Annotated in this window: 52 protein-coding genes (1 of these 52 running past the window's edge); 31 read left to right on the top strand and 21 right to left on the bottom strand. The window is 64.2% G+C overall.

Going from position 1 to position 57,233, the window contains the following annotated elements; genetic code table 11:
• The 4 genes from rfbG to C2U70_RS13030 form a co-directional block, all read right to left on the bottom strand.
• A protein-coding gene (gene rfbG / locus C2U70_RS13045; RefSeq protein WP_140978421.1) for a CDP-glucose 4,6-dehydratase crosses the window boundary here: on the bottom strand, positions 1-317 show its 5' end (the start). 757 nt of this gene lie to the left of the window's left edge; 317 of the gene's 1,074 nt are visible here — the first part of the coding sequence; it begins with the start codon at positions 315-317; its stop codon lies off the left edge, out of view.
• A complete protein-coding gene (rfbF, locus tag C2U70_RS13040; protein WP_140978420.1) occupies positions 314-1,084 on the bottom strand; it encodes a glucose-1-phosphate cytidylyltransferase in 771 nt (256 codons plus the stop codon). The genes rfbG and rfbF overlap by 4 nt, the downstream gene beginning before the upstream one ends.
• Positions 1,085-1,118: 34 nt before the next feature.
• Positions 1,119-2,312, bottom strand: a complete 1,194-nt coding sequence (locus C2U70_RS13035) for a CaiB/BaiF CoA transferase family protein (protein ID WP_140978419.1) — start codon at positions 2,310-2,312, stop codon at positions 1,119-1,121.
• A 119-nt stretch (positions 2,313-2,431) separates the two neighbouring features.
• Positions 2,432-2,734 (bottom strand): hypothetical protein, encoded by a 303-nt coding sequence (locus C2U70_RS13030; protein WP_140978418.1) that lies wholly within the window; start codon positions 2,732-2,734, stop codon positions 2,432-2,434.
• A gap of 183 nt (positions 2,735-2,917) precedes the next feature.
• On the opposite strand from C2U70_RS13030, the gene C2U70_RS13025 reads away from it, so the two are divergent.
• Both C2U70_RS13025 and C2U70_RS13020 read left to right on the top strand, forming a co-directional pair.
• A complete protein-coding gene (locus tag C2U70_RS13025; RefSeq protein WP_140978417.1) occupies positions 2,918-5,467 on the top strand; it encodes a M10 family metallopeptidase C-terminal domain-containing protein in 2,550 nt (849 codons plus the stop codon).
• A 414-nt stretch (positions 5,468-5,881) separates the two neighbouring features.
• The gene (locus tag C2U70_RS13020; RefSeq protein WP_186294223.1) at positions 5,882-8,548 is read left to right on the top strand and encodes a S8 family serine peptidase; all 2,667 of its coding nucleotides are present in this window, start codon (positions 5,882-5,884) and stop codon (positions 8,546-8,548) included.
• 29 nt (positions 8,549-8,577) lie between these two features.
• Here the strand turns inward: C2U70_RS13020 and C2U70_RS13015 are convergent, their stop codons facing one another.
• The 9 genes from C2U70_RS13015 to C2U70_RS12975 are packed head-to-tail and all read right to left on the bottom strand — an operon-like array spanning position 8,578 to position 16,068.
• Entirely contained in the window at positions 8,578-9,498 is a 921-nt protein-coding gene (locus C2U70_RS13015) for a hypothetical protein (RefSeq protein ID WP_140978415.1), read from the bottom strand.
• Positions 9,499-9,510: 12 nt separating this feature from the next.
• A complete protein-coding gene (locus tag C2U70_RS13010; protein ID WP_140978414.1) occupies positions 9,511-10,215 on the bottom strand; it encodes an acetyltransferase in 705 nt (234 codons plus the stop codon).
• 31 nt (positions 10,216-10,246) lie between these two features.
• Entirely contained in the window at positions 10,247-10,957 is a 711-nt protein-coding gene (locus tag C2U70_RS13005) for a class I SAM-dependent methyltransferase (protein WP_140978413.1), read from the bottom strand.
• A 6-nt stretch (positions 10,958-10,963) separates the two neighbouring features.
• The gene (locus C2U70_RS13000; protein ID WP_140978412.1) at positions 10,964-11,878 is read right to left on the bottom strand and encodes a methionyl-tRNA formyltransferase; all 915 of its coding nucleotides are present in this window, start codon (positions 11,876-11,878) and stop codon (positions 10,964-10,966) included.
• 7 nt (positions 11,879-11,885) lie between these two features.
• On the bottom strand, positions 11,886-12,656 hold the full coding sequence (locus C2U70_RS12995; protein ID WP_140978411.1) for a class I SAM-dependent methyltransferase: 771 nt from the start codon (positions 12,654-12,656) through the stop codon (positions 11,886-11,888).
• Positions 12,653-13,576 (bottom strand): glycosyltransferase family 2 protein, encoded by a 924-nt coding sequence (locus tag C2U70_RS12990; RefSeq protein WP_140978410.1) that lies wholly within the window; start codon positions 13,574-13,576, stop codon positions 12,653-12,655. The genes C2U70_RS12995 and C2U70_RS12990 overlap by 4 nt, the downstream gene beginning before the upstream one ends.
• A gap of 3 nt (positions 13,577-13,579) precedes the next feature.
• The gene (locus C2U70_RS12985) at positions 13,580-15,109 is read right to left on the bottom strand and encodes an amino acid adenylation domain-containing protein (protein WP_140978409.1); all 1,530 of its coding nucleotides are present in this window, start codon (positions 15,107-15,109) and stop codon (positions 13,580-13,582) included.
• Positions 15,109-15,849: an SDR family NAD(P)-dependent oxidoreductase gene (locus C2U70_RS12980; RefSeq protein WP_140978408.1), complete on the bottom strand. Its 741-nt coding sequence runs from the start codon at positions 15,847-15,849 to the stop codon at positions 15,109-15,111. The genes C2U70_RS12985 and C2U70_RS12980 overlap by 1 nt, the downstream gene beginning before the upstream one ends.
• Positions 15,850-15,852: 3 nt before the next feature.
• Positions 15,853-16,068, bottom strand: a complete 216-nt coding sequence (locus C2U70_RS12975) for an acyl carrier protein (RefSeq protein ID WP_186294222.1) — start codon at positions 16,066-16,068, stop codon at positions 15,853-15,855.
• A gap of 298 nt (positions 16,069-16,366) precedes the next feature.
• On the opposite strand from C2U70_RS12975, the gene C2U70_RS12970 reads away from it, so the two are divergent.
• On the top strand, positions 16,367-17,428 hold the full coding sequence (locus C2U70_RS12970; RefSeq protein WP_140978406.1) for a right-handed parallel beta-helix repeat-containing protein: 1,062 nt from the start codon (positions 16,367-16,369) through the stop codon (positions 17,426-17,428).
• 119 nt (positions 17,429-17,547) lie between these two features.
• On the opposite strand, the gene C2U70_RS12965 is transcribed toward C2U70_RS12970, so the two are convergent.
• Positions 17,548-18,243 carry a WbqC family protein gene (locus tag C2U70_RS12965; RefSeq protein WP_140978405.1) on the bottom strand — a complete coding sequence of 232 codons (696 nt, stop codon included), beginning with the start codon at positions 18,241-18,243 and terminating at the stop codon, positions 17,548-17,550.
• 185 nt (positions 18,244-18,428) lie between these two features.
• Here C2U70_RS12965 and C2U70_RS12960 point away from each other — a divergent pair, with 185 nt between their 5' ends.
• From C2U70_RS12960 to C2U70_RS12950, 3 genes are all read left to right on the top strand, one after another.
• Positions 18,429-19,340 (top strand): class I SAM-dependent methyltransferase, encoded by a 912-nt coding sequence (locus tag C2U70_RS12960; RefSeq protein ID WP_140978404.1) that lies wholly within the window; start codon positions 18,429-18,431, stop codon positions 19,338-19,340.
• Positions 19,341-19,607: 267 nt separating this feature from the next.
• On the top strand, positions 19,608-20,546 hold the full coding sequence (locus tag C2U70_RS12955) for a right-handed parallel beta-helix repeat-containing protein (protein ID WP_140978403.1): 939 nt from the start codon (positions 19,608-19,610) through the stop codon (positions 20,544-20,546).
• 194 nt (positions 20,547-20,740) lie between these two features.
• On the top strand, positions 20,741-21,316 hold the full coding sequence (locus C2U70_RS12950) for a tetratricopeptide repeat protein (protein WP_246666745.1): 576 nt from the start codon (positions 20,741-20,743) through the stop codon (positions 21,314-21,316).
• On the opposite strand, the gene C2U70_RS12945 is transcribed toward C2U70_RS12950, so the two are convergent.
• Together C2U70_RS12945 and gspD are read right to left on the bottom strand one after the other, a co-directional pair.
• Positions 21,313-21,933, bottom strand: coding sequence for a prepilin peptidase (locus C2U70_RS12945; protein WP_246666744.1), 621 nt, complete (start codon positions 21,931-21,933; stop codon positions 21,313-21,315). The genes C2U70_RS12950 and C2U70_RS12945 overlap by 4 nt on opposite strands.
• A 5-nt stretch (positions 21,934-21,938) precedes the next feature.
• Entirely contained in the window at positions 21,939-24,317 is a 2,379-nt protein-coding gene (gene gspD, locus C2U70_RS12940) for a type II secretion system secretin GspD (protein ID WP_140978402.1), read from the bottom strand.
• A gap of 137 nt (positions 24,318-24,454) precedes the next feature.
• Between gspD and C2U70_RS12935 the strand changes: the two genes are divergently transcribed.
• From C2U70_RS12935 to gspM, 9 genes are read left to right on the top strand one after another with little or no spacing between them, the layout of a single operon-like run.
• Positions 24,455-26,152: a GspE/PulE family protein gene (locus C2U70_RS12935; RefSeq protein ID WP_433960675.1), complete on the top strand. Its 1,698-nt coding sequence runs from the start codon at positions 24,455-24,457 to the stop codon at positions 26,150-26,152.
• 4 nt (positions 26,153-26,156) lie between these two features.
• Positions 26,157-27,368 carry a type II secretion system F family protein gene (locus C2U70_RS12930; protein WP_140978400.1) on the top strand — a complete coding sequence of 404 codons (1,212 nt, stop codon included), beginning with the start codon at positions 26,157-26,159 and terminating at the stop codon, positions 27,366-27,368.
• Between the two features lie 22 nt (positions 27,369-27,390).
• Positions 27,391-27,849: a type II secretion system major pseudopilin GspG gene (gene gspG, locus C2U70_RS12925; RefSeq protein ID WP_186294221.1), complete on the top strand. Its 459-nt coding sequence runs from the start codon at positions 27,391-27,393 to the stop codon at positions 27,847-27,849.
• Positions 27,812-28,306, top strand: a complete 495-nt coding sequence (locus tag C2U70_RS12920; protein ID WP_246666743.1) for a prepilin-type N-terminal cleavage/methylation domain-containing protein — start codon at positions 27,812-27,814, stop codon at positions 28,304-28,306. The genes gspG and C2U70_RS12920 overlap by 38 nt, the downstream gene beginning before the upstream one ends.
• A complete protein-coding gene (locus C2U70_RS12915) occupies positions 28,284-28,682 on the top strand; it encodes a prepilin-type N-terminal cleavage/methylation domain-containing protein (protein ID WP_140978398.1) in 399 nt (132 codons plus the stop codon). The genes C2U70_RS12920 and C2U70_RS12915 overlap by 23 nt, the downstream gene beginning before the upstream one ends.
• Positions 28,679-29,380: a general secretion pathway protein GspJ gene (locus tag C2U70_RS12910; RefSeq protein ID WP_140978397.1), complete on the top strand. Its 702-nt coding sequence runs from the start codon at positions 28,679-28,681 to the stop codon at positions 29,378-29,380. Before C2U70_RS12915 ends, C2U70_RS12910 begins: the two co-directional genes overlap by 4 nt.
• On the top strand, positions 29,377-30,288 hold the full coding sequence (locus C2U70_RS12905) for a general secretion pathway protein GspK (protein WP_140978396.1): 912 nt from the start codon (positions 29,377-29,379) through the stop codon (positions 30,286-30,288). Before C2U70_RS12910 ends, C2U70_RS12905 begins: the two co-directional genes overlap by 4 nt.
• Position 30,289: 1 nt before the next feature.
• Positions 30,290-31,330, top strand: coding sequence for a PilN domain-containing protein (locus tag C2U70_RS12900; protein WP_186294219.1), 1,041 nt, complete (start codon positions 30,290-30,292; stop codon positions 31,328-31,330).
• Complete coding sequence (gspM, locus tag C2U70_RS12895) at positions 31,327-31,893, top strand: type II secretion system protein GspM (protein ID WP_140978394.1); 567 nt, start codon at positions 31,327-31,329, stop codon at positions 31,891-31,893. Before C2U70_RS12900 ends, gspM begins: the two co-directional genes overlap by 4 nt.
• Positions 31,894-31,908: 15 nt before the next feature.
• Here the strand turns inward: gspM and C2U70_RS12890 are convergent, their stop codons facing one another.
• On the bottom strand, positions 31,909-35,544 hold the full coding sequence (locus C2U70_RS12890; protein WP_140978393.1) for an autotransporter domain-containing protein: 3,636 nt from the start codon (positions 35,542-35,544) through the stop codon (positions 31,909-31,911).
• A 338-nt stretch (positions 35,545-35,882) separates the two neighbouring features.
• Between C2U70_RS12890 and C2U70_RS12885 the strand changes: the two genes are divergently transcribed.
• Positions 35,883-36,590, top strand: a complete 708-nt coding sequence (locus C2U70_RS12885) for a hypothetical protein (RefSeq protein ID WP_140978392.1) — start codon at positions 35,883-35,885, stop codon at positions 36,588-36,590.
• 2 nt (positions 36,591-36,592) lie between these two features.
• On the opposite strand, the gene rffA is transcribed toward C2U70_RS12885, so the two are convergent.
• Entirely contained in the window at positions 36,593-37,735 is a 1,143-nt protein-coding gene (gene rffA / locus C2U70_RS12880; protein ID WP_140978391.1) for a dTDP-4-amino-4,6-dideoxygalactose transaminase, read from the bottom strand.
• A 231-nt stretch (positions 37,736-37,966) separates the two neighbouring features.
• On the opposite strand from rffA, the gene C2U70_RS12875 reads away from it, so the two are divergent.
• The 6 genes from C2U70_RS12875 to C2U70_RS12850 all read left to right on the top strand — a co-directional run bounded on the left by C2U70_RS12875 (position 37,967) and on the right by C2U70_RS12850 (position 44,271).
• Positions 37,967-39,502, top strand: a complete 1,536-nt coding sequence (locus C2U70_RS12875; RefSeq protein WP_140978390.1) for a hypothetical protein — start codon at positions 37,967-37,969, stop codon at positions 39,500-39,502.
• 153 nt (positions 39,503-39,655) lie between these two features.
• Positions 39,656-40,471 (top strand): class I SAM-dependent methyltransferase, encoded by an 816-nt coding sequence (locus tag C2U70_RS12870; protein ID WP_140978389.1) that lies wholly within the window; start codon positions 39,656-39,658, stop codon positions 40,469-40,471.
• A 161-nt stretch (positions 40,472-40,632) separates the two neighbouring features.
• A complete protein-coding gene (locus tag C2U70_RS12865; RefSeq protein ID WP_140978388.1) occupies positions 40,633-41,535 on the top strand; it encodes a hypothetical protein in 903 nt (300 codons plus the stop codon).
• A gap of 22 nt (positions 41,536-41,557) precedes the next feature.
• Positions 41,558-41,971 carry a hypothetical protein gene (locus tag C2U70_RS12860; RefSeq protein ID WP_140978387.1) on the top strand — a complete coding sequence of 138 codons (414 nt, stop codon included), beginning with the start codon at positions 41,558-41,560 and terminating at the stop codon, positions 41,969-41,971.
• Positions 41,968-43,074, top strand: coding sequence for a DegT/DnrJ/EryC1/StrS family aminotransferase (locus tag C2U70_RS12855; RefSeq protein ID WP_140978386.1), 1,107 nt, complete (start codon positions 41,968-41,970; stop codon positions 43,072-43,074). The genes C2U70_RS12860 and C2U70_RS12855 overlap by 4 nt, the downstream gene beginning before the upstream one ends.
• Before the next feature lie 9 nt (positions 43,075-43,083).
• Positions 43,084-44,271 (top strand): glycosyltransferase family 4 protein, encoded by a 1,188-nt coding sequence (locus tag C2U70_RS12850; RefSeq protein ID WP_140978385.1) that lies wholly within the window; start codon positions 43,084-43,086, stop codon positions 44,269-44,271.
• A gap of 23 nt (positions 44,272-44,294) precedes the next feature.
• Here the strand turns inward: C2U70_RS12850 and C2U70_RS12845 are convergent, their stop codons facing one another.
• Together C2U70_RS12845 and C2U70_RS12840 are read right to left on the bottom strand one after the other, a co-directional pair.
• On the bottom strand, positions 44,295-45,101 hold the full coding sequence (locus C2U70_RS12845) for a class I SAM-dependent methyltransferase (RefSeq protein ID WP_140978384.1): 807 nt from the start codon (positions 45,099-45,101) through the stop codon (positions 44,295-44,297).
• Positions 45,098-46,294 (bottom strand): CgeB family protein, encoded by a 1,197-nt coding sequence (locus C2U70_RS12840; RefSeq protein ID WP_140978383.1) that lies wholly within the window; start codon positions 46,292-46,294, stop codon positions 45,098-45,100. Before C2U70_RS12840 ends, C2U70_RS12845 begins: the two co-directional genes overlap by 4 nt.
• 884 nt (positions 46,295-47,178) lie before the next feature.
• On the opposite strand from C2U70_RS12840, the gene C2U70_RS12835 reads away from it, so the two are divergent.
• Positions 47,179-47,373, top strand: a complete 195-nt coding sequence (locus C2U70_RS12835) for a hypothetical protein (RefSeq protein WP_140978382.1) — start codon at positions 47,179-47,181, stop codon at positions 47,371-47,373.
• Positions 47,373-47,834 carry a hypothetical protein gene (locus C2U70_RS12830; RefSeq protein WP_140978381.1) on the top strand — a complete coding sequence of 154 codons (462 nt, stop codon included), beginning with the start codon at positions 47,373-47,375 and terminating at the stop codon, positions 47,832-47,834. The genes C2U70_RS12835 and C2U70_RS12830 overlap by 1 nt, the downstream gene beginning before the upstream one ends.
• On the opposite strand, the gene C2U70_RS12825 is transcribed toward C2U70_RS12830, so the two are convergent.
• Positions 47,835-49,157, bottom strand: a complete 1,323-nt coding sequence (locus tag C2U70_RS12825) for a hypothetical protein (protein ID WP_140978380.1) — start codon at positions 49,155-49,157, stop codon at positions 47,835-47,837.
• Positions 49,158-49,322: 165 nt separating this feature from the next.
• On the opposite strand from C2U70_RS12825, the gene C2U70_RS12820 reads away from it, so the two are divergent.
• The 7 genes from C2U70_RS12820 (at position 49,323) to C2U70_RS12790 (ending at position 57,189) form a co-directional block, all read left to right on the top strand.
• On the top strand, positions 49,323-50,399 hold the full coding sequence (locus C2U70_RS12820; RefSeq protein WP_140978379.1) for a Gfo/Idh/MocA family protein: 1,077 nt from the start codon (positions 49,323-49,325) through the stop codon (positions 50,397-50,399).
• The gene (locus C2U70_RS12815; protein ID WP_140978378.1) at positions 50,396-50,863 is read left to right on the top strand and encodes an acyltransferase; all 468 of its coding nucleotides are present in this window, start codon (positions 50,396-50,398) and stop codon (positions 50,861-50,863) included. Before C2U70_RS12820 ends, C2U70_RS12815 begins: the two co-directional genes overlap by 4 nt.
• Positions 50,864-50,866: 3 nt before the next feature.
• Positions 50,867-51,967, top strand: coding sequence for a DegT/DnrJ/EryC1/StrS family aminotransferase (locus C2U70_RS12810; RefSeq protein WP_140978377.1), 1,101 nt, complete (start codon positions 50,867-50,869; stop codon positions 51,965-51,967).
• Between the two features lie 213 nt (positions 51,968-52,180).
• Positions 52,181-53,179, top strand: a complete 999-nt coding sequence (locus tag C2U70_RS12805) for an NAD-dependent 4,6-dehydratase LegB (RefSeq protein ID WP_140978376.1) — start codon at positions 52,181-52,183, stop codon at positions 53,177-53,179.
• A gap of 5 nt (positions 53,180-53,184) precedes the next feature.
• Complete coding sequence (locus C2U70_RS12800; RefSeq protein WP_246666741.1) at positions 53,185-54,417, top strand: LegC family aminotransferase; 1,233 nt, start codon at positions 53,185-53,187, stop codon at positions 54,415-54,417.
• The gene (locus tag C2U70_RS12795; RefSeq protein WP_140978375.1) at positions 54,417-55,805 is read left to right on the top strand and encodes a hypothetical protein; all 1,389 of its coding nucleotides are present in this window, start codon (positions 54,417-54,419) and stop codon (positions 55,803-55,805) included. The genes C2U70_RS12800 and C2U70_RS12795 overlap by 1 nt, the downstream gene beginning before the upstream one ends.
• 58 nt (positions 55,806-55,863) lie before the next feature.
• Complete coding sequence (locus tag C2U70_RS12790; protein WP_140978374.1) at positions 55,864-57,189, top strand: polysaccharide biosynthesis C-terminal domain-containing protein; 1,326 nt, start codon at positions 55,864-55,866, stop codon at positions 57,187-57,189.
• Positions 57,190-57,233: the final 44 nt, after the last annotated feature.

Raw genomic sequence — 57,233 nt, 5'->3', positions numbered from 1 at the left:
GTCGCAAACGTCCCAACCGGCTCGGCATAGGAGGGGCGTACCAACGCCTGCGCCGCCATGTGGATGATGATGTCGGGTGCGGCTTCGCTCAGCGCCGTGCGCAAGGTCGCGAGATCGCGAATGTCGGCGAAGCGATGCTGGATGTCGTCGGCAATGCGCGCCGCCGAGAACAGCGCAGACGGATGCGTCGGCGGCAGCGCGTAGCCGAAGACCTCAGCGCCGAGGCGATGCAGCAGCAGCGACGTCCACGCGCCCTTGAAGCCGGTATGTCCGGTCAGAAAGACTTTCTTGCCGCGCCAGAAAGTCTTGTCGGTCACCAGACCCTCCACCGGGCGCGGTTGTTGGCCCACTCACCCTCGAGGTAGTTGCGGTCGCGCAAGGAATCCATCGGGTGCCAGAAGCCATGATGGACATAGGCGCGCAGATCGTCGCCGCGGGAGAGCTGCTCCATCGGCTCGCGTTCCCACACAGTCTGGTCGTCCGTGAGGAGGTCGCCGATCGACGGCGACAGCAGGAAGAAGCCGCCATTGATCCAGCCGCCGTCGTCATGCGGCTTCTCCTCGAAGCTGACGACCCGGTCGCCGTCGATCGCAACGGCGCCGAAACGCCGCGACGGCCGCACCACCGAGACCGTGGCCCGGCGGCCATGCGTCTTGTGGAAGGCGATTTCGGCCGTGAGGTCGATATCGGCAACGCCATCGCCATAGGTGAGCGCGAAGAACGGCTCGTCGGCGACATAGGGCAGCACGCGCTTCAAGCGGCCGCCGGTCTGCGTAGCCTCACCGGTGTCGACCAGCGTCACCCGCCACGGCTCGGCGGTCTCGCGATGTACCTCCATCCGGTTTTCGGCAAGGTGGAACGTCACGTCGGACATGTGGAGGAAGTAGTTCGCAAAATACTCCTTGATCATAAAACCCTTGTAGCCAAGGCAGATCACGAAATCATGGAAGCCGTGATGGCTGTAGATTTTCATGATGTGCCACAGGATCGGCCGGCCGCCGATCTCGACCATCGGTTTGGGCCGCGTGCTGGTCTCTTCGGCAATCCTTGTGCCGAGGCCGCCTGCGAGGATCACGACTTTCATTGACCTGCTCCGACGGAAGGCGCCTCGCTTCGGGTTACACCACCTTGGCCTGCTTGAGCGCTGCGATCTCGTTCGCGGCAAAGCCGAACTCGGCGAGCACTTCTTCGGTCTGCTCGCCGAACTCCGGCGGCCGCGCCACCATCCTGCTCGGCGTGCGCGACAGCGACACGGGCTGGCCGACCAGGCGGATGTGACGGTTCTCCGCGTTCGGCACGTCCTGCGCAATGCCAAGATGCTTGACCTGCGCGTCCTCGAACATCTGGTCGATGGCGTAGATGGGGCCGCAGGGAACGCCGGCGTCGTTGAGCTCCCTGACCCACGTCTCGGTCGACTTCGTCACCGTGCGCGCTTCGATCGCGGCATTGAGCGCGTCGCGGTTCTCCGAGCGGGCTGGGGCGGTGGCGTAATCGGGATTGGTGACGAGCTCCGGCGCGCCGATCGCCTGCGCGCAGCGCTCCCAGATCCGTCCGCCCGTGGTGGCGATGTTGATATAACCGTCCGAGGTCTTGAACACGCCGGTCGGGATCGAGGTCGGATGGTTGTTGCCGGCCTGCTTGGCGACGTCCTTCTCCATCAGCCAGCGGGCGGCCTGGAAATCGAGCATGAAGATCTGGGCCTGCAACAGCGAGGTCTGCACCCACTGGCCCTTGCCGGAGACATCGCGCTCGAGCAGCGCGGTGAGGATGCCGATGGCGCAGAACAGGCCGGCGGTGAGGTCGGCGACGGGAATGCCGACCCGCATCGGGCCCTGGCCCGGCGCGCCCGTGATCGACATCAGCCCGCCCATGCCCTGCGCGATCTGATCAAAACCCGGCCGCTTGTGATAGGGGCCGTCCTGGCCGAATCCGGAGATGCTGCCATAGACGAGCCGCGGATTGATCTTTGCGAGGCTCTCATAGTCGATGCCGAGCTTGATCTTCACGTCGGGGCGGAAATTCTCGACCACGACGTCGGCCTTGGCGGCGAGGCGCTTGAAGACCTCGAGCCCTCGCGGGTCCTTCAGATTGAGCGTCATGGCCCGCTTGTTGCGGTGCAGGTTCTGGAAGTCCGAGCCCTGGCGGGGGCCGCCGGGCTGCTCGCCGCCGGCATCCTCCAGAAGCGCGTCGATCTTGATGACGGTGGCGCCCCAGTCGGCGAGCTGCCGCACGCAGGTCGGACCGGAGCGGACGCGCGTCAGATCGAGCACGGTGAAGCGCGAGAGGGCTTCCGAGGCATGCGGAAAGGGCATTTTAGGACGGCTCCTGGCAGGCTTTTGCCCCTACCATAGTGCGCAAAAAAGATGCGGCAACCGCGTTGGCGCAGGTGGCACCTTGCAAATTGAGGGCTTGAGTTGACGAGCAGGCCGGTTCAGCGCGACAGCCGCTTCAGCTCGGCGCGGGCCTTCTCGGCCAGCGGATCGTCGCCGTGGCGGGCGATGAACAGCTCGAATGCCTCGGCTGTGCCCTTGCGACGGGCCAGCTCGTACTCCTCGGCGACCGCGATGGCGGGATCGCGTGCCGGGGGCACGGTGCGCGCCGGAGCCATTTTGGCGGTCTCGTCCGCTTGGGCTTTCCGTGACATGATGCACAGTTCCTCGGGAAGCAGGTGATCCACGCTCGCGAACGCGACCAGGGCGCCCGAGACGACGGCGGCAAGGCGAAGCAGTATCATGGTTCCTTCCGATCGCCCCAAGCCAGTTCCGCGTCCGTGTAAACACGGTGTTTTCGCTTAACAAGTCGTTATCGGAGGTGCGGATCGCAAGCTGCCCAAATTAAACCAAACGTATCCTTCTAACGCTAGAATCGTTGTCGCAATCGAATCGGATCATGGGCGACACGTTCCTGGAGACGTTCCTTGGCCACCGCCGTCTATGCCAGCGCCACGAATAATGCGGAGATCGACGGGCTGCTCGGCGGCACCAAATGGTCCGGCACGATCACCTACAGCTTTCCGGATTCGCCGAGCGACTATCCGTCACCCTATTACGGCAATGGCGAGCCGACGGGCGCCGGCTTCACGCAGGCGCCGTACCAGATGCAGGTGGCGATCGTCTACGCCGTCGGCCTGATCAACAGCTACACCAACGCCAACATCCAGTACGCCGGTACCAACGGTGCCGACATCATGGTGGCGCAGTCGCCGGCGGCCAATCCGACGTCCTATGCCTACTACCCGTGGGGCGTTGCATCGGGCGGCGATATCTGGTTCGGCACCGGCTACAATTATTCGCTGGCCTCGCTCGGGAACTATTATTTCGTGACCGCGCTGCATGAGCTCGGCCATGCCGTCGGCCTGAAGCACAGCCAGGAGACCGGCGGCGTCGCAAACGTCGCGGTGCCCAGCGCGCACGACGACAGCGAATACACCGTCATGAGCTATCGCAGCTATGTCGGCGCGCCGCTGACCGGCTACACCGCTGAGGCCTATGGGTTCTCGCAAACCTATATGGCGAACGACATCCTCGCGATGCAGACGCTGTACGGCGCGAATTACAGCACGCAGAGCGGCAACACCGTCTACACCTGGAACACGACGACCGGGCAGATGTCCATCAACGGCGTCGGACAGGCGGCACCGGGCGGCGGCGCCGGCGGCTCGGCCAACCGCATCTTCGAGACGATCTGGGACGGCAACGGCGTCGACACCTACGACCTCTCGAACTACACGACCAACCTGTCGCTCAACCTCAATCCGGGTGCGGCATCGACGTTCTCGTCGACGCAGATCGCCTATCTCGGCAACGGCTATTACGCCTCGGGCAACGTCTACAACGCCTATCTCTACAACAACGACGCGCGCTCCTACATCGACAACGCCATCGGCGGCTCCGGCAACGACAGCATCATCGGCAACGCGATTGCGAACGTGTTGAACGGCGGCAGCGGCAACGACACGCTGAGAGGCAACGGCGGCAACGACACCATCATCGGCGGCTCCGGCACCGACACCGTCGCGTATTCCGGCAGCAAGGCGAATTACGGGATCAGCTACAACTCGACCACGCAGGTATTTACGCTGGTCGACCTCCGTTCCGGCACGCCCGACGGCACCGATACCGTGTCGGGAGTGGAATATTTCCAGTTCGCCGACGGCACGGTTACGAGCACCACGCTGATCAGCCAGCTCGCCCCCGTCGTGATCGAGGCGATCGGCACCACCAGCCTGGTGCAGAGCGGCGGCACCTACTCCCTCAATCCAACGGCCGGCGGCACCGGGCCGGTGTTGAAATATGCCGGCTCCGCCGTGGCTGTGGGTGGGGCTGCGCCCTGGTCCCCGATTGCGGCCGAGCAGACCGGAAGCGGTTACGACGTCGCGTGGAAGAATGCGACCACCGGCGAGTTCTCGATCTGGACCGTCGACAGCAGCGGCAACCACACCTCGTTCCTGACCGGCGCTGTGTCCGGCACGAGCACGACGCTGGAAAATCTGGAGACCACCTTCCACCAGGATCTCAACGGCGACGGCACGATCGGCGTGCCGTCAGCGCCGGCGTCCGTCGCCGTCGAGTCGTTTGGCTCGACGACGCTGGCACTGGTCGGCAGCAACTACGCGCTCTATGCCAACGGCACCAGCAGCGGTCCGACGCTCAAATATAGCGGCAACGCCGTGATCGCCGGTCAGGCCGGCACCTGGTCGCTCGTCGGTGCCGAGCAGACCGGAACCGGCTATGACGTCGCCTGGAAAGACTCGAGCTCGGGCCAGTTCTCGATCTGGACGACCGACAGCAACGGCAATTTCACGTCCTATCTGACCGGTGCGGTCTCCGGCACCAGCGCCGTACTGGAAAATCTGGAGGGCACCTTCCAGCAGGATCTGAATGGCGACGGCAATGTCGGCCTCGTGATCGAGGCGGCCGGATCAACCAGCCTCGTCGTGGCCAACAACAATTATCATCTCAACACCGCCGGCTCCGGTCCCACGCTGAAATATGCCGGCAACGCCGTCGTGGTCGGGCAGGCCGGAACGTGGTCGCCGGTCGCCGTCGAGGCGGTCAGCGGCGGCTATGATGTCGCCTGGAGGGATTCGAGCACGGGCCAGTTCTCGATCTGGAGCACCGACACCAACGGCAATTTCACGTCGTTCCTGACCGGCGCCGTCGCGAGCAACAGCAGCACGCTGAAATCGTACGAGCCGATCTTCCATCAGGACCTGAACGGTGACGGAATAACCGGCGCCGCACCATTGGCCTCGTCGGGCGCGGCTGCCCCGGTGACAGCCGACGGCTTCGTCTTCGCGGAGGCCGGCGTCGGTCCCGTGAACGTCCAGCACGAGGTGCCGGATACGATGCCCGCGCCCGCATCCTGGGCGTCCGAGGTCGTCGCGCATCTGCACGATGCGGGCGGACCTGCGGCGCTCACCGACTTTCTGGCCGGCTTCCTGCACGATCACCAGTTGCTCGCCTGAGAACGGCGCCCGAGACCTGGTCGCCGAGATCAGGTCCAGCGCGACACGCCAATCCCATCCTTGTCACAGGCATGACCGGCACAAAAATGCCGGTCGCTTAAACGCGAACTTGAGCGAAACCTTGAGTTGAAACAGGGTTTGCCTTTACAACCAGCCTTTGCCAGACTGAAGTTTCTCCGAAGCTCGGGGGACGAGGTGCCGACGCCACAAGCGACGGCACTTCCGGAGGGCTTCATCTCAAGGCCGGGGCGCTAGGCGATGAAATTTCGGTACGGGGGCGATCCGCAGGATTCGTCCGGCGGTTTTCTTGATGATGATTTCGCGCAGCTAATTGTAGATGGGACTGCGGTCTGGCCGGGTTCAGCGGCGCCCTTGACGACTGATTTGCCTGCCCTGGCGGAGAAGCCCGCCGCCGTGCCACTTTCTCACGCGAGTGTGGCGGGCCTCACGCAGGACGTGGTTGATCCGACAACCTCTTCAGCCGTCAGCTCGACGGGCGCTACCGCGGCGCAGGTGCTGCAAGCCCTCAATGCCGTAGGCGCCGGTGTCAACGGCTCCGGCATCAAGGTTGGCGTCATCTCCGACAGCTTCAACAACAAGGGCGGCGCTGCGGCCGACGAGGCCAGCGGCGCGCTGCCGTCCGCCGCCAACGTCCAGGTGCTGAAGGATTTCACGTCGGGCGGGAGCGACGAAGGCCGCGCGATGATGCAGATCGTGCACGAGATCGCGCCGAGTGCGAGCCTTGCGTTCTACACCGCCGACTTCAGCGAGCAGGATTTTGCCAACGGCATCCTCGCGCTGGCGGCCGCCGGCTGCAAGGTGATCTGCGACGATGTGAGCTATTTCGACGAGCCGTTCTTCCAGAACGGCGTCATCGCGCAAGCGATCCAGACCGTCGAGGCCCAGGGCGTCACTTACATCACCTCCGCTGGCAACAATGCCAGCAACGCCTATCAGACGACATGGACGCATAGTTCGGGATGGTTCAACGGCGGGTTTTGGGACGATGTCGTCATGTTCAACGGCAGCATCGCCCAGACCATTACGGTCACCGCGAGTTCGACTCACCCGGTGCCGTTGTTGCTGGAATGGGACCTGCCCTACGGGCAGGCGAATTTCAACTCCGGGCATGCGCCCGACATCGACATGTTCGTCTTCCAGAATGGGACGTTGATCGCCCAGGCGACTAATGCGTCCGTCGGCGAAGCGAACAATCCTTTCACGGGCTACATGTTCACCGCTTCCGGCACCTACCAGATCGTCATCACCAACCTTTTTGGTCCGGACCCGGGGCTGATCAAGGAAGTCCTTTTCACCAATGGCCTGCCGGGAAGCATCAGTGGCGCGAACGCCGGCGCCCTGGTCGGTCACGCGATGACGCCGGGGGTGATCACGGCAGGCGCCGTCAGCGTCGCATCGACGCCGGCTTTCGGCGTCAGCCCGGCTGTCAGCGAGACCTTCTCGTCCTCCGGCGCGGGAGCCCAGCTGCTGTTTGCCAACGACGGGACGCGGCTCGCATCCCCGCAACTGCTGACTCCCGTTGTCGTCTCCAGCGTCGACGGAATTGCGACCACGCTCACGGGAGGGTTGAGCAATTTCTACGGGACGTCGGCGGCATCGGCCAGCCTTGCCGGCGTCGCGGCACTCCTGCTGTCGGCCAACCCCAACCTGACCCCGGCGCAGGTCGAACAGATCATGGAGCAAACGGCGCTGCCGATGGCGAACTCTGCCGTCAGCGGCGCCGGCCTCGTCCAGGTCAATCCAGCGGTGACCGCGGCGGTACAACTGCTCCCGGCAGTCGTGGTCGAGGCGATCGGATCGACCGAGCTGACGCATCACGGCGTCTTCTATTTTCTCGAGCCCGTCGCCGGCGGGATCGGGCCGGAACTGAGATATGGCGGTGCGGCGGTCGTCGTCGGCGGTGCCGGAACCTGGACCCCCTTCGCCGCCGAACAGACGTCCGGGGGCTACGACATCGCCTGGCACGATTCGAGCTCAGGCCAGTATTCGATCTGGACCGCTGATAGCGGCGGTAACTTCACGAGTTATCTGACCGGCGCGGTGTCCGGCTCGAGCACGACGCTGGAGAATCTCGAAAACACCTTCCATCAGGACCTCAACGGCGACGGCACGATCGGCGTGCCGTCGGCGCCGAGCCCGGTCGTCATCGAGTCGTTCGGCTCGACCACGCTCGCGCGGGTCGGCAGCAATTTCGCGCTCTATGCGAACGGCACCAGCAACGGTCCGACGCTCAAGTACGGCGGCAACGCCGTTGTGGCAGGGCAGGCGGGCACCTGGTCGCTGGTTGGCGGCGAGCAGACCGGAAGCGGCTACGACGTCGCCTGGAAAAATTCGAGTACGGGTCAGTTCTCGATCTGGACCACCGACAGCAACGGCAATTTCACGTCCTATCTGACCGGCGCGGTATCCGGCACCAGCACGACGCTGGAGAATCTCGAAAACACCTTCCATCAGGACCTGAATGGCGACGGCACCATCGGGATTCCGCCGAGCGTGATCGAATCCGCCGGCTCCACCAGCCTGGTCGTGAGCGGCAACAACTATTTCTTCTATACCGGCGGATCCGGTCCTTCGCTGAAGATGAACGGCTCACCCGTCGTGGTCGGTCAGGCCGGGACATGGTCGCCGGTCGCTGCCGAGGTCGTTAGCGGCGGCTATGACGTCGCCTGGAAGGATTCGAGCACGGGCCAGTTCTCGATCTGGAGCACCGACACCAACGGCAATTTCACGTCGTTCCTGACCGGCGCCGTCGCAGGCAACAGCAGCATGCTGAAATCGTATGAGCCGATCTTCCACCAGGATCTGAACGGTGACGGAACGACTGGCGCCGCACCACTTGCCCCATCGGGCGCGGTCGCAGCGGTAGCGCAACATGGCGGTTTCGTCTTCGCGGAGTCCGGCGCGAGCCCTGGCGCTTACCAGCCCGAGCCGCTGGACACGATGCCTGCGCCGGCGTCATGGGTTTCCGAGGTCGTCGAGCATTTTCACGACGTAGGTGGACCTGCGGCGCTGACCGATTATCTGGCTGCCTTCCTGCACGATCACCAGTTGCTCGCCTGAGGACGGCGCGAGGCACTTGATCGCGCAGATCAGGTCCAGCGCGCCGCGCCAAAACCGTCCTTGCCATAGGCGTTGCCGTTGTAGAGCAGGAAGTTGCCCTGCGGCGTTTCCAGCCGGCTGCCGTAGCAGACCATCTCGGAATCCCAGCCCGAGGGCGCAACCTCGATCATCGGCGCCGTGTCGCGCTGCCACGACAGCCCGTCGGCGGAGGTCGCGCTGTAGATGCGATAGGTCTCGCCGAGCCTGCGTGCCGAATAGATCATGCGGTAGCCGCTGCCGGTCTTCATCACCACGGGTCGCGCAATCGCGTGCTCGTTCTCCAGATAGGGCAGGCAGAGCTTATCGTTGACCTCCCAGGCGATGCCGTCGTCGCTGACCGCGTGCTTGATCGAGTAATAATGCGTCGGCGGCTCGTTTTCGGTCGCACCCGGCACCCATTCGGTGCCCGAGATGTACCACATGCGGAGGCGCCCGCCTTCCGCGATCACCCAGGGCGCGCCGGTCAGGAACGGGTCGTAATGATTGCGGCCGAGAACGGGCGCCTCCGAGACCTTCTGGAAGGTCTTGCCGCCGTCCTGCGACTCCGCCGCGCCGATGAAGAAGGTGAAGGGCACCGCGCGCGCCAGCGTCCAGCCCGTGTAGTACATCAGGAGCCGTCCCCGATGCGTCACGATGCTGCCCGGCATCGCACCGCAATCGTCGAAGGCGCCGAGCCGGCCCAGCGTGAGCGAGGGCGCTGGCGCGGCCTCCTTCACCACCAGACCGGAGCCGGTCACCTCGACATCGGCCCATGCGCCCTGCGAGCGGTTCTTTTCGTCACGCGCGGCAAAGTGCACGCGGTAGCGGCTGGGCGAAAGCTGTTGCACGAACGGGTTCTGGCAGTGCGAGCGATGCCAGCTCGCGCCGGTCGCGCCATAGACCAATCCCAGTCGTTCGTAGTGCTCGGCCATAACAGATGAGTCCTAGTGATGATTCTTGAGCAGCTTGATGAAGCGCATGCTGTCGATGCCCATGGCGGGCGTCGCCTCGACGACGTGAACCGCGCGCTCATCCGTGTCCTTCGTGATCAGCGCGTTGGCGCCGATGAAGGACTGCCGGCCGACATGGACGCTGTTGGAGATGTTGCAGTTGCTGCCGAGATAGGCGTAGTCGCCGATCGTGACGTCGCCATTGAGCACGACATGGGAGGCGAGGAAGGCGTGATTGCCGATGCGGCTGCGGTCGCCGATCTGGCAGCCGCTCCAGATCACGACGTTGTCGCCAATCACGGCGTCGAAATTCACCGACTGGTTCTCCAGGATGAAGCAGTTCTCGCCGATCTCGCAGTGGCCGACCAGCTTGTTCGATCCGTGTACGTAGGAGATGAAGCGATAGCCGAGCGACTTCAAGAGCTCGTATTTCCCGGCGCGCAGCAGGTTCATGCGTCCCGATCCGAGCGGGACGAAGGCGAGGAAGCCGCTCGGTGGGAAGCGGCCGACGGCTTCGTCGACGGCCACCACCGGACGTCCCTTGAACTCGTTTGCGGTGAGGAATTCACGATCGACGACATAGCCGGCGATTTCGTGCGGCGTGTCCCATTCGAAATAGCGGCGGGCGGTGTCGGCGCCCTGGCCGGTTCCGAAGATCACGATGCGGCGCGGCCGTTCCTCGCCGGAATACAAAGCCATGGTCAGATGTCCAGATCAGATGTCCGAAACGTCAGCCGGCTTTGCGGCAGGCCACGGTCCAGACGTGTTCCTCGATACCCCAGAAATCGTTGCGGCACGAGCCAATTTCGAAGCCGCCGAACGCCGGTGAGAGCGCCGACGCGATCTCGGCCTCGTTGTCGAACTTTTTGAGCACGTAGCCGTTGCGCAGGCCGTAGGGGTCGGCGGCAATCTCCATGTGACCGTCACCGTGATCCCTGGCACCACGCAGCACGTAGGTGGTGCCGATCGGCGCCGAGAACACGAAGGATCCGCCAGGGCGCATCACGCGGGCGATCTCGCGCACATTGTCGGAAAAGCGCGTGCCGGGATCGACATAGTAGCAGGCATGACAGGCGAGCACGATGTCGAAGAAGCCGTCCGTATAGGGCAGGGCGTGGTTGCGTCCGACGGCAAGCTTCGCGTCGATGCCGAGATTTTTCATCCGCGCCACGGTGAGGTCGCAGATCTCCTGCGAGATCTCGGTGCCGTGGACCTCCATGCCGAGATTGCTGAGCAGCGGCATGTTGCGGCCGTCGCCGCAGCCGAGGTCGAGCACGCGCTTGCCGCGGTAGCTCGCAGCATCCGTCTTGTGCCGGGGATAGTTGCCGAGAAAGGCTCTGACCACGAATTCGACCGGATAGACGTGAGCCGGATTGCGCTTCTGGTAGAAGGCGCCGTAGGTGCCGTCGATCCCGGCCGGGGATTTCTTGTCGTCAGTCATGGCGCGTCAGAACCGGTTGCCGGGGCGGATGTGAAGGGCGATGTCGTCGGGCCGCAGGATCGGAAACATATCGTAGTCCTCGATCAGCAGCAGGCCGTCGACGCAGGAGACGACGAACGACATGTTCTCGAACACCTTGCAGATGGTGCCCGAGCCCTGCGCGCGGTAGTCGTCGAGCTCGATGAAGGAGGCCTTGTTGATGGTGACGCATTTGTTCAACAGGAATGCGTAGGCCGGGAAATAGGGTCTTGCGTGCACGCGGATCTGGTTGCGGATCTCCGAGCGCGGCTGATGCCAGTCGATCCGGTATTGCGGCGCGATCCTGTTGTAATAGGAGCCGCCGGCCGGCTGCTTGCGGGCCGGCAGCTCCTTGCGCAACAGCTTGTCGAAATTCTCGATCAGGATGTCCGCGCAGAGCTTCATCGACCGCTTGTATAGCTCGTGCCCGGTCTCGTCCGGCCCGATCGGATGCAGTTGTTGCACCAGGATGTCGCCGGTGTCGATGCCTTCATCCATGTAGTGCAGCGTGACGCCGATCTCTTTCTCGTTGTTGAGGATGCACCACGGCGTCGGGAAGGTGCCGCGGTAATGCGGAAGCAGGCCGGGATGCACGTTGACGCAGCCGAGCGGCGGAACGGCAAGCAGACGGCGCGGGAAGATGCGGGGATAATAGGCGCAGATGATCAGGTCCGGCGCCATCGCCTCGACTTCGGTCAGGAACGCGTTGTCGATCCGCTTCGGCGTCAGCGTCCGCACGCCCTTTTCCAGGCAGAGATCGAGGGTTGCCCGATAGCCGTAGATCTCGTCGCGCTGGGTGCGCTGGGTCACCACCGTGAGGTCGATGTCGTTACGCGCATGCAGCCAGGAGAAGACATCGTTGCCGATGTCCTGCGAGGTGAACAGGAGAACCTTGGTCTTCATCGCCCGCCTATTCCTTGATGAAATAGCCGCCGGGCCGGATCGAGTACGACAGCTTGCGGACGCGGGGCAAAGGCTGTCCGATTTCCTTGAAGTAGTGCTCGAAGGCCGTGGTCTCGCCGAGCCAGGGCGGCGAGCCGTAACCGTTCATAGCGATGACGCCGCCGGGCACCAGCAGCGGATAGAGCGCGCGGAAGGCGGTCAGCGTCGGCTTGTACAAATTGACGTCGAAAAAGATCATCGACAGCCGCGTGCCCTGGTTGCCGGCGGCGAAGGCCGGCACGGTCTGCAGGATGTCGCCGGAGATCACGCGGCAGCGCTCGACGCCGGGCAACAGGTTGTCCTGGTTGGTCAGCTTCACCATGCGCTCGAGGTAGCGGTCGGGCACCTCCTTGCGTCCGACCACGCTCTCGATCCAGGGCCGGGGATCGCCATCTTCAGGCGCAAAGTCCTGGTAGCCGCCGCCGCTCTCAAAACCGAACACCTTGCGCGAACGGTCGCCGGGGACGAACGTCTCGAGCAGCTTCGACCAGGTGAAGAGACCCGCGCCGAGGAAGACGCCGAGCTCGACGATGGAGCCGGGAAGATCGATCACCATGCGGAACAGGTCGTAATCTGCGAGCAGCCGCGTCATCTCCCGCCGCCGGACGAAGGCGGGATAGTTGATCAGCGTCTCCTGCAGCGAGATCTGGCCGTCGTCCAGGATGCTCTTGAGCTCGCCCCAGTGCTGCTCTTCCCTGGATTGGTAGGCCGCGCGGGCGGGATCGATCTTCTCGGTCATGGCTGAGCTCTCTGGTGAACCCTTCGCACGATCACGTAGGGTCGATTCTTGGTCTCGACGAAGATGCGCGACACGTAGATGCCGATCACACCGAGGCAGAACACGATGACGCCGCCCATGAACCAGATCGAGACGATCAGGGAGGCCCAGCCCGCGGCGGTGTTGCGGATCAGCTTCTCCAGGATCACGACGATGCCCATCGCGAAGGAGATCATCGCGATGACCATGCCGAACATGACCATCAGGTTCAAGGGCACGGTGCTGAACGAGGTGATGCCGTTGACGAGGGTGCCGAGCCGCAGTCGCGGCGAATAGGTGGTGTCGCTGCGATGCCCCTTGGTGATCGCCGCGCCGAGCTGGCGAAACCCGGTGATCACCCAGAGGCCGCCGATCACGGTGTTGCTCTCGCGGTGAAGCAACAGCGCGTCGACATATTCGCGGCGCATCAGCCGCACGGTGCACTGGTTCAGGGGAATGTCGATCGAATAGAGCTTGTTGATCCAGTACCAGGCGAAGCGGCCGCCGGCGCTCTCGAAGGCGCCGCCCTTGCGCTGTTCCTGGAAGCCGTAGACGACGTCGCAGTCGGTCGCCTGCATCCGCTCGAGGAAGCTGCCGAGCAGCGCCGGATCTTCCTCGAGATCGCTGTCGATCAGGAAGCACAGCTCGCCGCGCGCGTGGTCGAGGCCGGCCATCAGCGCCTTGTGGTGGCCGAAATTGCGCGACAGCTCGACGACGCGCAAATGCGGATCGGTCTCGGCGAGCGCGCAGGCGACTTGAAGCGAGTTGTCCGGCGAGCCGTCGTCGACCATCACGATCTCATAATCGTCGGTGACGCCGCGCGCGGCCTCGCTCGCGCGCCGGTGGAACTCCGCGATATGGGCGGCGGACCTGTAGAGCGTGGTGACGATCGAGAGTTTCATCGCTTAGGCCATCTGCTCCAGGAACGCGCGTGCGGCCTTGCGGTCGACCTTGCCATTGGCGTTGCGCGGCAGCTCTTCGAGCTGCACGATCCTGGCCGGGCACATATAGGCCGGCAACGTCTCGCGGCAGCGCACGGTGATTTCCTTCGAGGGGATGACGCGATCGGCGACGTAGGCGACCGCGATCTCGCTGCCGTCGGCGCCGTCGAGCACGACCGCGAGCGCGCGGCGGACGCCGGTGAGGCTCTGGACCGCGAGATCGATCTCCTCGAGCTCGATCCGGTGGCCGCGAATCTTCACCTGGTTGTCGACCCGGCCGTGGAACCAGAGCCGTCCGTGTTCGTCCTCGCGGACACGGTCGCCGGAGCGGTAGAAGATCGCGCGGTAATGATCCTGCCGCGGGTCCTGGCGAAACCGCGCCGCGCTCTCCTGCGCATTGGCGTAGTAGCCGAGGCCGACACAGGGGCCGCCGATCCACAACTCGCCGGGCTCGCCCTGCGCGACCTGCTTCTGCTCGTCGTCGAGGATCGCATGCGTGAAATCCGGATGCATGGCGCCGAGCGGCGGAAACTCACTGTCCGGAGCCGTGAGAATGTCGGGCGTGATCTCGATGCTGGAACAGATGCAGCTCGTCTCGGTCGGCCCATAGACATTGATCAGGCGCGCGCGTCCGGCGAAACGGGCGTGAAACTCGCGCAGCTTGCCGATCGGATAGCCTTCGCCGCCGAACTGGAAGGTGCGCAGATCGGGCAGGCTTTGTGGCGTCAGCAGGCCGAGCTGGTCGAGGATCAAGAACAGCGTCGGCACCGCGAACATCACGCTCGCTTGCGCGGCGCGGATCATCTTGACCCAGCTTGCGGGATTGCTGACCTCGGATGTCTCGACCGGTACCAGCGCGGCGCCGTTGAACAGGCCGCAATAGACGTCGAACACCGAATTGTCGAAATGCAGCGGGTTGATGCTGGTGAAGCGCTCGCGCGGCGAGGCGTGCAGCATATCCCTGGCCCATTCGATCAGGCTGAGCACACCCTGATGCGGAATGACGGCGCCCTTCGGCTCTCCGGTCGAGCCTGATGTGAACATCACATAGGCCGGATCAGTCCCCGCGATCGGCGAAATCGTCGCCGCATGCGCAGCCGACGCATCGCCGAGCCAGCCTTCTTCGTCGCCATCCGACAGTTTCAGCGTCGCACCGAAGGGATTGGCGGTGTCGGACAAGCTGAACAGCAGTTTCGGATGAAGCTGCGCGAGAATGCGCTGGCTTCGCTCGGCCGGATTCTTCGGATCGATGAACACATAGGGTGCGCCGAGTCGAAGGCAGCCGAGCAGCAGCGCATAGGTGATGCGGCGCTTGGGAAGCTGGAGCGCCACGACGTCGCCCTTGGCGATCCCGCGCGCCGCGAGCGAGGCGGCGCAGCGTTCGGCCAGCGACTTCAACTCGCCGAAGCTATGGATGGCCTCGCGCAGGACCAGCGCCGGTGCAGCCGGGTGGGCGTCGGCGATCTCTGCGAAGGCGGTCCAAAGATCGGTCATCAGAGACGCAAGCCTCCGTCGAGCTTCACGACCGTGCCGTTGGCAAAACCGTTGGCCGCGAGGAACTCGATGGCGCTGACGATGTCGTCGAGCTGCCCGAGGCGGCCGACCGGTGTCTTCTGTGCATAACCCTGGAGGCGCTCGTCGGCGACCGCCTCGCGCGTGGTCGCGACATCGATGAAACCGAGCGCCAGCGCGTTGACGCGCACGCCGAGCGGGCCGAGCTCGATCGCCATGGTCTTCGTCAATCCCTCGATGCCGGCCTTGGCGGCGCTGTAGGCGGCCTGGCCCGCGTTTCCGTCACTGGCGATCGAGGAGAAGTTCACGATGCTGCCGCCGCCGCGCCGCGCCATCCGCGCGGCGACCTGGGCTGCGACAACGAACGGCGCGGTCAGATTGGCCTCGATCACGTTGCGCCAGGACTGAAGGCCGTGGGTCACGAGCTTCGCACCCTTGAAGCTGAGCGTGGGCTCGTTCCAGATCAGGCCGACCGCGTTGACCAGGAGCGCGATCGAGGCAGTGGCGGGAATGCATTCCGTCAGAGCCTTGCGGAGCTCGGCCTCATCCGTCAGGTCGAGCGAGCGGATCACGGTTTGCGGGTGCTGCGTCGTCCCGCTGTCGATCGCGCGATCCAGCGCCAGAACCGGATGGCCTTTGCCCGCGAAATGCGAGACGAGACCGCGCCCCAGAGCACCCCCGGCGCCCGAGACGATGACCCAGCGATCCTCGGTCGGCGCCATGGCTCAAACGGCCTTCAATAGCCGCTCGACGTCGCTGACCGACTGGAGCCGCTCGATATCGTCCTCGGAAAGTTCCCTGCCGACGATTTCCTCGAGCCTCAGCACGAGCCGCACGCCCTTGAGCGAATCCCAGCCCTCGAGTTCCGCAAGGGGGGTGTCGCCGGTGGGAATTGGAACATTGCTTCGGAGCACTTCCGCGATCAACTCATTCGCCTGCATCATGGTCTCTTGTGGAACCGCCGGCGATCGGTAAACGCCGTGGACTTGCAATATCTTAGGCGGCTGTCACGGGACTGCCGCCGGGTCGCGCCCTTCATACGGCAAGTGAGCGGGTGGCGCAAACGCGCCAAGGCCGCGAATCAACTTCTGGGAAACCGCCGACAAAAGTGCACCGGCTTTGAACCAGTGTCGTATTCCCGGGACATATTAACCGGGTGCGGTCCCGTCTTTCCGACAGAAATTTGCTAGCTCGGCTTGATCTACTTCTGAAATTTTGTTGTTTGCGTAACCGGTCGCTTTGGCAAGCACCGACGGATTGCGATCTCAGGAGGCGATCGCGAACCGGTCTCGTTCTCGAGAGTGCGGGCTGACTGACGCCGGGGGGCAGTTCCGGGATGGACGAATACTGCATTCATTTCAGAAGGCTGGGAAGAAATCCCGGCCAAAAGGAGGGTTCATTATGCGCCGTTTAGCCTTATTCACAATTGCGCTCGGCCTATTCGTGCCGTTCCTTGCGTCGGCCCCGGCTCAAGCCCAGGCGACGCGTACCTGGGTGTCGGGCGTGGGCGACGACGCCAACCCGTGCAGCCGCACGGCGCCATGCAAGACTTTCGCAGGTGCGATCTCCAAGACGGCCGCGGCCGGCGAGATCAACTGCCTCGATCCCGGTGGCTTCGGCGGCGTGACCATCACCAAGTCGATCACGATCGATTGCAGCGAGATTGCTGCCTCGGTGCTGGTATCCGGAACCAACGGCATCAACATCAATGCCGGGGCGGCCGACAGGATCATTCTCCGCAATATCCGCGTTCAGGGCGTCAACGCCGGTCTGGTCGGCATCAAGATCTTCGCCGCGGCGGTGGTTTCGATCGAGAACTGCGTGGTTTCGCAATTCTCGCAGCAGGGCATCAGCGACGCGCGCACGGCCGGCAACACCAAGCTGTTCGTTCGCAATACCGTTGTCAGCCACAATGCGTCCACGGGCATCGGCCTCGGCGGGGCCAATCCCAACCGGGTAGTTGTCGAGAATAGCCACCTCGTGAACAATCTGTTCGGAATCGCGGCCGCAACCGGTAACAACGCCATGGTCACGCGCTCCGTAATGTCAGGCAACACCACCGGTGCCGAAGCCGATCCGGGCGGTTCGATCAACATCGACAGCAGTGCGATCACCGGAAACGGCACGGGTGTGCAGACGACCAGCACCATCCGCCTGTCGAACTCCGACCTGTCGTTCAACACCACCGGCATCTCGGGGACCGTCATCAGCTTCGGCAACAACCGGATGCTCGGAAATACCTCGCTCGGCGGTACGGTCACGGGGGCCGGCGGCGCGGTCAGCAATCTCGGCGAGCAGTAAGCGCTTGTCGTTCCCGCGATCTGTCGCGTGAGTCACAGATCGCGCAGGCACAAAAATCAAAATCCCGGGACATCGCCCCGGGATTTTTTTTCGTTTCGGGCGCGGACTTGTCGGCGATTTCAGCCTTGAGCTGTCCGGTGTATCAGGCGCGCCGCCTCGGGGCCGGTATTGAACAGCAGGTCCAGCACGCTGACCGCATGCTCGAAGTCGCCATGAAGCTGTGGATAGTCGGGGTAGCCCTGGTAGCTCATCCACTCTGCTTCGATGCCGGCGGCCGCGAACAAGGCGTCGTCGAAATAGGCGCGTGCGGAGGGACCACTGAGATAGTGATCGGCGCCGGCGGCCTGCGCGATCGCTAACAGCCGCGCGGTCTTGACGCCATCAGCGGGATAGGCCGTGTCCCTGACGATTCGCGTCTTCAGCCCGAGCAGGCCCGCGATCTCGCGCGTGAACAGCTCGTTGACGTCAGTGAGTCGCTTCTCCTTGTCCGCGCGCTGGTACCAGGCGCGGAACGTCGGCGCGAAATTCTCGAAGAACGGAGCGCGGCGATAGGCGAGTTCCAGCGTTCGCCAGTGCTTTTCGGCCCAGGGCTTTTCGATCTCGACCTCGTCGATCGGCTGATCGAACCGTCCCTTGGTCACGACGGGAATGGTCAGCCATTCGACGCCATTGGCGGTCTTGATCCGGTTACGGTTGTGCCAGTGCCGCTTCACATATTGCATGCGATCGAAGATCACGTATTCGTCGCACTGCCCGATCAGGTCGAAAAAACCCTTCCAGGGGATGTAGCAGGACTGGATGATCGAGATTCGCACGGGTGTGACTTCAGGGGCGGGAGATGACGCGCCGTGGGTGGGGCTTGACGCGCGTGGATGATCCGAACAGTTTGCCGGCGAGGCCCTTGTCCGGTCTGCCGTCAGGGCCGTGTTTACAGGGACTTCGCGATGAATTCACGCCTTATCATCGATCATGCCGGCCCCACGGCCAGTACAGGTTCGGCATGACCGGTCCGATCCCAGCGCGCTGCTGCCCCGCCTGCGACGCCGAACAGGACATCGGCGACCGCGAACCGATCTGGCCGGTCGGCTGGCGCTGCCCGACCTGCGCGCAGCCCGTCGCGGCACGCGACGGCATTCCGATGTTCGCGCCCGAGCTTGCCGATACGATCAGCGGCATGGATCCGCGCGGTTTCGAGGCGCTTGCGAAGGTCGAGGCCGAGCATTTCTGGTTCGTCGCGCGCAACGACCTGCTGGTCGGCCTTGCCAATCGCTTCTTTCCCGAGGCGCGCCGCTTCCTGGAGGTCGGCTGCGGCAACGGCGTCGTGCTGCGCGCCTTCGCGCAATCGCGCCAATGGCAGCGGCTGGTGGGATCGGAATTGCATCCATCCGGGCTCGCCTTTGCCCGCACGCGCCTCCCGGACGTCGAATTCGTGCAGATGGACGCGCGCCACATTCCGGCGCGCAATGCGTTCGACCTGACCGGCGCATTCGACGTGATCGAGCATATCGCCGACGACGAGGGCGTGCTGCGCGGGATGCGCGCCGCGACCGTGGATGGCGGCGGCATCATCGTTGCGGTTCCCCAGCATCCCTGGCTGTGGAGCCGCGCCGACGAGATCGCCTATCACGAGCGGCGCTATCGCCGCGGCGAGCTCGAGGAGAAGATGCGCCGCAACGGCTTCGAGGTGCTGTTCTCGAGCTCCTATACGTCATTGCTACTGCCGTTGATGGTCGCAAGTCGTCTGAAAGGCCGCGGCAAGACCAGCGATGAGGAGGTCGAGCGCGAATTCACGCTCGATCCGCGCGTCAATGGTCTGTTCACTGCGGTGCTGCGTGCAGAAGTGCGCATGACGCTCGCTGGCCTGCGCTGGCCCGCCGGCGGCAGCCGGGTCGTCGTCGGACGGGCGATCTAGCGCGGCTTGCTGCGCCGCCGCCTGAGGTTGTTGCGCCATGTTATATAATATTGCGGCGAGTTGACGCGGAACGAGAACCGAACTCGTTCTGGTTGCGACTAATTCCCAAGGCACTTCGACGAGGCACTTAACTGTCCTCACGGCCCGCTCGTGGCCGCGGGGTCGCCTGCGGTCTGTCCGGTCAGTTCTTGCCGGTCGAGGCCTGCGCTGACCCGTTCGAACCTCACGCGTTCGCAAAACCCCTTTTCAACCTCACGGGAATTGAGCATGTCCATCACCACCAAATTGGCAGTCGTCGTGGGAACGGCGCTCGCATTTTTCGCGGTCTCGATGCCTGCGCACGCACAGGCCACGCGAACCTTCGTCTCCGGTGTCGGCAATGACGCCGATCCCTGCAGCCGCACCGCGCCGTGCAGGACCTTTGCCGGCGCGATCTCGAAGACCTTCATCAACGGCGAGATCGATTGCCTCGATCCGGGCGGCTACGGCGCCGTGACCATCACCAAATCCATCACCATCGACTGCCTCGGTACGCTAGGCTCCGTCCTTGCCAGCGGCACCAATGGCATCATCATCAACATCGCCGTGAACGCCAACGACCCGTTCCGCGTGGTGCGGCTGCGCGGCCTCAGCATCAACGGCACCGGTGCTTCCGGAGCGGTCGGCACGCGCACGGGTCTGCGTGGAATCAGCATCCTGCAGGCCGCCGTCGTGATGGTGGAGGACACAGTCATCAGCGACTTCTCGCTGCAGGGCATCTCGGATACACGAAGCACCGGCGGCAAGCTGTTCATCCGCAACTCCGTGATCCGGAACAACAGCGGCGCCGGCATCGGCGTCGCCGGAGCGGCCACCAACAACGCCTCGATCGAGAACACCCACTCGATCAACAACGGTTTTGGCGTGGCGGTCGGAACCGGCAACCGCGTCAGCATCAGCCGCTCGGTCATGTCCGGCAACACATCCGCCGGCATCGAGTCGGATTCCGGCGGTCAGATCGGGGTTGACGACACGACGGTGTCACAGAATGCGACCGGCCTGCAGAACAGCGGCACGATGACGATCTCGAACACCAACATCTCCTTCAACAATACCGGGATCACCGGCGCGACTACCTCGTTCGGCAACAACCGCATCTTCGGCAACACTGCGGCCGGTACGGCCCCGACGGTCGGTGCGGCTTCGACCGATCACGGCCAGCAGTGACCTGACAGCGCTCCCGTCGCCGCAAGCGGTAGCGCGACGAAACGAGCAAGGAACGAAAGCCCCGGGGGCGCAATCACCCCGGGGCTTTGCCTTTGCCGCGCTATGGATTTTCCCGCGCGCCGCGACTACCGTGCGGGCCATCGGGAATGAACAGGGATCGGCACGGATAGCGGCCGATCGCGCGGAGCGGGGTCTTGTTGGCGTCCAGGGCGTTTTCAAGCGAGGTGGGTATCGGTTCGCGTCAAGAAGGCGCGTCCAAGCAAGAATCGTGTAGCCACTCGAGGGGCTATGTCGTTGCGGCACTCGTCGCGCTCTTCCTGCTCTCGGGCGGGCAGGCCTTCGCGCAATCCCTCAGTCAGGGTGTCGCCGCCTTCAAGCGCCAGGATTATGTGACGGCCTCGCGCGTTTTCATCCCGCTGGCCGAGCGGGGCAATGCGACCGCGCAGTCGCATTTGGGCTTCATGTTCGAGACCGGTCGCGGCGTGCCGCAGAATTATACCGAAGCCGCGATGTGGTACCGGCGCGCGGCGGAGCAGGGCGACAGCCTCGCGCAATATTCGCTGGGGCTGCTCTATGATCGCGGGCAGGGCGTGCCGCGCGACATCATCGAAGCCTCCAAATGGCTCAATCTGGCGACCGCGGGGGCGCCGCCGCGGGCGCGCGAGGCGCGGGCCAGGATCCGCGATGCCGTCACCACCAAGATGACGCGCGCCGAACTCGCCGAAGCGCGCCTGCGGGCCCTGCAATGGGCGCCGAGCCGCGAGCATTAATGGAACCAGAGTGAAAGCCAGTCGACGACCCAGCCTGCGGCCATGTTCTCGCCCAGCCAGCCGAGCCAGATCGCCGGCGCCAGGAACAGGCCGAAGGGTAAAAAGGCGGTCGCGCTGAGTGGCTTTCTTTGCAGTGCAGCATTGAGAACATAGGCTGATATCGCCGCCAGCGCCGCCAGTTCGATCACGACCGCCACGGTCACGAGATCGAGCCAGGCGCCGGCGACCGCCGCGAGCTTGATATCGCCGAGCCCGAGCCCGTCACGGCCGCGCCAGCGCCGGTAGAGCATCATCAGGGCGAGCAACGGCAGGGCCACGGCAAGAGCCCGTAACGCCGTCCAGAGCACGGCCTCCGCACCCGGTTCCGGGCCGATCGCCAAGGCCCGGAGCAAGGCGAGGGCAAAGGCCGCGGCAGTGAGCTCGTTCGGGATGCGATAGCTGCGCGCATCGGTCGTGGCGATGGCCAGCATCAGGGCCGCCAGAAACGCGCCCAGAAGGCCCTCTACGCCGGGGGCGGCGAACAGGCTGGCGGCAACACCGGCACACAGGACGAGGCTGAGGACAGGCGCGAGGCCTTGCGCCAGGCGTTGCGCCAAGGCGGCCTGCTCGTCGGTCACGTCCGTCAGCGCGTCGCCTTGGGCACGACGACCACGGGATTGCTGGTGCCGACCAGGCGGCCGTTCATCTTGCTGCGCATCTCCTCGGCGATGACATGCGCATCGACGCCGTCGCGCATGACGGTCGGACGGATGAAGAGGATCAGCTCGGTACGGCTGCGCCCCGTGCCCTGGTGCGAGAAGGCGTCGCCGACGCCCGGAATGGAATCGAGGATCGGCAGGCCCTGGCGCTGCTTGTTCTCGGTCTCGCTGATCAGGCCGGCGAGCAGCACGGTCTGGCCGCTGGTCACCGCGATCGAGCTCTTGACCCGGCGCTGCGAGATCGTCGGCGTCAGCGAGCCGGCGCTGCCCGCTGCCACGCTCGAGATCTCCTGCTCGATGTCGAGCACGACGTTCCCGTTGGCATTGGCGCGCGGCAGCACGCGCAGGATGATGCCGGTGTTCTTGTAGTCGATGGTGTTGACGACGGTGTTGTTGGCGGTCAGCACCGTCGCGGTGCCCGTCGAGAACGGCACCTGGTCGCCGACCTGCAACGTCGCCGGCTGGTTATCCAAGACGACCAGCGACGGGTTCGACAGCACCTTGACGTTGGTGACGTTATGCAGCGCATCGAGCACGACCCGTGGCGAATTTTCCGCCCCGATCAGGAAATTGAAGCCGGGCAGCACGCGTCCAAGCAGCGCGCCGGCGGCGGCGTTGACGGCGTTGTCCTGCCCGTCGACGTTGCTGCCGATCGTCGACGAATTGCTGACGCCGGAAATGGTGTTGGAGATCGAGCCCTTCTTGCTGGCGAGGAAGAATTGCACGCCGTAGTTCAACTGGTCGTTCAGCGTCACCTCGGCGATGGTCGCCTCGATCGCGATCTGGCGCTGCGGGCGGTCGATCTGCCGGATCGTCTGCTCGATGATGCGTTGCGATTCCATGTTGGCATAGACCAGCACCGCGTTGTTGGTGACGTCGGCTGTGATCCGCACGTTCTGCAGGATGCCGTTGCCGCCGGATCTGGTGCCGCCGCCCTGCGCGCCGCCGAGCGTGGTGTCCTGGCCCTGGGGCGTGGCCGCCGCGGGCGCCGCGCGGGTATTCAATTGCGAGCCGGGCGGGCCGGTCACCGGCGTCGACGCGCCCGCGCCCGCCGTCGGCAAGGCACTCAGCGCAGCCACGGGATTGGTGCCCGAGCTGGTGGTCGAGATGCCCGAGCCCGGCGCAAGCTGGCTCTGTGCGCTGTCGAGCGTGGACGAGCTCGTGCTGCTCTGGCTCAGCAGCATGTCGTTGAGCAACGACACGACGACTTTCGAGTTGCCGTAGCGCAGCGGATAGGACTTCAGGTTCACACCTTCGGTGTCGGAGCGGTCGAGCCGCGCGATCCAGGTCTGCGCGCGCTTGAGATATTCGGGCTTCTGGCTGACCACGAGGATGGAGTTGAGCCGGGCAATCGTCTGGAACTTGACCACGCTCTGGCTCATGCCGCCTTCACCGGAGTCCATGATCTTTTCCATCTCGGAAATGAGCGGCTCGGGTGAGGAATTGCGCACCGGGAAGATGCCGACCGACTGGCCGCGCATCCAGTCGGCGTCGAAGGACAGGATGGTGTCGATGGCGGCGGCGCGATCGGTGCCGCTGCCGGTGACGATCAGCGTGTTGCGGGCATTGTCGGGGCGCATGGTGCCGGCCTTGACGCCGAATGCGTCGAGCAGCTTGAAGATGTTTTGCGCCGAGACGTAGCGCAGCGGCACCACGCTGATGCCCTGGCCTGCTTCGGCGGTGGCGGAGCGGTCGATGCCGCCGGGGCCGGCCTCCGGCGCCGGGATCAGGCGGTAGCTGTTGCCGCGGTCGCGGATCAGCGCCACGCCGGACATGCGCAGCGCGTTCTCCAGCACATAGAGCGCATCGGCTTTCGGAACCGGCCGCACCGAGGCCAGCGTCACGGTACCCTGGACGCGGGGATCGATCGTGTAACCGAGGTTCAATACGTCACCGAGGATGACCTTTGCCACCGTCGCGACGGGCGCGTTCTCGAAATTGAGGTCGTAGCCGCTGCCACCGTCTTCGCGGTCCGCAAGTGCAGCGCCCTGCGGCGTTGTGCCGTCGGCGAGATAGATCGCCGGCCGCGACGATTTGGGCTGGGCAATGCCACCCGATCCTGCATCCAAGGGTTGCCGGGGCTGGAGGTCGAGCGACTGGATCTTGTCGGTGAGGTCCCGCGCGCGCGGGTCCCGGGCGTCGGCTTCGATGTTGCGGTCGGCCGTGACAATGCACGCCGTCAACAGGAAAGCACTGGACAATAGCAGGAACGTTCCAGGCAACGCTGTGCGCAGGCGCGAAAGCGGCTGGACCACTTTGAACAAAATACGCCTACCAACAGCAAGAGTGACTGGAATTTGCATCCGATCCCTCATGGTCCGGACGCGCAATAATTTGCGCCACGATTATGTTTTTGCTAGTAAATAAGTCAAGGGTAAAGGCCTTCCGTCACGCGCGGGAGCTGTTGCTTTCTAGTAACAAGGTAAGCGCTGTGAATGCGATGCGAGACCTTTCCGCAGATAGCTTCCGGCAGCATCTTCTGGAGAAATATTCACTGCCGCCGCGGGCTCGCGCCCGGGTCGAGGCGTCGGCCAATCCGGCGCTGACGCGGCCCTTGCGCGAGTTCTGGGAGGCGACGGACCTGTCGGCTGCCGATTTTGCCGACGAAGTCGCCGATTATTTTGGCCTGGCGCGCCTCGGCCTTCCACAGCTTCTTGCAACCACGCCGTGCCTGGACGGCTTTTCGCGCCGCTTCCTGCGTGAATCCACCATCTTCCCGTTCCGGGCGCCGAATGGCGGCTACCGGCTGGCGATCGCCGATCCCTCCGATACGGCGGCGGTGCGGGCTGCCGAGATCGTATTCGGCACGGCGGTCGAGGTCGTCGTGGCCTCGTTCGAGGACATCACCACGGTGCTGGATCAGCGCGCTGCTGACGACAGCGGCGCGGACGACGGCGCCAAGGGATCGGCGAAAGGGTCGGCGCAGCAATCCGACGACGACATCGAGAGCCTGCGCGATCTCGCCAGCGGCGCGCCCGTGGTGCGCGCGCTCAACGATTTGCTGGAGCGTGCCGTCGAGCTGCGCGCCAGCGACATTCACGTCGAGCCGTTCCGCACCGGGCTCGTGGTGCGCATGCGGGTGGATGGCCTGTTGCGCGCGTTGCCGTCGCCGCAGGGCATTCCGCCGCAGGCGCTGATCTCGCGCATCAAGATTCTCGCAGGGCTGAACATCGCCGAACGAAGACTGCCGCAGGACGGCGCCGCCCGCGTGCGCGTCGGACGCTCCGAGCTCGACGTCCGCGTCGCGACCATGCCGACGCAATATGGCGAGAGCGCCGTCATCCGCCTGCTGCCGCGCGACCGCGGGCTGCTGGAGATGAGCAAGCTCGGGCTCGGTGCGCGCGACGAATCCATCATGACGCGGCTGCTCGCAATGCCGCATGGCATGATCGTGGTGACGGGGCCGACCGGCAGCGGCAAGACCACGACGCTTGCGACCATGCTGTCGATCCTCAACGAGCCGACGCGAAAGATCCTCACCATCGAGGATCCCGTCGAATACGAAATTCCCGGCATCAACCAGTCGCAGGTCAAGCCGTCGATCGGGCTGACGTTTGCGTCGGCGATGCGCGCCTTCGTGCGCCAGGATCCCGACGTCATCATGGTCGGCGAGATCCGCGACGCCGAGACCGCCCATATCGCGATCCACGCCGCGCTGACCGGCCATCTCGTGCTGACGACGCTGCATACCGAGACCGCGGCGGCGGCCGTGCCGCGGCTGATCGACCTCGGCATCGAAGGCTTCCTGCTCAAGTCCACGCTGCGCGCAGTCGTCGCGCAGCGGCTGGTGCGCATGCTCTGCGACCGCTGCAAGGTGGCGCATACGCTCACCGCGACCGACATCGCCAAGGATCCGCGCTTCGAGGTGATCGGCTTCAGGGCGGGCGAGGTCGTGCACGAGGCGGGCGGCTGCGAGCGCTGCGGCGGCACCGGCTATCGCGGCCGCAACGGCGTGTTCGAGATCCTCGAAATGTCCGACCAGGTGCGCCACCTGATCGGGCCGCAGACGGATTCCCACTCGATCGACGCCGCCGCGATGCAGGCCGGCATGACCACGATGCTGGAGGATGCGGTCGCAAAGTGTCGCGCGGGGCTCACGACCCTGCCCGAAGTCTTCCGCGTCACGACGGTCCGCTGATCCGATGCCGAACTTTCGTTACCGCGCGCTCAACGCCAACGGCGAACTGGTCTCCGGCGCCATCGCCGCGCCGGCCGCGAGCGATGTGGCGCAGCGGATCGAGCGGCTCGGCCTGGTGCTGGTCGACAACGTCACGCTCGAGGAGGGCGGTGGCGGGCGCAGCGTGCTCAGCCTGTTCAACAAGCCGAAGCCCGAAGACGTCACCATCTTCACACGCGATCTCGCGCTGCTGCTGCGGGCCGGCGCCCGCATTAATGACGGGCTGGAGCTGCTCGCCGCCGATCGCGATTTCGGGCGCCTGCGGCCTGTTGTCGCCGATATCCGCTCGCGCGTCGTCTCCGGCGAGAGTTTTGCCGAGGCGCTGGCGCGGCACGAGGGCCTGTTCCCGCCGATGTATGTCGCGCTGGTGCGGGTCGGCGAAGCCTCGGGCTCGCTGGATCAGGTGCTGGAGGTGCTGGCATCCGAGCGGGCGCGAACCGAAGCGCTCAAACGCAGGCTTGGCGATGCGATCCGCTATCCGATCTTCGTGCTGGGCGCGGCAGCTTGCGTGCTGCTGTTCTTCCTCACATTCGTGCTGCCGCAATTTGCAAGCGTGCTGCAGGACTTTGGTGCCAAGGTCGACCCGACCGTGCTGATGTTCCTGAACCTTTCGACCTTTCTGCGCAACAACTCCGATGCGGTGCTCGCGGTCCTCGCCGCCAGCATCGCGCTCGGCTGGCTGTTGCTGCGGCAGGAGCGCGTCCGCCGCGGCATTGCCAACGCGATCACGCGGCTGCCCGCGATCAGGAACATGATGACGTCCTATCGAACAGCCTTGTTCTGCCGGAATCTCGGCGTGTTGCTCGGCAGCGGCGTCAATCTGACAACGACGCTCCGTATCCTGGTCGACATGATGGCGACGGCCGGTCCGTCGGCGGTCTGGAGCGATGCGGCCGACCGCGTCCGCCACGGCACAAAATTGTCGGATGCGCTCGCCGAGACCGAGGCGCTGCCGGCGATGGCCGTGCGCATGCTCCGCCTCGGCGACGAGACCGGGCAATTGCCGATGCTCTCGGGGCGCGTCGCCGATTTCTACGAAGCCAAATTGCAGCGCACGCTCGATCGTGCGGTCGGGATCGCGGGGCCCGCCGCGATCATCGTCATTTCCATTGTCGTCGGCGGCTTGATCGTCTCCGTCATGACGGCGCTGATGTCGGTCAGCCAGATTGTCGGTTAGGCCGGGTACGGAGGTTTTTGAATTGACCAGGAAGATTGTCGCAGTCACCCGAAGCCGCCGGCGTCGCCGCAACGGCGAGTCCGGATTCACCCTGGTCGAGATCCTCGTCGTCATTACCATCATCGGCCTGATCATGGCGCTGGTCGGCCCGCGCGTGCTCAACTATCTCGGCGAGTCCAAGGCGAAGGCCGCAAAGATCCAGATCGAGAGTTTTTCGAGCGCCCTCGACCTCTATTATCTCGACATCGGACGCTATCCGACCACCAATGAGGGCCTGGCCGCGCTGACCCGCGGCAACAATCTGCCCGGCTGGAACGGTCCTTATCTACGTGGCGGCATGGTGCCCAACGATCCCTGGGGCCATGGCTATGTCTACCGCTCGCCGGGCGAGCGGTCTCCTTACGACATCATCTCGCTGGGATCCGACGGTCAGGAAGGCGGCAGTGGCACGGCAGCCGACATTGCCAGCGGTACGCGCTAGCGCGGGTCACGATAGCAGCGGCTTTGCGCTGATCGAGATCCTGTGCGTGCTCGCGATCATCGGCCTTCTTGCGGCGATCATCCTGCCGGCGATCCCGCGCTCGACGACGCGTGCCAAGCTCGAGAGCTATGCGGTGGAGACCGCGGCGCTGCTCAAGGCCGATCGCAACACGGCGCTGCGCCGGCAGGTCACGGTCACGACAGAGGTCGATGCCGATGCGCGCGCGATCCGCTCCGGTGTGACAGGACGGATCATTCGTTTGCCGGGCGACGTCACCGTGCAGGCGATGCTGGCCTCGCGCTGCGGCAATCGTCCGGCTGGACGCTCGATCGATTTCTTCCCGTCGGGCATGTCGTGCGGCGGCGTGATTGCGCTGGCGCGGCCCGGCATGGGCTATGAGGTGCGCGTGAACTGGCTGACCGGAGTGGTCGAGATTGTCCCGCAGAAGTTACTCTAGAGGCACGGCAGGCTTTACCTTGATCGAGGCGCTGGTCGCGCTCGCGATCATTGCCGCCGTGCTCGGCACGATCGGCTCGGTGATCGCTGCGACCGTGAGGGGCACACGCGCGATCGACCAGCATCTGGCGTTGGCCGGTACGGCCGAGACGCTGCTCGCCGAATTGCCGGCGCGCGGTCTGTTGAAGGTCGGCCGGCAGAGCGGCGAGCTTGCCGGCAGCCGCTGGCGCATCGAGGTCGCGCCGATGAAAGTGCCGGGCGGCGATCCCGCCACCGATCGCTTCGTGCCGATGGCGGTCAATCTGCGCCTGCAGCGCCCCGACGGCGCATCGCTGCAGGTCACGACGGTGAAGCTCGTGCCGAGGCTGGTGCAATGAGCAGGCTGCGCCGCGCACTCGCCGACGAATCCGGCTTCACGCTGCTGGAGGTGCTGCTGGCGACGCTGCTGATGACGGTCATCCTCGCCGCGCTCGCGACCGTCACCGCGCAATGGCTGCCGAACTGGAATCGCGGCATCGCGCGGGTGCAGCGGGCCGAGCGCCTTGCGACTGGCCTCGACCGCATCGTCGCCGATCTCGCGGTGGCCGAGCAGGTCAGGATGAATGGCGACGCCAGAAACCCGCTGTTCGAGGGGTCTGAACTGGCGGTGACCTTCGTGCGCACCGCGCTCGGTCCGAGCACGCGGCCGGGGCTCGAAATCGTCCGCCTGATCGAGAAGGCGGATGCGCAGGGGCTCGCCCTGGTGCGCGAGCGCGCATCGTTCCAGCCGATGCCGACGGACGGACAGATTCGCTTCGTCGACCAGGTCGTACTGATCCGCGCGCCGTTCCGTGTCAGTTTTTCGTATGCGGGAGCGGATCAGGCCTGGCAGCCGACCTGGCGCGGTCAGGCGCAATTGCCGGAGCGCATCAGGGTCACGGTGCGCGATGGTGCCACCGGACAGGTGCTCGCCGTCTCCGCGGCCGCGACGCTGCACATCACGGCGCCGGCCGATTGCGCACGCGCCAAGAATCCTAGCGGATGCGTGGCTGCGCGCACGAAGCCGCAGCAGGAGAAGAAGGAGGAGCAGCTTTGACGGGCGCGCGCACAACAGGCGCGGCCAAGGATGCGCGCGGTTTCATCGTCATCGCGGTGCTCTGGATGCTGGCCGCACTTGCGGCGCTCGTGCTGATCTACCTCGCTTACGTCACCAACACCGCCGTCACCGTCGCCGGGAATACCGATCGCGTCCAGACCGACGCGCTGGTCAATGCCGCCATCGAGTTGACGGCCTACCGGCTCACGGGGAAGGGAGACGCCGCGCGCCCGACCAGCGGAACGTTCGACGCGCGGATCGGCATGGGCCGGGTCGCAGTGACGTTCCGCTCGGAGGCGGCACGGATCGATCTCAATGCCGCGCCAAAAGGTTTGCTGTCCGGTCTGATGATGGCGCTCGGCGTCGGAGCGAATGAGGCGCCCGGATATGCCGATCGCATCCTGGCGTGGCGCGCCTCGACCGAGGCCGGGCAGGACGACCCCGAGGATTCGTATTACCGCACCATCGGCACGGCCTATCTGCCGCGGCATGCACCGTTTCCCCATGTCGAGGAACTGTGGCTCGTCCGCGGCATTCCGCCTGCGGTGGTCGAGCGCATGCTGCCCTTTGTCACCGTGTTCAGCAACATGCGGACGGTGAACGTGATGGACGCCGCCCCGCAGGTGGTGGCGGCGATGCCGGGCATGACGCCGGGAACGCTACAGCAGCTCCTGAAGGAGCGGGCCGATCCGCGGATCAGTCCGCAATCGCTGGTCAGCCTGGCCGGCAGCAACAATGCGACGCTGGAGGCTGCGAAGTCCTATCGGCTGAGCATCGCCGTGGAATCCCCGACCCGCCGGCAGAGCTCGGCCGAGGTCGTGATCCTGCTTCTCGACGGCACCGATGAGCCCTATCGTGTATTGTCGTGGCACAACGCCTTTGACGGCTCGGCCGGAAAGCCCCTGTGAGATGAGTTCGCTGCAACCCCTTCGTGCGATTCTCGACGCCTGGACCGGCACGGTGGCCGGCACCATCGTTGCCGGGCTGGAGCGGATGGTGTCGCCGCGGGCGGTCCGCCTCATCGAGGACGAGAAGGGTGGATTCGCGCTGGAGGGCGGCAAGCCGGAGAATGGCGTAACCGACCTCGCGTTTCGCGACGGGCAGTTCTCTGCAACCAATCTGGCACAGGTGGTGCGGGGCAGCCGTGTCGAGATCGTGTTGCAGCCGCAGCGCTTCCTGTTTCGTCCGCTGGAGCTGCCGTCGCGCGCGGCCGACTTCCTCGACGGCATCGTGCGTGCTCAGATCGATCGCCTGACGCCGTGGAGTGCGGGTGAGGCCGTGTTCGGCTGCAGCGCCCCGGCGGCGAGCGGCAGCGACGGCATCACAACGCTGATTGCGGCCGCCCCCCGCAAGCTCGCGATGGGATATGTCGAGGCCATTTCCGGCCTGCATCCTTCCGCGGTCGCGATCTGCACCGACGCGCCCGGCAACGGCCGGATCAAGGTGTTCGAGCAGCGCTCGCGCGGCGCGGTCGATCCCGCCCGGTTGAGCCGCAGGCTGCAACTGGTGCTCGGTATTGCAGCCGTAGCTGCGGTCGTGGCGTCCGTGTTCGCGACCTATCTGGCCGACAGCCTGAGCACGCAGGAGAGCGAGCTCGAACGCCAGATCGCCCAGCGGCGCGCGGCGCTGCGTGCCGGCAGCGACGGCGGCGAGCGTTCGCCGCTGGCGTTGCTCGAGCGGCGCAAATACGAGACGCCGGCGAGCGTGATCGTGCTGGAATCCTTAAGCCGCGTGCTGCCCGACCACACTTACGTCACCGAGCTGCATCTGGCCTCGAACAAGCTCCAGATCGCCGGCATCACCCGGGATGCGCCATCGCTGATCCCGCTGATCGAGCAGTCCCAGCACTTCACGCGCGCGACCTTCTATGCGCCGACCACGCGATCGTCGTCGGATCCCGGCGAGCGCTTCCATATCGAGGCGCAGATCGAGCCGAGGAACGTGCCATGAGCGTGCAGGACACCATCACGCGCACGCTGTCGCATTCGCCGCTGATCGCGGTGACGCTCTATGCTGCTGTTGTTGGTGGCCTGTTGCTGATGACGGGGCTTTCGGTCGCCGACGTCATCTCCCACCGCCAGGCCCTGGCGCAAACCTCCGATCTGCTCGACCAGTTGCGCGGCCGCAAGGCCGGCGCAGGCGGCGCGGGACTGTCGTCGGCGGAACATCCGGGCACGCCGTTCCTGGAAGGGCCGACGGTGACGGTTGCGGGCGCCAATTTGTTGCAGCGTGTCGCGGCCGCGGTCGGCAATGTCGGCGGCTCGGTGCAGTCGTCGCAGGTCGACGTATCGGGCGCGCAGAGCAAGAACGGTTTTGTCGGCCTCGTCGTCAGTTGCGAGCTCGAGCAGCCCGCGCTCCAGAAACTGCTCTACGATCTCGAAGCCGGCATGCCGTTTTTGTTCGTCGATCAGCTCGACGTCCAGGTGCCGCAGACCACGGCCCAGAACGAGACGACCACGGGCCGCGTCAGGGTGATCCTCGGCGTGTCCGGTCAGTGGCAAGCGGGGAAGTAGGCCGACGGGGCCCGCTCACCAGCTATATTTGAACACGCCCTTGCCGGAATAGGTCGTGACGTTGCCGGAGAATTCGCCGTCGAAGGTCGCGGCGACCGAGAAGCCGCTCAACCACTTCACTTCGGCACTGCCGCTGACGAGTGCGGAATCGGCATCGGGTCTGGCGCCGTTGACGACGAAGGCGGCGGCGCCCGGCAGGGCCGTGAACAGGCCGGTCACGGCGCGGCTTGGATTGTAGTCGTGCGCCCAGGCGGCGCGGCCGCGCAGCGTCAGCACGCCGTTCTGCACCGCGTAGGATTTGTCGGTGCGGAAGCCGAGCTCGGAGCGGGTATCGGTCGTGGTCTGGGATGCATAGTTCAGCGCAAACAGACCGCCGCCGGCGAGGCTGGTCTCGGTGTAGTTCGGCAGGTTGAAGCTCGTGACTTGCGCGGCCGCATAGGGCGTGATGCCGACCAGCGGCGTTGCGAAGCGATAGCCGCCCTCGAAGCGAGCCGAGAACGTGTCGGCCTTGAAGCGGCCCTGGAGCTGGTCGACGCCGGCGAGCGCCACGGTACGATTGGTGGTGACGTCGTGCCAGCCATAGGCCAGCGCGGCCGCGATATAGGCGGGACCGAAACTGTGCCGGCCGTAGACGCCGGCCTGGAACAGGTCGGCGGAGCCTGCGCCCATCGCGTTGGCGAGCGAGTAGTTCAGGCCGCCGCCGCCGAGCGCGAAGCCGAGCAGGGTGTCGGGCGAGACCTTGTAGTCGGCGCCGGCCGCGACGCCCCACAACCGCGCGCTGAGATCCTGCGAGCCGACCACGGCATTGCCGCCGACCTGCTCGGAGCCGCCATAGCCGGCCGCCCAGACGCTCCAGCGATTGGCCGGGGTTGCGGACAGCAACGGCGCCTTGGTCGCCATCGCATAGGCTTCCCGTTCGCGCGCGGTCGCCGGCCGCATCGAGGCGTAGGCGGCGGCTTCATCGTCGCTGGCGGCGAACTGCGAGACACTGCCAGGCTTGGTGAAGCCGCCGGTGCGTCCGGCGACGGTGGGATCCAGCATCAGGTTGAGGAACTGGCCGTCGGCGTTGATCGCGGACTGGATGATGCCGGTGCCGAGCTCGCCCGAGGCGATCGTCAGCCCCGCCGGTGTCAGGCCGGCAAAGGCCGCCGGAATGCTGCCGGTCGAATTGAAGAAGTTCGTCAGCGTGGTGCCGACGTTCTGCTGATTGACGGTAAGGCCGCCGCTGGCCGGCGTGAAATTGACGTTGATATTGAGGAAGACGTTGTTGGTGTCCTGGCTGAGCGTCGCCGACACCGCCGACATGTTCGACACGACTGTCGGGTTGAACGTGCTGCCGGCAAAACCGCCGGTCGCGTTGAGGATGGTGTACTGCTTCTGCAGCGTGCCCGAGAAGTTCGCGCTCACCGTCGCATTGCCGAGCGCGGCGGCGCCGATCACGTTGGTGCGTGACGCATTCGCGCCGGACACCTGGACGAGGTAGGTCGAGGCCGCGGTGAAGCTCAAGGGACCGTTCACCGTCAGCAGCCCGGTGGGATTCGCCGCATTGCCCGGCGCAAGCGTGCCGCCGGCGATCGCGGTGGTGCCGACCAAGCCGGTACCACCCAGCGTGCCCCCGGCATTTACAGTGGTTGCGCTCACGATCGAGCCGTCCACCACCAGCTTGCCGCCGTTCACCGTGGTGGCGCCGATATAGGTGTTGGCGCCGGAGAGAATTTGCGTGCCGCCCGATACCGCGAAACCGCCGCCGGCGCCGCCATCGCCGATGACGCCGGCAAAGGTGCCGTTGCCGTTGGTGATCGTCAGCGTGTTGGCGCCGAGATTGATCGTGCCGGAGGCAGCACCTGAAAGCGCCTTGATCGACGTCCCGCCGTTGGTCAGATTCGAAATATCGAAGATGCCGTTGGCAATGACATTGCTCGAAGTGGCAATGCTGCCGTGGCTTGCGCCGACCGAACCGAGATCCAGCTCGCCACCCGCCTCGATCGTCGTCGTACCGGTATAGGTGTTGGTGCCCACAAGCGCTTGAAGGGCACCGTTGGCAATGTCCAGACGGCCACCGGTACCGCCGGCGATGCCCCCATCCTGGATCACGCCGCCGAAGCTGCTGCCGGACGTGATCGTGAGCGTCTTGGATCCGAGCGCGACGATGCCATCTCCCGCGGGCGATCCCAGGCCGCGGATCGATGTGCCGGAGGTCGTCTGCGAGATGTCCAGCGTGCCATTGCTGCCAAGGAACGTCGCAGCGGCCGAGCTCGCAATCGAGCCGTTGCCCTTCAACGCCAGCGTGGCGCCCGCGTCGATTTGCGTGATGTTGCTGTAGGTGTTCACACCACTCAGCGTCTGCGTGCCGCCGAAGACCTCGAACCCGCCGGTGCCCTGGATCACACCCGCGAACTCGGTCGAGCCGTTGGTGACCACGAGGCCGTTGGCGCCCAAGTTGACGATGCCGCTGGCACCGCCGGCGAGCGTCGTGATGGCATTGAACGCCACGGCGGAGCCTGAAATGTCGAGCGTCGCGTTCACCGTGACGAGGCTGGAGCTTGCGATGCTGCCGAAGCCGTTGATCGCCAGCGTTCCGGCCGAGATGGTCGTCGCGCCCGTATAGGTGTTGGTGCCGGTCAACACGAGCGTGCCGGTGCCGACTTTCGTCAGCCCGCCGCCGATGCCGGAGATCGCGCCGTCGACGACGGTGCTGGTGTTGTTGCTGCCGGTCGTCAGCGTCTTGGCGCCGAGCACGTAGCTGCCCGCGCCCGCGATCGAGCCGACCGACAAGCCGGCGCTGGTCAGGCCCGAAATGTCGAACGTGCCGCCGGTGAGCGTGACGAAGGTCGCGGTGCCGCCGGAACTCGTCCCCGTGAAGCTCGTCGTGCCGCCATTGTTGGTGGTGATCGTTGCGCTGCCGGCGGTCGATGAGCCGGCGAAGGTGAGCGTGCCGTCGTTCGAAATCACCGATGTGGCAGCCGTCGCCGAGTTGTTGAAGAAAAGCGTGCCGGTCGCGGCGTTCGAGATGACCGCGGAGCTTGCCGAGCTCGTGTCGTTGAAATTCATCACCACGTTGTTGGTGATCGTGGCGGTTCCCGCGTTGCTCGAATTGTTGAACTCGACATCGCCGCCGTTGATGATGCTCGAGGCGCCAACGGTGCTGGTGTCGCTGAAGACCATCGCTCCGCTGTTGACGTTGTAGATCACGCCCCCGGTGCCGCTGTTGGCGCTGCTCGCGTTCGAGAACACCATGGTCGAGAAGACGTTGACCGTCTGCAGGTTCGTCGAATTGTTGGCGACGCCCGTGCCGTTCACCACGAAGATGTCGTTGATGTTGATGGTGTAGGCCTGCGCATTGGGCGCGGCCGTGAAGACGATGCTGCCGATGCCGACCAGGCCGTTGCTGTCGACCGTCGTGGACCCCGTATTGGTGAACGTCGCGGTCCCGTCCGGGACCGTCGGGGTCGACGTCCAGTTGGTGCCGTCGGTCCATTCCGTGCTGGTCGCCCCGGTCCAGGTGCCGTCGACGGCGAAGGCGGGCTGGGCGAAGACGGCGCCAAGGGCGGACGTCGCGAGCAAGGTCGCCAGCGAGCGCCGGATAACGGACGGCGATCCGTGTCCGAGTGTCTTCGAAGTTACCTTGGAGGTGCGTGCCCGACCGGCCATCAGGGTTCTCAAATCAGCAAAGCAAAGATCGGGACGTACAATGGCGACGTTCGACCCGACTGAACGCGTCATATTCCCATGCGACCGCGGCCCGCGGCAATGAACGGCCGTCCCATTGCGGGGTGATTCTGCCTGTTTCGTTTGCAATTTCAGTCATGGTGGCCGACATGCAACATGTTCCCGACGGTCGACGCGGAACAGCATGCGGAAAGGCCCCTGGCCCGCCTGGAACCGGCTGTGGGCGGGCTCGCGGGTTGATGGCCGGGGCGGCAAGAACTAGGCTATGGGTCTTATCGCGACGGTGTGCCGGCGTGGCGGCGGGCCAGCGGGGAAATTTGATGGCCGGACGGCTGGGATTGATCGGATTGGCCATGCTCTGGGTGCTCCCCGGAGCGATGGCCGCGACCTCATCCCGGATCGATATCCTGCCGGACGATGCCGCGCGCAGCCCGAGCGAGACGATCGACGTCGGCGCCGTGAGGCCCATTGCCAGACCCGCCGCCCAGCCGGCGAGCAGGCCGGTCCCGCGCGGTAATCCGCTCTGGTCGGTGCCGTTGTCTGCCCTGACCGCGACCGAGGAGCGTCCGATCTTCTCGGCCTCGCGCCGCCCGCCGCCTCGCGCGGTGGCAACCATGCCCGTCGAGGAGAGCAGTGTGCCGACGCCGCCCAAGCAGACGGACGCGCCGCCGCCGCTGGTCCTGGTCGGGGCCGTGGTGGGCGAGGGCGACGCCATCGCGATCCTGCTCGACCGAACCGATCAGAAGGTCATCCGGCTGCGCCAGGGCGAATCGCGGGCCGGCTGGTCGCTGAGTGCGGTCCAGCCACGGGAGGTGACCCTCAGGCAGGGGGATCGCAGCGAGGTGCTCGCGCTCCAGCGTCTCGACGCGCCGGAGGCCCCGCCACCATCGCCGCCGGGCGTGCCGGGCGTCGCCGGCGCGCCGCCCCTCGAGAGCGGAAAACTGGTGGCACCAGCGGCGGGTGATCAGTCGTTTGCGCCCTTCGTGCCGCGGTCCACACCCAAAAACGGCGAGTCCGACGGGCTTTAGTTTTACCGCCCGAGGATCGTCCCGAGCGTGTCGCAAATGCGCTCCTGCTCGCTCTCGCGCAACCCCATCCACATCGGCAGCCGGATGAGACGTTCCGAGAGCGAGGTGGTGAGCTTGAGATCGCCATGCGTGCGCCCGAAGCGCAGCCCGGCGGGTGAGGAATGCAGCGGCACGTAGTGGAAGACCGCCTGGATGTTCTCGTCCCGGAGCTTGCGCAGCACCATGGCGCGGTCGATCACCGCGGGCAGCAGCACGTAGTAGATATGGCCGTTGTGACGGCAGTGGGCGGGCACGGTCGGACGGCGCAGCAGGCCGCGCTGCTCCATCGGCGCCAGCAGGTCGTGATACCTGCTCCAGATCGCGAGCCGTTCGCGCGTGATGCGCTCGGCCTCTTCCAACTGTGCCCACAGGAAGGCGGCGGTGAGATCGCTCGGCAGATAGGACGAGCCGATATCCTGCCAGGTGTATTTGTCGACTTCGCCGCGGAAGAACCGGCTGCGATCGGTGCCCTTCTCGCGCATGATCTCGGCGCGCTGCGCGAGCGCGGGGTCGTTCACCAGCAGGCAGCCGCCTTCGCCCGACATGATGTTCTTGGTCTCGTGAAAGCTGAAGCTGCCGAGGTCACCGATGGCGCCGAGCGGCGAGCCCTTGTAGCTTGCCATGATCGCCTGCGCGGCGTCCTCGACGATCCGCAGATTGTGACGCTTCGCAATCGCGACGATCGCGTCCATCTCGCAGCCGACGCCGGCATAGTGCACTGGCGCGATCGCGCGCGTGCGCGAAGTGATCGCAGCCTCGATCTGCCGTTCGTCGAGGTTGAGCGTGTCCTCGCGAACGTCGACGAAGACGGGCACCACCCCGCGCAGCACGAAGGCATTCGCGCTCGACACGAAGGTGAAGGAGGGCAGGATGACCTCGTCGCCGGCCCTGAGGTCGAGCAGCATGGCGGCCATGTCGAGGGCGGAGGTGCAGGAGTGCGTCAGCAGCGCCTTTGCGCATCCGGTGCGCCGCTCGATCCACTCATGGCAAAGCTTGGTGAAGCGGCCGTCGCCGGACACGTGCAGGCTGTCCAGCGCATCCTGGATGTAGCCGTGCTCCTTGCCGGTCGGGTAGGGCCGGTTGAACGGGATGAACTCTGATGCCATTGCCTAAGCCGTTGAACCGCCTTAAGACGCGCGTTGACGCCCTGTTTCGAATCCAGGGTGGCGTTTTGGCGTTTTCCGCTGCGGGAATCAACTGGCGATCGGGCACAGTCCGGCGGAACTGTCGCGTCGCTCCCGCAGGCGATCGGGACGGTTCGCGGTGCGCGCGTTGGCCAGGAAGGATGCTGCTTGACCGATACGCAAGTTGACGCGCCAGGCAGGACGGAGGGCCCGATGCGCGCAGGGGGCAGCGGCCGGCTTCATCGGCTCGTTCACGGCTGGTCGGCAAACCTCGTGCAGATGCTGCTGGCGCTGACGCAGCAGCTTCTCCTCATCCCTGCGTTCCTGCATTTCTGGAGCAGCGACCGTCTCGCGGCCTGGCTCGTGCTCTATGCCGCCGGCAGCCTCGTCATCGTGGCCGATGCCGGCCTCCAGCTTCGCTCCATCAACCGCTTTCTCGCCTTCAAGTCCTGCGTCGATTGCGACGGCCGGACGGCGAGCTTTTATGCACGCATGATGCGGATCTATCTGGGCATCGTCGTGGTGCTCGGCGTGCTGCTCGTCGCCAGCATCGAGCTGTTTCCGCCCGCTTCGATCCTCGGATTTCACACGATGCCGACCTTCGACGCCGCGATGCTCGTGATCACCGTCGGCACGCTGCTCATCCTGCCGGCCAATCTCGTCTCTGGCCTCTACCGCGCGCGCGGAAAATATGGCCGGGCCGCGTGGTCGCAAAATGTCGCGCTCCTGCTTGGGCAGGCCGGGCAACTGATCGCGATCGCGTGGTTCGGCAGCCTGTTCGCGGTCGCGATTGCCTACGTCTCGACGCAGATCCTCTGTGCGCTGTTCCTGATCGCCTATGACGCACCACGCCAATTGCCGTTCCTGAAGCGCGGCCGCAGCCGTTCCACTCGGTCCCCGTCCTGGCGCTGGAGCGCCGGACAGTTGGGCCTGGCCTTTCCCTTCTCCATTGCCAACCTCACCGAGCTCGCGCTCGCCAACGCGCCGATGCTGCTGGTCAGCGCGATGGTCGCCGATCGCGTCGCTGTGGCGCAATGGGGCCTGATCCGCGTGATCGCGAGCTTCGTGAGAGGCCTCTGCATCCAGATCACGCTGCCGATCGGTGCGGAGCTCGGCCATGACCATGCGATCGGCGACAAGGCGCGGCTGCGCGGGCTCTATGCTCATGGCTCGGTGTTCGTCACCGCCATGGCCAGCTTCATCGTCGCCGGCCTGTTGCCGTTCTGGTCGGACTTCTTTGCGCTGTGGACGCATGGCAGCATTCCCAACGATCCCGCACTCACCGTGACGCTGCTGCTCGGCTCGGCCGTCGTCGCGCCATCGCTGATGGCCTTTGTCTTCGCCAATCACAGCAATCGCGGCGATCTCCTGGTCCGGACCAAGGGGCTGCAGCTGATCGCGTTCCTGATCCTGTCGGCCCTGCTGATCCCCCGGCTCGGCCCCCTCGGGGCCGCCATCGCGATCGTGGCGAGCGACCTGTTGACCCAGGTCGGAATCATGACGCTGGTGATCATGCGTCAGACGCTCGGCCATCCGCTTCGTCACATGCTGGTGCTGATCGCGGTGATGGTCGCGATCATCCTCGGCGGGTGGGGGCTTGGACTGGCGATCCGCGCGGTGGTGCCGGGAACGGGAGTGCCACGCTTCCTGGCGGAGTGCGCGATCTGGCTCGTCGTCGTGGCCGTGCTGGCGAGCCCCCTTCTGATGGAGCGGGTACGCGGGCGGGTGCTGGCGGCGGTGCCGAATTAGCCGCGAACGACAAAAGGTCGAAAACAACCCCATGCACAGTAGCCCGAGATGGTAGCTACGTCGCCCAGGATGCATCGATAGCTTCCAGCGGGTTTGCAACTCGTTTACAATGTCGAGGCCAACGGCGTAATTGGTGTCAAGGTTCAATTTGTGATGAAGATCGGCAAGTCGTCCAAATCCGCTATCGCAAGGGCGGTTCGAAATAACCCGGTTGCCCGCAACGGGCTGCATGCTGGAGAGATCGCGCTATTCGGATCGACGTTTCGCGAACGGATCGCGAAGTCTACCTTGTCGCTCTACTATAAGAGCGTGTTCCGGCGTCACTGGGCCTGGCAGGTCTATGGCGAGCCGCATTTCAGCATTCATGCGGGCGCCTTGTTCGAGCTGTTTGACGGGAGCCTTGGAGCCGGCGTGTATTCGCTGACGCGCGCCTTCCTGTCCGCCGAGATCATCGGCGACGGGGCCACGGTGCTTGACATAGGGTGCGGGGATGGAGCTCTGACGAAGCGCTTTTACGCGCCGAGGGCAGCTCATGTCGACGCCATCGACATCGAAGAGAGCGCAATTGGCTATGCTCTCAGCCACAATCCTGCGCCGAACATCGTCTATCGTCGCCTCGATGCCGTGATTGATGCGTTCCCGCGGCCAAGCTACGACATCATCATCTTCGATGGCGCAATCGGTCACTTTACCCGCGACGGTTCCATGGAGGTCTTGCGGAAGATCTCCTCGGCGCTGGCAACCGGCGGCGTTTTCTGCGGTTCGGAAAGCCTGGGGCCGGAAGGGCAGGATCATCTCCAGGTCTTTGACACGCTCGACGATCTGCGAGCCCTTCTTGGGCAACAGTTCAAGCACGTTCGTGTCAAACAGCAGAGATATCCCCTGGCCTCGCTGGCCAACGGGCGCGTCGAGGCCTATTGGCGCTGCTCCAATACCGACGGGCGTCTGGAAGAGCTGGATTGGCAGTAGGCGGCGTGCCCGACGGCGTCCGCAGGCTATGATCGGCCGATGTTCTGGCGGCGCTTTCAGGTTGCGACCCTCTTTCCCTTGGGCTAATCACCAAACTCGATCGTTTGGACTGAGGCCGCGGTGACACCGTCTTGATACGATTTGTACGCAGATTCCGGGGTTTGACGGCGCGTGCGCGCGAGCTGCTTGCGCTACCGGGGCACATCCAGGATGCCAAGCTGCTTGCCGCCAAGACTCTGAACCTGCAGCTCGCTTCGCTGGGGACTGTTGACGACATCAGGCGAGCCGAGTTCAAGGTCTTCTCCCAGTTTGGTGAGGATGGCATCATCCAATATCTGATCAGGCAAGCCCGCATCCCGGCGCAATGCCGAAGCTTCATCGAATTTGGCGTCGAGTCCTACGACGAAGCGAACACGCGGTTTCTGGTGCTGAACGATAATTGGCGCGGGCTCATCATCGATGGAGATCTGTCCAACGTGCGCCGCGTGCGGAACAGCTCGATCTATTGGCGCCACAATCTCGTCGCCGTCGATGCGTTTGTCGATGCCGAGAATATCAACCGCATTTTCGTGGATAATGGGTTCTCCGGCGAGATCGGTTTGCTCAGTGTCGATATCGATGGCAACGACTACTGGGTCTGGGACAAGATCGAAGTGGTCAATCCCATGATCGTGGTGGCGGAATACAACAGCGTGTTTGGGCCGCGCCACGCGGTAACCGTACCGTATGAGAAGACGTTTGTCCGGTCGCGTGCCCACAGCTCCAATTTATATTGGGGCGCCTCGCTCGGCGCGTTAGTGCATCTTGGCGAACGCAAGGGGTACGCGTTCGTGGGATCCAACAGCGCGGGCAACAACGCGTTCTTTGTGCGCCGCGATTGTCTCAACGGCCAGCGGGTGTTAACGGCGGCGGAAGGGTACGTCGAGTCTCAATTCCGGGAATCCAGAGACGAGGCCGGCAGGCTCACGTTCCTGTCGGGAGCCGCGCGATTAAAGGAAATAAGCGACATGGAGGTCTATGATGTCGATCGCGATGCCCTGGTTCGGCTCGGAGATCTGAATTGATCGCTGCATGCGGAGTTGAGAAATGAAATTCGAAGTAGTCGAGCACGAAGGCAAGCGCTACGCCGAAATCATCCGCGCCGGCACAACGGTAGACAAGAGCGTATTCTTTTCGCCGGCCGGTTCATCGTTCCAGTTCGGGCTGCTCGCCCATGGGCACGATTTCGTCGAACCCGCACATTATCACCCCACGATCGAACGCAAGATCGACGACCTGCAACAGATGTTCGTTGTCCAGAAGGGCGTTGTCGCGGTCGATTTCTTTTCTGACGGCGGGGTTCGCTTTCACGAGGTCGTGCTGCGGGTGGGCGACGCAATCCTCTTGGTCCATGGCGCGCATTCGGTGCGCGTGTTGGAGGATATGCAATGTGTTAGTGTCAAACAGGGCCCCTTCCTGGGTGCGGACCGGGACAAGGTCGAGATTGGTGTGCAACGATGATCCCCGTCTTTGAACCTCTCATCGGCGACCAGGAAATCGCCTATGTTACGGACGCGCTTCGGCGCGGAGAGATTTCCGGCAACTTTGGTAGCTATCTCGATCGGTTCGAGAAGGGCTTTGCCGAGTATTGCGGCTGTAAGCACGGCATTGCCGTCACCAGCGGAACGACCGCCCTGCATCTCGCGGTCGATGCGGCAGGCGTCGGGCAGGGGGACGAGGTGCTCGTCAGCGCGAGCACCAACATCGCCACCGCGCTCGGCGTGTATCACAATGGCGGCATGCCCGTGCCGGTCGATTCCGAGAATCTCACCTGGAATTTGGATCTCGAGCTGATCGAGGCGCTGATCACGCCCAGGACGAAGGCGATCATTCCGGTTCACCTCTTCGGACATCCTGTCGACATGGACAGGCTGATGGAGATCGCCAAGAGGCACAATCTCGTGGTGATCGAGGATTGCGCCGAGTCGCACGGAGCCACCGTCAGAGGACGTATGACCGGGAGCTTCGGCGATATGGCGTGCTACAGCTTCTATGCCAACAAGGTCATCACCACCGGCGAAGGGGGCATGGTGACGACCAATGACGACGCGCTCGCCGAACGCCTCCGCCTTCTTCGAAATCTCGGCTTTACAAAGCCTCGATTCCGTCACGAAGTGGCGGGCTACAATTTCCGCATGACGAGCTATCAGGCTGCGATGGGACTGGCCCAGCTCGAGAAGATCGAGCAGATCATTGCCGACAAGCGCCGGGTGGCCGCCACGTATAACGCCCTGCTCGGGAAGGTGCCCGGCCTGCGCCTGCCGGTCGAGCTGAACTGGGCGCGAAACGTCTATTGGATGTATGCGCTGACCGTCGAGCCCGAGTTCGGGCTGACGCGCGACGAGCTGGCCGGCAGGTTGGCCAAGGCCGGCATCGAGACGCGGACGTTCTTCTGTCCGATGAATCAACAGCCCATCCTTAAGGAAATGCCCGGGTTCCAGTCCGACAAATGTCCCGTTGCCGACGGGCTTTGGGAGAGAGGCCTTTACTTGCCGTCCGCGCCGAGCTTGTCCGACGAAAAACTTCAATACGTAGCCGACGCCGTCGTCAAAGCCAGAAGTTGAGGCAGTTGAATGCACGTCGGCGTCGTCCTGGGCGACATTGATAAGCAGCTTGGCGGCGGGTTTACGTTCGTACACGACGTGGTGGCAGCGTTCCTGGAGCAGGCAGCGACGAGCTCGCATCGCTTCACGTTGTTCGCGCCAGGAGACTACGTGCAGGCAATGCGCGGAGAGCAATTGGCGCCGAACGTTGCGCTGGTCGCGAGCTGCAAGCCCGGGATCCTGGACCGGCGTATTTCCCTGCTTCGTCACTATCTGCCCGTATTTGGATATTTTTGGAGAAGGCCGAGCCGGTTCGAGCAGCAGATGCACGCTCTCGGGATAGAGTTCGTCTGGCTCGCCGGAGGGAACCACGATACCTACGAAATCCCCTACGTGACGACGCTGTGGGATCTTCAGTACTTGACGCATCCATGGTTGCCGGAAATGAACCGAAACTGGCAGTGGGAGCATCGGGAGCTCTTTTTTTCGAGACATCTACGGCGGGCGACGTCGATCATCGTGGGGACAAAGGTCGGCAAGGATCAGGTTGCCCGGTACTGCGGCGTTCCGGAAGATCATGTCGACATCCTGCCGCACCCAACGCCCAGCTTTGCACTGCGAGCAGCCGAGCAGGCAAGCGAGCCACCGGCCAACCTTCCGAAGGAGTTCCTCTTCTATCCGGCTCAGTTCTGGCCTCACAAGAACCATGTGAACCTGCTTCGGGCGCTCAAGATTCTCGTCGAATCCGATCCCGATACGCCGCCTCTCGTTCTCGTCGGATCCGACAGGGGCAATCGGGCGTTTGTTGAAAGCTGCGCTGCCGACCTCGGGGTCTCGCACAAGGTTATCATTCTCGGTTTCGTGCCGACCGAGGACGTCATTGGGCTGTACAAGCACGCCCGCGCGCTGGTCTATCCATCCTTTTCGGGTCCGGAGAACCTGCCGCCGCTTGAGGCGTTCGCGTTGGGATGCCCCGCCGTCGTTTCAAACTATCTCGGGGCCGAGGAGCAGCTCGGAGACGCGGCGCTCCTGTTCGATCCAACGGACCCGGCGTCCCTGGCGCATGCGGTCCGCAAGGTTCTGTCCGATGCGGAGTTGCGAGGCAAGCTCGTCGAGCGCGGCAAGGCTCGCGCGAGGAAGTGGACTGGCCGCGAGTTCGTTGCCGGCGTATTCAAGATATTCGACAGATTCGAACCGCAGCGTCGTTGTTGGAAATGATCCAACGGACCTGCGGCGCCCGTTCAGGGGGCCGCCGTGGGCGCGCTTCGCTTGGAGAACAAATAGGTTTCGGTTGTCGAATGGTGCCCGGTGATCTCGCGCAGATCATACGGAATACACGACCACTCACGTACCAATGTGAGCCCTGCGTTTTCGCAAAGTTCAATCAGTTCCCTCTTCTCGAAGATGATTTCGACGACCGGCGCGCCATATGCGTACTTGGTCAGAAAAGTTGTGCGATGTTGGTGAACGGGCACCGTATGCAGGATGCAGAAGCGCGAGGCGACGCGCGCTGCCTCGCGAATGGCGTCTTGATAGGCGAGGATATGCAATAGGGACACGCCATTGAAGACGATGTCGAAGCTGTCGTTTGGATATGGCAGCTGAGTTGCGTCCGCGACTTCGAAGGCGACCGACTGGTATCGCGCACGTGCGCGCGCGATCATCGCCTCGGAATAGTCCACTCCGGAATAGCGGAGTTTGCCGGGCAGCAAACGGGCAAAGATCTCCGAATAGTAGCCACTGCCGCAGCCAACCTCGAGCACAGTCGGTGTTGCAAGCTTGGTCTCCTCGACGGCGGCCGCGGCGACCGCGAAATCGAGGCGGGGAGCGCCTCGCTTCATGGCTTCGATCAGATTCAGATAGGCGCGTTCCTGGCGCTGCACCGTGCGTGCGGCGAACCATCCGTTCGATGTAGTCGAGGTTCTGCGGGCCTCGTCGGGGCCGCTGAGCACACGGTAGTCGGTCGAGGTCAGGAATTGACGCCGCACAATCGGGATCGACCGGATGATGCGAGCAGCGAGCCGTCTGGCGAGCGAACCTGGCTTCATCGGCGTGCGGGCAGTTCTGCGGCGAGCCGAAGAAGGGTCTGCACGCGTTGACGATAGGTGTGCTGCGCCATGGTTCGGGCCTGACCGGCCCGGGCGATGGCTTGTCGCCGGTCTTCATCGTCGAGGGCGGCCTTGATCTCTGACAAGCAGTCTTCGACCGATGTCCACACGGCGACTTCGCGCCCCGGCTCGAACAGGCTGGGCAAGTTGTCCTTGGCATCGGTCAGCAGAAACGAGCCGACCCCCGTTGCCTCGAACAGCCGCATGTTGCCGGCTTCGCGACCGGCCATGTCGATGTGCGAGTTCAACGTCACGCGCGATGCCCTGAGAACCTGATACATCTCGACGCCCCACACCTCGCCTTGGTAGCAGCGGTGCAGCGGCGAGGAGGCGGGAAGGGTCTGGAGTCCGCTGCCGTAGAGTTTCAGATCGTAAGTCCGTGCCACCGCTTCGAGCTGTGCGACCCGCTGCTGGTGATCGGCCGACACGGCGCCGACGAAGGAGATGTCGATGCTGCGCTCGGGCGCCGGCGGAAGCACGTCGAGGATGTCGGGCTCGAAGGCCAGATGAAGCACTTCGGACCTGACGCCCGCGTTGCGGAACGTCCGAACGACCTGGAAGAGCTGCGAGATCATCAGATCATAGGCCGACCAGTCCTCGCCACGCGAGGGAACGATACCGACCTGGCCGATCAGAATCGGGTGGCCGATGCCCTTGATCCGTCGCGCAAGGCGCGTATCGACGTGAAAGACGTCCTGGTTGAGCACCAGGTCCGGCCGGAATTCCTCGATCTGCGCCAGCAGGATCTTTTCCGCCTCGGCATCGAGCCGCGGGCTCAAGCCGACCTTGCGTGCGAGCGGCCTGAGGACGGGCTTGAACGGTGCGATTCCGCGCTGCAGCCAGTTGGGAATCGCTTGCCGCGGGGCGTCGGAGCCGGGCGCCGGCGGCTGCTCCACGGCGAAACCGTGCTCGCGCGCCCATGCCGCCTGCATCCAGGGATTGTTCACGTGAATGTCGGTAGCGACATGTCCGGCTGCTGCGAAGTTGCGCGAGTAGAAATCGGCGACGCCGAACAGGCTGGCATTTCGTGCGGCCATTTGCGCAGCGTAGGGCGCGCCGGCAAGCTCGGGATTGCGCTGATACAGCCACGCCACAAAGCGCGGATAGTCGGCGTTGAGGATGAGGACACGCACTGGCTTAGTTTAATCCCTTTCGCATGGACAAGGTCTATGTCATGAGCCCGGGTCTGATCAACAATGGTTCGCAACCGGGTGGAAGTGGTGACATCGATCTGTCCGATCACAAGGAAGGCTCAAGTGAGAAGCTCCGCGCGTCTGTTGACGGCAGACGTCGTTCATCTGCCAGGCGCCGCGGGCGTCGTCGATTGACCGGATTCGGCGGGGGCGGGTGGTCTTACAATCCAATATGCCCTACCGTTCGTGTTGGGGTCGGAATTGTCGCTAGCCGAGAATAGGATGGTGCTGCCGTTCAGTTTCAGATGCGCGAACCGGCCGCCTCCGAGTGCGGCAATTTCAGCCGTGCTACTATGAGCCGGACCCAACCGCTTTCCGTCTTCGTAGAGCTCGATTGGAGAGCGATAGGGATGGTCTCCGGAATCGCCCAAATCATCAAACATCGAGTAGCGTTCGGTCCCGAACGCAAAGCTGGGTAGGGAGCCTTGTCTCGAAAACGGCTTCCACAGCAGAACCTTTTCGCCGGGAACCGGGGGGCCTACGGTGAACCTTGGGTCAGCGCTGTACGAGATCGTCAGCCAGTAAGCCGTCGCGAAATATCCGAGAGCAGCGGTAATGACGGCTATGAGTCTCGATCGGGTGTTCCATGTCTTCATTGCGAGCAGTCAAGCATTACCCTTCATCATCGACCTAACCTATCCGTACAGGCGCCATTCGCCGTGGCTCCACGCATCGATGTGGCGCATTGCTCGCAACAGGTCAATTGTTGGAACTATATCACAGATCCATGCAGGCCTGTTCGGACGCTGTTGCATTGTATTTCGGGAAGTGTATTCTATCTCTAGTTTTGGTTGTGCAGTACGCCATTCTATCGGGAAGCCGAGGTGCCTGACGAATTTGATCCGCGCATCGAGCCGGAAGCTCGGCGCATTGCGGACGAGATGGGAAATCCGAAAATCGCCGCAGCCGACTGGGACGTCTTCTTCGGTCGTCGCACCGGTGCTTTGTCGCTCGCTGTATCGAGCAAGATGATATACGCATACACGGCAGCTCGACTGGTTGCGCGGGAAGAGTTCTGATGCGCGCTTCTGCCTTCCTGATCGTGATCTTGATGATCTATCTTCCTGTTGCTTTTTTTCTGAATCAGCGGCCGGGAACTGACGCGAACATCCTGTCTGGACCGTTTATTCAGTATGAACATACGCATGGTTTCATAGTCCATCCTGCAATTCCCGGCGCCAAGCCGGATGACAAAGACAACCTCGATCAATCGACCTTGCAATTATATGAGGATGGAAAGCCGCTGGGGCCAGCGCACAGCGTGCATCGCGATGTGATGGTCATTGGGCAGGGGCGCTATTCGCACTGGCGATACAGCGGGACAATGTTGCTTTTCTCGACCAGCGACAACACCGATCCAAACACCAACGGGCGCACGTATAGCGTGTTTGACCCACGCGCGCCCGATCCGTACCGGGCGCAACGACGCGCCCACCAAGCGGGGGCAGCTCAAGCGTTTTCCGATGAGCGCGTTAAGTGATTACGCAACTGATGTCTTGAGATCAGCTTGATCAACGTGGCCGGGGTGAAACATTTCACGAGGCGTCAGGTATAGCAGCAGGAACAAAAGACCTCCGCCGTATGAAAGCATGACTGTTGTAAGCGGAACGTTCATCAATGTCTGGGCAATGATAGCGCTCGAAATCAGGATGAACCGATCAGGCAATCCCGCCGAAAGGCGATTGCCGACAGCAATGACAAGGCCGCAGGCCAACGCTGAAAATGGTGCGAACAGCGTGCCGACGGAGGCCACTCCTTCCGTCGCAAACAGCGACGCGTTGAAATAGCCGCCAATACCGAAGAACTTGTAGATCACCACGCTTAGCGGCTCCGTGTAGGGACAGGACACGAGAGCCTTCACGAATTGCACCTGACAAAAGTAGGTAGATTCGTGGGTCGAGAAAAAATAGTTGTAATAGTCCATGGCGACCGAGGGAATCGCGATCAACCTGAAGTTGATCAGTCCAAAATAGGTGATCGTGCTGTAAGGCAACATGCCTTGGCGGACGAGAAAAAAAATCAAGAGCCCGAGGACGATCGGAGCGAAAACCGACAACACAACGGTGGACCTGGCGTCGATGAACCTCGAAACGACGGTCAGGCCAACGAGCCAGATCGGAGCAAACAGAGATGCCTTTGCGAGCGTGATGGGATAAATGAGCAAGATGAGGAATATGACCAGGCCCGCGCGCCAGAGATTATTTCGCAGCGCGAAGCAGGCAAATGCGAACGGAAGCAGCGAGTTCGATGTAATGCCCAGGAGGTAGCTCACCGGCGTCGGGAACGCCAGTGCTTCGCGAAAGTCGTAAATTCGGTCGATGCCGACCATCCTGAAATTGTACCAAGCGCCAACCAGAATGACCGCAATTGATACGATGAGGATCAACGTCAGACCCCGGCTCGCGGTGCGCTCCGATAAGCGGACCACTCGAGGGAGGGGTTCGTTGATGAGCAAGGCGGGTAGCAGAAATGACAGGGCGGAGGCCGCCGCAGAGAGGCCAGTCACCGCATGATTGTAGGGAAGGTCTGAGAAAGAGTTCAGCCACAGGTAGCCCAAGATCATGACGTAGAGGTAGAAGCCGATGGCATATCCAAGACTGAATCGGGCAAGGCCGAACAGGTAGGACGTGCAGGCAAAGACCGCTGTGACCGCCGTGGCGAGCCACAATGCACCGGAAAAATACCTGATGTGAAATTCGGGATAGAGGAGTGAGACGCAAGCGAGGGACAAGCAGCAGGTCGCACTGCAAGCGTACGCTAGGATGGCGATCTGCTTCGTATCGAGCTTGTAGTAGAGCGACATTTTTCCGTCAGTCAGTCCCCAAACACTCTGGCTAACGCAATTTGTGCGTGCTTTCAATCTGTTTCGAGGGGACGCCGCGTCGTGCGTTTTTCGCAAACACCCGCATTTTACACGCGTCCTGTTTGATGTAGTAGTATCCGGCGTTTTGATCGGTCAGGAAATCGGATGCCGGGAGCTACTTCTATCAGATTTGGCCTGTTGGGGTGCGGGCGCATCGCCAAGCGTCATTCCGACCTGCTGGGCGGCAACCATATCGAGGGCGCGCGCCTTGTCGCGGTCTGCGATTCCGAGCGCGCGCGGGCGGATGCGATCGCCTCAAAGTTCAAGGTCGCCGCGCATTATGATCTCGACGACATGCTTGCGCGCGACGACATCGACGCGGTCGCCGTGTTGACGCCGAGCGGGATGCATCCGCAGCATGCGATTGCCTGTGCGCGGGCGGGCAAGCATGTCGTGGTCGAAAAGCCGATGGCGCTGCGGCTGCAGGACGCCGACGACATGATCCGCGCCTGCGACGAGGCCGGCGTAAAGCTCTTCGTCGTCAAGCAGAACCGCTTCAACGTGCCGATCGTCAAGGCGCGCGAGGCGCTCGATGCCGGCCGGTTCGGCAAGCTCGTGCTGGGAACCGTGCGCGTGCGCTGGTGCCGGGATCAGGCCTATTACGACCAGGACGCCTGGCGCGGCACCTGGGCCCAGGACGGCGGGGTGCTGACGAACCAGGCAAGCCATCACATCGACATGCTGGAATGGTTCTTCGGCGACGTCGTGAGCGTCCATGCGCGCAGCGCTACCGCGCTGGTGAAGATCGAGACCGAAGACACGGCGGTCGCGACGCTAAAGTTTCGCAACGGGGCGCTGGGGATCGTCGAGGCCACCACGGCGGTGCGGCCGGTCGATCTCGAAGGCTCGCTCTCGATCCTCGGCGAGAAGGGAACGGTCGAAGTCGGCGGCTTCGCCATGAACCAGATTCGGCACTGGCGGTTCGTCAACGAGCTGCCGTCGGACAAGGAAGTCATTGAGAAGTTCTCGGTCAACCCGCCGAACGTCTATGGTTTCGGCCATCAGGCCTATTACCAGCACGTCGTCGAGTGCCTCGCCGACCGCGGCGCTGCGCTGGTGGACGGATTGCAGGGCCGCAAGAGCCTGGAGCTGATCTCGGCGCTCTACGAGTCCATCGAGACCGGGCAGGAGGTGCCGCTCCACTTCGTGCCCCGCCGCAGCCGCCTGGGCATTGCCTCGTGAGCGGCCCCGAGCGCCTCCAGATCGGGATTCGCGACGTCAGTTTCGGTGCCGGCGTCAAGGTCGTCGAGCCCTGCAATCTCTATGGCTGCACGATCGGCGATGACTGTTTCATCGGGCCGTTCACCGAGATCCAGAAGGATGTCGTCATCGGCGCGCGCACGCGCGTGCAATCGCACAGCTTCGTCTGCGAGCTCGTCAGCATCGGCGAGGACTGCTTCATCGGCCATGGCGTGATGTTCATCAACGACACCTTTGCGAGCGGCGGACCGGCCAGGGGGCGCAAGGAATTGTGGCGCGAGACCAGGGTCGGCAACCGGGTGTCGATGGGCTCCAATGCGACGATCATGCCGGTCACGATCGTCGACGACGTCGTGATCGGCGCGGGTTCGGTGGTGACGAAGGACATCACCGTGGCCGGCACCTATGCCGGCAATCCGGCGCGGCTCCTGACCTTGCGGAAGTGATTGATGGCGGTACCCTTCGCTGATCTCCAGCTCCAGTATCAAAACATCAAGGGCGAGATCGACGCGGCGATTGCCGCCGTCATCCGCGACAACGCCTTCATCCGCGGTCCCTATGTCGATGCGTTCGAGCGCGATTTTGCCAAGGCTGCGTCCGTCACGCATTGCGTTTCCTGCGCCAACGGCACCGACGCGCTCTACCTCGCGATGGCCGCGCTGAAGGTGAAGCCGGGCGATGAGGTGATCACGACGGCGCATTCCTGGATATCGACCTCGGCGATGATCACCCATGCCGGCGCGACGGTGAAATTCTGCGACACCGACGGGGCGACCTTCACCATCGATCCCGCGGCGATCGAAGCTGCGATCGGCCCTCGCACGGTCGGCATCATCCCGGTGCATCTTTACGGCCAGCCCGCCGACATGGACGCGATCATGGCGATCGCGAACAAGCACGGTCTGTGGGTGATCGAGGATTGCGCGCAGGCGCATCTGGCGCGCTACAAGGGCCGGATGGTCGGAACGTTCGGCGCGGCTGCGACCTATTCGTTCTATCCGGGCAAGAATCTCGGTGCGATGGGCGATGCCGGCGCCGTTGTCACCAATGACGCGGCCCTTGCCGAGCACATGACGAAGCTCGCGCGCCATGGCGGCCTCGTGAAGCACCGTCACGAGATCGAGGGCGTCAACAGCCGGCTCGACGGCATGCAGGCCGCGATTCTCTCGGCAAAGCTTCCGCATCTGGCCGCCTGGACCGAGGCCCGGCAGCGCGCGGCTGCGATCTATGATGCAGGCCTCAACCAGATCGAGGGTGTGACAGTGCCGCAGGTCGCGCCCGGCCGCGATCACGTCTATCACCTCTACACCATCAGGCATCCGCGCCGCGACGCGCTGGCGGCGCATCTCAACGCCAATGGGGTGCAGACCGCGATCAACTATCCGACCGCCCTGCCGCTGCTTCAGGCCTATGCGCGATTCGGTCACACCGCGGCGCAATTTCCGCATGCATACCGGGATCAGAACACCATCCTGTCGCTGCCGATTTTTGCCGAAATCACGCCGGCGCAGCAGGACAGTGTGATCCGTCTCCTCCGCGAATTTGCATAGCGCCGGGCAGGGCTCCCCGCTCGCGCGAGATTTGTTGATCCTTCTCAAAGACTTGTGCGCCCCCGCGCGGTTGTCTTTCGTGGGCGCGGTTCCCGGCCCATTGATGGGACCGCAGCGCATTCAAAACTGGCCTCCAGCGGCCGGAGTGTTTAGAAGCGGCCGTATCAGGTCGGCAGGCGGGTCCGGTGGCCCGGCCAGAGGGGAACCAAACTTTTGCCAAAGGTACTTGTGACGGGGGCGGGCGGTTTCATCGGGTCGCACCTTGCGGAAGAGCTGGTCCGGCGCAACGTCGCGGTGCGCGCCTTCGTGCACTACAACAGCATGGGCGCGCATGGCTGGCTGGATTCCTCGCCGCCTGACATCAGGAAGGAGTTCGACGTCTTCGCCGGCAATGTGTGCGACCCCAACGGCGTGCGCACCGCCATGAAGGGCTGCGACGCGGTGCTGCATCTCGCCGCGCTGATCGCGATTCCGTACTCCTATCATTCGCCCGACACCTATGTCGAAGCCAACATCCGCGGCACGCTCAACGTGTTGCAGGCGGCGCGGGATCTCGGCGTCGAGAAGGTGATCCATACCTCGACCAGCGAAGTCTACGGCACGGCGCAATTCGTCCCGATCACCGAGGAGCATCCGCTGCAGGGCCAGTCGCCTTACTCGGCGACCAAGATCGGCGCCGATCAGCTCGCGCTGTCGTTCGAGCGCTCGTTCGGCACGCCGGTGACGGTGGTGCGCCCCTTCAACACCTACGGGCCGCGGCAATCGGCGCGCGCGGTGATCCCGACCATCATCACGCAGATTGCGGCGGGCGCGCGCAAGATCAAGCTCGGCAGCATCCATCCGACGCGCGACTTCAACTATGTCGCCGACACCGTCGGCGGCTTCCTTGCGGCGCTCGATTCCAAGGCCGGCATCGGTGAAGTCATCAATATCGGCAGCGCCTTCGAGATCTCGATCGGCGACACCGCGCGGCTGATTGCCGAGCTGATGGACTCCGAGATCGAGATCGAGCATGACGATGTGCGCGTGCGCCCCGAGCGCAGCGAGGTCGAGCGTCTCTGGGCCTCCAACGCCAAGGCGCAGGAGCTCTTGGGCTGGTCGCCGCGCTTCGGCGGCGTCGACGGCCTGCGCAAGGGGCTCGAACAGACCATCGCCTGGTTCACCAAGCAGGAGAACCTGGCCCGCTATCGCGTCAATGCCTACACGCTGTGAGCCAGATGAGCATGTCCCCCGCGCAAGCGAGCCAGAACCGTCCCGCCATGCTTGACCTCAAGCCGGTGCTCGACGCCGTCGATGTCGCGCTCGGCGCGGCTCAGCGCCCCGTCGAGCTGCATGAGCCGCGTTTCGGGGATCGCGAGCGCGAGCTGGTGCTCGACTGCATCGATACCAACTGGGTATCGTCGGCCGGCAAATACGTCACCCGCTTCGAGGAGATGGTGGCGGAGGCGACCGGCTCGCGCCACGCGGTCGCGATCGTCAACGGCACGGCCGCGCTGCATGCGGCCCTGGTGCTGGAAGGCGTGGAGGCGAATGACGAGGTACTGCTGCCCTCGATCACCTTCGTTGCGACCGCCAATGCCGTCAGCCATGCCGGCGCCGTGCCGCACTTCGTCGATTCGACCTGGGACACGCTGGGGCTCGATCCGCGCGCGCTCGAGGCGCATCTGGACGCAGTTGCGGTGCGGCAGAACGGCGCCTGGATGAACAAGCACACCGGCCGCCGGCTGCGCGCCGTCGTTCCCGTGCATATCTTTGGACACCCGGTCGACATGGCCGCGCTCGGCGCGGTCGCTGCGCGCTATGATCTGGTGATCGTGGAGGACGCGACCGAGTCGCTCGGCTCGACCCTGAACGGCAAGGGCTGCGGCACCTTCGGGCACTCGGCGGTGCTGAGTTTTAACGGCAACAAGATCGTCACGACCGGTGGCGGCGGCATGATCGTGACCGACGACGAGGCGCATGCCCGCCACGCCCGCCACTTCACCTCAACGGCGAAGAAGGCGCATGCCTGGGCGTTCGAGCACGACGAGGTCGCCTATAATTACCGCCTGCCCAACATCAACGCCGCGCTCGGCTGCGCGCAGATGGAGCGGCTGGCCGGCATGGTCGCGGCCAAGCGCGTGCTCGCCGCGCGCTATCTCGATGCCTTCAGCGATTTTCCCTGGGCGCGCATCTATCGCGAGCCCAAGGGGTCCGAGAGCAATTACTGGCTCAACACGCTGGTGCTCGACCGCGAATATGCCAGCGAGCGTGACCGCCTGCTTGAGGCGCTGCACGGCCACGGCATTCGGGCCAGGCCGCTGTGGACGCCGATGCACCTGCTGCCGATGTACCGCGACTGCCCGCGCGCCGAACTTCCCGTCGCCGAAGACATGAACACGCGCTGCATCAACCTGCCGAGCAGTCCCTTTCTTGCGGCAGCGGCGTCAGAGGGCGCGAAGCATAGCTGATGCCCCGTATCGTCTTCTTTACCCTTCACAGCACGACGGCCTGGTGGAAGTACCTCGCCTCGCGCATGGAGTTTGCCGACGCGGTCGTGCTCAGCGACCTGCGAGACGACGGCGACTATTCGCTTGTCGACGACTTCTATCGCTTTGTCGACCGGGGCAATGCGGCGGCCGCAGCGCTCGACCGGTTCGGTGCGGACGGTTGCGCCGACATTATCCTGCGTTGCCGTGTGCTCAGGAGCCTCGATCGCGATCTTGCGCTCAAAATGATCGGCGGCATGATGCAGGCGATCGAGCAGGCCTTTGACAGGCTTCGGCCAGATCTGGTCATGACCTTTACCATCGACCGCTACGTCATGGACGTGATGGAGCGCGTCGCACGGCGGCGCGGTATCGACTTCCTGGAGATCACCATCTCGATCATCCCCGATCAGGTCATGCTGATGCGTCGCGGCAAGCCGGTCTGGCTGCGCGAGCCGTCCAACGAGGACATTGATACGGCGGTCGGTCAGCTCTGCAGGGAAGATTTTGCGCCGGTTTATGTCCGCGACGCTAGACGCTTCTCGCTCGCCAGATTTTGGCGGATATTCGCCTACTACGCGCTGCGCGGCGCTTTCTTCAACGTCTGGCGCTTCCTCAAGCGCGATCGCTACAACTGCCACTACCTCGACGCGCTGAAGCGACTAAAGCACAAGGTGCGCATGCGCGACGTGGCCGTGCTCGGCCTGCTCGACCATGGCTGGGAGAAGCGGCTCGCCGAGGTGCCGCGCGAGAAGCGCGTGTTCCTCGGGCTTCAGCTCTTCCCCGAAGCCTCGATGGATTACTGGCTCGAGCCGCAGGGCATGCTGTCGCATGACGACGTCGTAGTGCGCTATTGCGAGGTGCTCGGCCGCGCCGGCTACCGCATCTTCGTCAAGGACCATCCGCTGCAGTTCGGCTTCCGCCAGCGCGAGCTGTTCGAGCGGCTAGCAAGGCTGCCCTTCGTGGTGTTGGTGCCCTACGACGTGCCGGCCAATCTGCTGATCGGAAAGTGCGCGGTGTCGGTGACCTTCACCGGCACGATCGGCTTCCAGGCGGCGCTCGCCGGGCTGTGCTCGGTCGTGACCGAGCCGTACTACGCAACCGAGCAGCACTTTTTGCACGTCCGCAGCACGGGCGAAGTCGACGATGTCGCCGAGCGGCTGGCGCGGTGGCAATCCCCCGACGATCTCGACACCACCCGTCGTGCGATCATGCGTCATCTGGCGTCGATCAGCGTCGAGGGAGACTATTTCGGCTGGCGCAAGTTCGATCCGGAGAACGCGGCGCAGCGCGCCTCGGTCGAGCCGCTGGCGCGCTCGCTGAACGCGCACCTGCCGAAATTCCTTAAGTCCTGCAGAACCGCCGCCTGACGTTACAGTGGGAAACGCGCCAACCGATATCGACGGCCGGCGGTGATGGAACAGCGCGATGCGATCTCGTCTGCTTGACCTCGTGACGCGCCCGGCGGTTGCCGGCACGGTCGCGGCCTTGGTCCTGCGCGCGCTAACGCTGGCGAGCCGCTTCCTGCTCTCGCTGCTGCTGGCGCGCATGCTGTCGCCCGCCGAAATGGGACAATATGGCCTTTTGACCGCGGCGCTGGCTTTCGCGCTGCTCGCGGTCGGTCTGGAGTTCTATTCCTACACCTTGCGCGAACTGGTGCCGGCGACGCCCGAGCGGCGCGCGCGCATCATTGCCGACCAGATGGTGCTTGGCACAGTGGCGCTCGTGGCGGTCGGCATCGTGGTCGCCGGTGCGATCGCCGCGGGCTCCTTTCCGGCGCATCTCGCGCCGTGGTTCATCCTGATCCTCGTCACCGAACACGTCTCGCTGGAGGCGACGCGGATACTGATTATCACCTGGCGGCCGGTGAGGGCCTATATCGGCGTGTTCCTGCGCGGCGGAATCTGGGTGTATGCAATCGCCGTTTTGATGTTCGTGGCGCCCTCGACGCGGACGCTGGAAACCGTGATGGTCTGGTGGGCGCTCGGTGGCGTGGCGGCGATTGCCTTTTCTGCGTTCTCGCTCTCCGAATTGCCGTGGCGCGAGCTCGGGGAATACCGGCCGGACCTCAAGAATATCCGCGAGGGCCTCTGGATTGCGCGTCCTTTCATGCTGACGGCCGCGGGAGCGCTGGTCATTTCCTATGTCGATCGCTTCGTCATCGACGCCTTCGTCGGCCGCGATGCGCTCGGCATCTACACGTTCTACTCGACGATCCTGATCGGCCTGCTGTCACTGGGCAGCTCGGTGTCGCATCAGTTCCTGCCGAAGGTCATTGCGGGCCATGCGGCGGGCAGGGATGCCTATCGCACGGCGCTGCGCTCGTTCTTCTGGTCGATGCTGGCGCTGGTCTGCGCCACGATGATCCTGTCGGCCTTTGTCATGGGGCCCATGCTCGCGCTGCTCGGGCTGTCGACCTACGCGGCGAGCATCGGCGTGTTCTATGCCATGCTGCCGGGGATATTCCTGCGCATGCTGGCGGATGTTCCCTCCTATGCGCTCTATGCGGCGCGGTCGGACAGATATCTCCTGATCTGCAATCTCAGTTCCGCCGCGGTATCGACCGTTCTGAACGTGGCGCTGATCCCCGTGCTCGGCATCTACGGTGCCGCGCTTGCCGGCGGGGTCGCCAGCGCCGCGCTGTTCGCGTCCCTGGCGGGTTTCGCCATCCACAGGATGCGCGAGAGCTTCAGGGAACCCGCCGCAACCGAGACGGTCGGCCTTCCCACCGATCCAGACATGCTCTACCCCTGAGGGCGGTTCATGCGTACACGTCAGGGCAATCTCACGTTGTAACC

The organism is Bradyrhizobium guangdongense (assembly GCF_006483445.1).
GTDB lineage: Bacteria > Pseudomonadota > Alphaproteobacteria > Rhizobiales > Xanthobacteraceae > Bradyrhizobium > Bradyrhizobium guangdongense_A.
Note: the sequence above shows the minus strand (reverse complement) of the source record. Positions and strands in the feature narration are given on the sequence as shown.

Bases quoted from the DNA above. Each gene is read 5' to 3' on its own strand.
- rffA (WP_140978391.1), bottom strand. From the start codon at position 37,735: ATGGCATCAGAGTTCATCCCGTTCAACCGGCCCTACCCGACCGGCAAG.
- C2U70_RS12930 (WP_140978400.1), top strand. From the start codon at position 26,157: ATGCCGAACTTTCGTTACCGCGCGCTCAACGCCAACGGCGAACTGGTC.
- C2U70_RS12910 (WP_140978397.1), top strand. From the start codon at position 28,679: ATGAGCAGGCTGCGCCGCGCACTCGCCGACGAATCCGGCTTCACGCTG.
- rfbF (WP_140978420.1), bottom strand. From the start codon at position 1,084: ATGAAAGTCGTGATCCTCGCAGGCGGCCTCGGCACAAGGATTGCCGAA.
- C2U70_RS13000 (WP_140978412.1), bottom strand. From the start codon at position 11,878: ATGAAGACCAAGGTTCTCCTGTTCACCTCGCAGGACATCGGCAACGAT.
- gspD (WP_140978402.1), bottom strand. From the start codon at position 24,317: ATGCAAATTCCAGTCACTCTTGCTGTTGGTAGGCGTATTTTGTTCAAA.
- C2U70_RS12870 (WP_140978389.1), top strand. From the start codon at position 39,656: ATGAAGATCGGCAAGTCGTCCAAATCCGCTATCGCAAGGGCGGTTCGA.
- C2U70_RS12990 (WP_140978410.1), bottom strand. From the start codon at position 13,576: ATGAAACTCTCGATCGTCACCACGCTCTACAGGTCCGCCGCCCATATC.
- C2U70_RS12995 (WP_140978411.1), bottom strand. From the start codon at position 12,656: ATGACCGAGAAGATCGATCCCGCCCGCGCGGCCTACCAATCCAGGGAA.
- C2U70_RS13005 (WP_140978413.1), bottom strand. From the start codon at position 10,957: ATGACTGACGACAAGAAATCCCCGGCCGGGATCGACGGCACCTACGGC.
- C2U70_RS13030 (WP_140978418.1), bottom strand. From the start codon at position 2,734: ATGATACTGCTTCGCCTTGCCGCCGTCGTCTCGGGCGCCCTGGTCGCG.
- C2U70_RS12985 (WP_140978409.1), bottom strand. From the start codon at position 15,109: ATGACCGATCTTTGGACCGCCTTCGCAGAGATCGCCGACGCCCACCCG.
- C2U70_RS12825 (WP_140978380.1), bottom strand. From the start codon at position 49,157: ATGTCGCTCTACTACAAGCTCGATACGAAGCAGATCGCCATCCTAGCG.
- C2U70_RS12850 (WP_140978385.1), top strand. From the start codon at position 43,084: ATGCACGTCGGCGTCGTCCTGGGCGACATTGATAAGCAGCTTGGCGGC.
- C2U70_RS12975 (WP_186294222.1), bottom strand. From the start codon at position 16,068: ATGCAGGCGAATGAGTTGATCGCGGAAGTGCTCCGAAGCAATGTTCCA.
- C2U70_RS12830 (WP_140978381.1), top strand. From the start codon at position 47,373: ATGCGCGCTTCTGCCTTCCTGATCGTGATCTTGATGATCTATCTTCCT.
- C2U70_RS12890 (WP_140978393.1), bottom strand. From the start codon at position 35,544: ATGGCCGGTCGGGCACGCACCTCCAAGGTAACTTCGAAGACACTCGGA.
- C2U70_RS12855 (WP_140978386.1), top strand. From the start codon at position 41,968: ATGATCCCCGTCTTTGAACCTCTCATCGGCGACCAGGAAATCGCCTAT.
- gspM (WP_140978394.1), top strand. From the start codon at position 31,327: ATGAGCGTGCAGGACACCATCACGCGCACGCTGTCGCATTCGCCGCTG.
- C2U70_RS12845 (WP_140978384.1), bottom strand. From the start codon at position 45,101: ATGAAGCCAGGTTCGCTCGCCAGACGGCTCGCTGCTCGCATCATCCGG.
- C2U70_RS13010 (WP_140978414.1), bottom strand. From the start codon at position 10,215: ATGGCTTTGTATTCCGGCGAGGAACGGCCGCGCCGCATCGTGATCTTC.
- C2U70_RS12960 (WP_140978404.1), top strand. From the start codon at position 18,429: ATGACCGGTCCGATCCCAGCGCGCTGCTGCCCCGCCTGCGACGCCGAA.
- C2U70_RS12810 (WP_140978377.1), top strand. From the start codon at position 50,867: ATGGCGGTACCCTTCGCTGATCTCCAGCTCCAGTATCAAAACATCAAG.
- C2U70_RS12875 (WP_140978390.1), top strand. From the start codon at position 37,967: ATGCGCGCAGGGGGCAGCGGCCGGCTTCATCGGCTCGTTCACGGCTGG.
- C2U70_RS12885 (WP_140978392.1), top strand. From the start codon at position 35,883: ATGGCCGGACGGCTGGGATTGATCGGATTGGCCATGCTCTGGGTGCTC.
- C2U70_RS12790 (WP_140978374.1), top strand. From the start codon at position 55,864: ATGCGATCTCGTCTGCTTGACCTCGTGACGCGCCCGGCGGTTGCCGGC.
- C2U70_RS12955 (WP_140978403.1), top strand. From the start codon at position 19,608: ATGTCCATCACCACCAAATTGGCAGTCGTCGTGGGAACGGCGCTCGCA.
- C2U70_RS12900 (WP_186294219.1), top strand. From the start codon at position 30,290: ATGAGTTCGCTGCAACCCCTTCGTGCGATTCTCGACGCCTGGACCGGC.
- C2U70_RS12935 (WP_433960675.1), top strand. From the start codon at position 24,455: ATGCGAGACCTTTCCGCAGATAGCTTCCGGCAGCATCTTCTGGAGAAA.
- C2U70_RS12980 (WP_140978408.1), bottom strand. From the start codon at position 15,849: ATGGCGCCGACCGAGGATCGCTGGGTCATCGTCTCGGGCGCCGGGGGT.
- C2U70_RS12800 (WP_246666741.1), top strand. From the start codon at position 53,185: ATGAGCATGTCCCCCGCGCAAGCGAGCCAGAACCGTCCCGCCATGCTT.
- C2U70_RS13015 (WP_140978415.1), bottom strand. From the start codon at position 9,498: ATGGCCGAGCACTACGAACGACTGGGATTGGTCTATGGCGCGACCGGC.
- C2U70_RS13035 (WP_140978419.1), bottom strand. From the start codon at position 2,312: ATGCCCTTTCCGCATGCCTCGGAAGCCCTCTCGCGCTTCACCGTGCTC.
- C2U70_RS12820 (WP_140978379.1), top strand. From the start codon at position 49,323: ATGCCGGGAGCTACTTCTATCAGATTTGGCCTGTTGGGGTGCGGGCGC.
- C2U70_RS12795 (WP_140978375.1), top strand. From the start codon at position 54,417: ATGCCCCGTATCGTCTTCTTTACCCTTCACAGCACGACGGCCTGGTGG.
- C2U70_RS12860 (WP_140978387.1), top strand. From the start codon at position 41,558: ATGAAATTCGAAGTAGTCGAGCACGAAGGCAAGCGCTACGCCGAAATC.